This window comes from Crenobacter luteus (genome assembly GCF_004345725.1).
GTDB classification, from domain to species: Bacteria; Pseudomonadota; Gammaproteobacteria; order Burkholderiales; family Chromobacteriaceae; genus Crenobacter; species Crenobacter luteus.
The window spans coordinates 56,197-110,748 of the sequence record NZ_SLXG01000008.1; the positions used below are offsets into that span (position 1 = coordinate 56,197).

Sequence of the window (54,552 nt, forward strand, 5' to 3'; positions counted from 1 at the left end):
AATTCGCGGTGGGTGGCGTTGAGGGGAGTCGTTTGGATGGCGACGGTCATCGGGTGTCCTCGAGGTGTTCCAAACCTGAAAAACACACCCCTCTGTCCCGTCACCTGAGATTTTCCGGCGCGCCGCTCGAGCGAGCGTCGTCCGTTAGCCCCTTCGGTGGGCGCTCGAAGCGCCGCTCTCCAGAGTTGGCGGACCGTTGTGCCGGCCCGCTCATGCAGTCCTTTTGCCTGAGCGATTGCGGGTGCGCTTGCGCCTTCGGCGGCAGCGGGAGTCTGGGGAAGACCGCTGCTCTCTCCTGCATGATGCCGCGATTATCGGCGGCCGCCGCGCGGCTTGGCAAGGCAGAAAAGCCCGCAAGCCCGGCTTTCGAGGGTAAATCCTAGCGCGTTCAGGCGACGCTCACCGGGCCGGCGCCGACGCGCGCCAGATCCCAGTGCGCGCGCGCCCAGGTCCACAGCTCGGCCAACGTTTCGCACCCGGCGGGTGGCGCATGATTGAGGCGCGACAACGCCAGCCGTAGCTCGGCCGCCGCGGCGGCCGGATCGATCGCCGGCGCCAGCGTCTGCTTCGACAACTTCTCGCCGGCGGCGTTGACCATGAGCGGCAGGTGGCAGTAGGCCGGCGTCGGCACGGACAGCGCGCGCTGCAGCGCGATCTGGCGCGGCGTCGACACCAGCAGGTCGGCGCCGCGCACCACGTGGGTGATGCCCTGCAAGGCGTCGTCGACGACGACGGCCAGCTGGTAGGCCCAGAAGCCGTCGGCGCGCAAGAGCACGAAGTCGCCGACCTCGCGCGCGACGTCCTGCCTCACCTCGCCCTGCAAGGCATCGGCGAAGACGACCTCGCCGTCGGGCACCGCCAGCCGCCAGGCGCGCGCGGCGGCGCCCACGGGCAGGCCGTGGCGGCAGCTGCCGGGATAGACGTAGCCGTCGACGCCGCGCCGCGCATGCTCGGCCAACTGCTTGCGCGTGCACGCGCACGGATAGGCGTCGCCCGAGGCGACCAGCGCGTCGAGCGCGGCGCGATAGTGATGGTGGCGGCGGCTCTGGTATTCGACCTCGCCGTCCCACTCGAAGCCGAAGGCGTCGAGCGTCGCGAGGATGGCGTCGGCGGCGCCGGCCATCTCGCGCGGCGGGTCGAGGTCCTCGATGCGCAGCCGCCATTCGCCGCCGTGGCGGCGTGCCTCGAGATAGCTGCCGACCGCGGTGGTCAGCGAACCGGCGTGCAAGAGCCCGGTCGGGCTGGGCGCGAAGCGGCCGCGGTAGCCGTGGGCGGCGGCAGGCAGCTTGTCTAGACTGAAGATCATGCGGAAGCGATCGGACGGAAACGCCGGACGCTGGCGCGGCGACGATTCCGAATCACACGACGGGGAACGAGTACGATGGCCTACGTTGTAACCGAAGCGTGCATCAAGTGCAAATACACCGACTGCGTCGAGGTCTGCCCGGTGGACTGCTTCCACGAGGGGCCGAACTTCCTGGTGATCGACCCGGATGAGTGCATCGACTGCACGCTGTGCGTCGCCGAATGCCCGGCCGAAGCGATCTTCGCCGAGGAGGACGTGCCCGACGCGCAGCAGGCCTTCATCGCGCTGAACGCCGAGCTCGCCCGCGCCTGGCCGGTCATCGTCCACCGCAAGGACCCGCTGCCCGACCACGAGGACTGGCTGAAGGTGAAGGACAAGCTGCAGTACCTCGACAAGAACGGCTGAGTCCGCTCAGTCGACGAAGAGCTCGACCGCGCCGCCGTCGCCGGCCTGGTCGAGCGCGTTCCGGTAGCGCTCCTCCTCGGAAAAGACGGTCGACAGCCGCTCGGGCAAGAGCCGCTTGACCATCACCTTGCCGTTGCTGGTGAAGAAATACACCTTGCGCGCCGTGTCGCCCAGCAGGTCCTCGGCGGCGAGCGCGATGCCTTCGCAAGCGAGATAATCGCGCACGAAACGCGCGTTCATCTCGCCCACCGCCAGCCGCTCCATCCCGGCCAGCACCGCCCCAGCGCCGAACACCTTGGCCTCCAGCCGCGACCGTTCCGCCCCCAGCTTCAGCATGTCGTTGATCAAGAGCTCCATCGCGTGCACGCCGAAACGCGCCGAAACCCCATCGTCCGCGCCCGTCTCCCGGCGTCGCGGCAGCATGAAATGGTTCATGCCCGACACGCCGGCAGCCGGGTCGCGCAGGCAGACCGCGACGCAGGAGCCGAGCACCGTGACCAGCAGCGCCCCCGGCCGCACGGCGAGGTACTCGCCCGGCAGCAGCTTGATCGCCTGGCGCCGGAAGTGGCGCTCGTAGTAGTGGTGACCGCCCGCCATCATCCCTCCCCGCGGCACGGGCCGCGCAGGCGCTCGAGCAGCCGCGGCGCGATCCAGGCCAAGGGCAGCACCTCGTCGACGCCGCCGGCGGCCACCGCCTCCTTCGGCATGCCGTAGACGACGCACGTCGCCTCGTCCTGCGCGATGTTGTAGGCGCCGGCCTCCTTCAGGCAGCGCATGCCTTCTGCGCCGTCGCGCCCCATGCCGGTCAGGATCACGCCGAGCACCCTGCCCGCCGGCAGTTCGGACGCGGAGCGGAACAGCACGTCGACCGACGGGCGATGCCGGTTGACCGGTTCGCCCTTGTCGAGCGCCGCCGCCAGCCCGGACGGCAGCCGCCGTACCCGCAGGTGGGAATGGCCCGGCGCGATATAGACCGTACCGGGCCGCAAGGGCTCGCCGTCCTCGGCTTCCTTGACCGACAGCGCGCAGACGCCGTCGAGGCGCTGCGCGAAGCTGTGGGTGAAACCCTCGGGCATGTGCTGGACGACGAGGATGGGCGGCATCGCGGCCGGCAGCGCGCAGAGCAGCTCCCGGAGCGCCTCGGTGCCGCCGGTCGACGCGCCGATGCAGACCAGACGGTCCTGGCGGATCGCCCCGGGCTGCGCCGTCGGCGCGGCCGGACGCGGTGGCGCGAAGCGGCGTGGCTCGGCCAACCTCGCGGCCGCCACCGCGCGGATCTTGTCGCGGATCTCGTCGGCGTAGGCCTGCATCGCGTTCGCGATGTCGACCGTCGGCTTGGCGAGGAAGTCGACCGCGCCCAGCTCGAGCGCCTGGAAGGTGGTGTCCGAGCCCTTCTGCGTCAGCGACGAGATCATCAGCACCGGCGTCGGTTTGAGCCGCATCAGCCGGCGCAGGAATTCGAGCCCGTCCATGCGCGGCATCTCGACGTCGAGCGTCACCACGTCGGGGTTGGTCTCGCGGATACGCTCGCGCGCGATCAGCGGGTCGGCGGCGGTCGCGACGACCTTCATGTCGGGCGCCGCGTCGATGATCGCGGTCAGCAGGCTGCGGATCAGCGCCGAATCGTCGACCACCACGACACGAATCAATTGGACCATGGCTCCCTCAATTTCCGGACCGCGCGGCCAGGCGGTAGGTCGTGCGCCCCACCGGCACGAAGGCCTGCGTCAGATGCTGGATGTTTTCCGAATGGCCGAGAAACAGCAGGCCGTCCGGCGCCAGATGCGCCGCCAGGCGCGCGAGGATGGCGGCCTGCGTCGGCTTGTCGAAGTAGATCATCACGTTGCGGCAGAAGATCGCGTCGAAGCGGCCGAGCGCCGGCCAGTCGGCCGCCACCAGATTGATCGGGAAGCAATGCACCCGCGCCGCCAGTTCGGGCTTGACGCGGACCAGCCCCTGCTGGCGGCCGACGCCCTTGAGAAAAAAGCGCTGGCGCCTGGCGGGCGGCAGGGCGTCGATGCGTTCTAGCGGGTAGACGCCGCGCGCCGCCGTCTCGAGCATCTGGGTGTCGATGTCGGACGCCCAGACCTCGGCGCGCACCGCCGGGTCGAGCTCGGCCAGCACCATCGCCGCCGAATAGGCCTCCTCGCCGCTCGAGGTCGCCGCGCTCCATACCCGGTAGGACGCGTCGGCATGCGCGCCACGGCGCGCATGCTCGGCCAACATCTCGAAGTGATGCGGCTCGCGGAAAAAGGCGGTCAGGTTGGTGGTCAGCGCGTTGACGAAGCACTGCCACTCCGGACTCTGCGGCGCGGCGACAAGGCGGTCGAGGTAGTCGTCGAAGCGCGTCAGCGCCAGCGCACGCAGCCGCTTGGCCAACCGCGCGTACACCATGTGGTTCTTCGCTTCGGTGAGGACGATGCCCGCGTGCTGGTAGGCCAGTTCGCGCACGCGACGGAAATCCGCTTGCGTGAAGCGGAGGTCGCGCCCGAGCGCGGCGGCGTCGCCCGCCATCACGCCGCGCCCCCGGTCAGAACTCCTCCCATTCGCCCTCGACCTGGCCGTGGCCATTCAGGCCGCCGAGCACCGCGGGCAGGGGCGCCTGCGGCCGTGCCGGCCCCTGCCCCAGCACGCCGGCGCGTACCGCGCCCCTGTCCGGAGCGGACTTGGCTTCGGCGACGCGCCGGACCGCGACCGTGCTCGCCGACGCGCGCCGTCCCTCGTCGAGCCGGAAGATCTCGACCGCGTTGACGAGGTTGCGCGCCTGCTCCTCGAGCGACGCGGCGGCGGCGGCGGCCTGCTCGACCAGCGCGGCGTTCTTCTGCGTGTTCTCGTCCATCTGGCTGACGGTCAGGTTGACCTGCTCGATGCCGGCGCTCTGCTCGACCGACGCGGCCGAGATCTCGCTCATGATGTCGGTGACGCGGCGGATCGAGCCGACGATCTCGGCCATCGTGCGGCCGGCGTCGTCGACCAGCCGGGTGCCCGACTCGACCTTCTCGACCGAGTCGCCGATCAGCGACTTGATCTCCTTGGCCGCCGCCGCCGAGCGCTGCGCGAGGTTGCGCACCTCGCTGGCGACCACCGCGAAACCGCGGCCCTGCTCGCCGGCGCGCGCCGCCTCGACCGCCGCGTTCAGCGCGAGGATGTTGGTCTGGAAGGCGATGCCGTCGATCACGCTGATGATGTCGACGATCTTTTTCGCGCTCTCGTTGATCTCGTTCATGGTCGACACCACCTCGCCGACCACCTCGCCGCCGCGGCTGGCGATGTCGGACGCGCCGATCGCCAGCTGGTTGGCCTTCTTCGCGTTCTCGGCGTTCTGCTTCACCGTACCGGTGATCTCCTCCATGCTCGACGCGGTTTCCTCGAGGCTGGCGGCCTGCTGCTCGGTGCGGCTCGACAGGTTGGCGTTGCCCGAGGCGATCTCGCGCGCGGCGGTGTTGATCGCGTCGGTCGACTCTTTGATGTGGCCGACGATGTCGCGCAGCCGCTCGACGGTGGCGTTGGTGTCCTGCTTGAGTTGGCCGAACATGCCCTCGTAGTCGTTGGTGATGGTGCGCGTCAGATCGCCCTGCGCGAGGCAGCCGAGCACGCGCGCGACGTCGTCGAGGCCGCGGCTGGTCACGTCCAGCAGCTGGTTGATGCCCTGGCCGAGCTGCTTGAAGAAGCCCTCCATCTCGTCGGCCGGCAGGCGCTTGGCGAAGTCGCCGGTGGCGGCGGCGCGTACGATCTCGGCGACCTCGCGCTCGACGCGCAGCTCGGCGGTGCGGTCCTGCCACTCGACGACGGTGCCGAGCACCTTGCCGCTGCGGCCGAACACCGGCACCAGCGTCAGCATGAAGGTGCGACCGCCGATCTTGATCGTCGCGCGGTGCAACTGGCGCAAACCGTCGAGCAGCCGGCGCTGGTGGCCGGGGTTCTTGTGGAAAACGTCGATGCTGTTGCCGACCACCTGGCGCGCCGAGAATTGCGGCAAGTCCTTGCGGATGTCCGACTCGGCCTCGGCCAACATCGCCAGCACCGCCTGGTTGGCGTAGACGATGTTGGCGTGCTCGTCGGCGATCATCACGTTGGTGCCCGACGCATCGAGCGCGTTGCGCACGCGGATGTTCTCGACGGCGCGCTGCGCCGCCTGGTTCATGTGCGCGAACAGGCTGGTGCTGTCGCCGTCGCGGACCTTCAGCTCGGTCGACACTTCGCCCTCGGCCAGCTCGCGCATCAGGCGGGCCGCATCGGCAGGCTCGCCGCCCAGCTCGCGCAGCAGGCTGCGCGCGATCAGCCAGGCCGCGACGCCGGCGACCAGCACCGCGCCGATCAACAGGCCGATCAACAAGCGGATGCCGGCGGCGGCGTTCGCCACCTCGTCGGCGGCCTTGCTCCTGGCGAGCGCCTCCTCGTGGGCGATCAGGGCGTTGGTCGCGTCCATATAGGCCGACTGCGCGGTGCGCAAGGTCTGGAACAGGAAGGCGCGCGCGGCGTCCCGCTGGCCCGCCGCCAGATACTGGCGGAACTGGGCGACCTGCCGGCGGAAGTCCTTGCCGATGTCGGCGACCTGGCTCTGCAGCGCCGTGCCCTTGGCGTCGGCGGCGATGCCGCCGAGCGCCAGCATCGCCGCGTCGATGCCGCGCTCGGCGGCGTCGATCTGCTGCAGCTGGCCGGCGACGACCGTCGCATCGTCGGTCAACAGCGCGGTGCGCACCGAGCGCGCGGTCTCGTTGATGCCGTCGATCACCTTGTTGGCCGACGACGCGCGCGGAATGCGCTGCTGCGCGACCTCCTCGAGCCCGTCCTGCAGCGTGCGGATCTGGAAAATGGCGATGAGGACCGCCGCCACCATCAGCGCACCCACCAGGCCGAAGCCGAGTATCAGGCGGTGCTTGACCTTCATGTTTGCCATCTTGGAGCCCTCCCCCCTTGTAAAGAAGCGCTACGCCGCGACGCCGGCGTCGATCAGCGCCATGTCGTCGCTGCGCATCAGTTTTTCGATGTCGATCACGATCACCATCCGCTCGGCCAGCGTGCCCAGGCCGAGGATGTAGGTGGTGTCGACCGCCGCGCCCAGGTCGGGCGCCGGACGGATCGCGTCGTCGCCCAGCCTCACCACGTCCGAGACGCCGTCGACCACCACGCCGACGGTGCGGTCGAAGATGTTGAGGATGATCACCACGGTGAACGGGCTGTAGCCGACGTCGCCGAGCTTGAACTTCAGCCGCAGATCGACGATGGGCACGATATGGCCGCGCAGGTTGATCACGCCCTTGATGAAGTCCGGCGCGCCGGCGATGCGGGTGACCGCGTCGTAGCCGCGGATCTCCTGCACCTTGAGGATGTCGATGCCGTACTCCTCCTGCCCGAGCGCGAACACCAAAAGCTCGCGCGTGCCGTCGGCGCCGGACGGCTGCTGGGTATCGGTCAGTGCCATGTTTTCTCCCTGGTTCTTGTCAGGCCGTAAGCGACGCGGCTTGCGCGCCCTCGCGCAGGCCGCTGCGCACGATCGCCGCCACGTCGAGGATCAGCGCCACCTGGCCATCGCCGAGAATGGTCGCGCCGGACAGCCCGCCCACCTTGCGGTAATTGGTTTCCAGATTCTTCACGACGAACTGCTGCTGGCCGACCAACTCGTCGACCAGCACGGCGGCACGGATGCCCTCGCTCTCGACGATGATCAGGATGCCCTCCGAGGGCTCGCTCATCGCGCCGTCGATATCGCCGAAGAAGCCCGACAGCGTGACGATGGGCACGTAGTCGCCGCGCATGTTGACCACGCGGCCGCGGCCGGCGACGCTGCGCACGTCGGCCGCGGCCGGCTGCAGCGACTCGAGCACGAAGCCCAGCGGCAGCACAAAGGTGTCGCGGCCGACGCGCACCGACATGCCGTCGAGAATCGCCAGCGTCAAGGGCAGCCGGATGCGCATCGTCGTGCCGTAGTCGGGCAGCGAATCGATCTCGATGCGCCCGCCCATCGCGTGAATGTTCTTCCTGACCACGTCCATGCCGACGCCGCGCCCGGATACGTCGGTCACCTCGGCGGCGGTCGAGAAGCCGGCCTCGAAGATCAGGCTCCACACCTCGGCGTCGCTCATGCTGTCGCTGACCGTCATGCCGCGCTCGCGCGCCTTGGCGAGGATGCGCTCGCGGTCGAGCCCGGCGCCGTCGTCGTTGACCTCGATGACGATGCTGCCGCCCTGGTGGAAGGCCCTGAGCGTCAAGCGGCCGACCGGCGCCTTGCCCTTGGCGCGCCGCACCTCGGGCGGCTCGATGCCGTGGTCGAGACTGTTGCGCACCAGATGGGTCAGCGGGTCGGACAGCTTCTCGACGAAGCCCTTGTCGAGCTCGGTGTGCTCGCCGACCATCTTCAGCTCGACCTCCTTGTCGAGCTTGGCGGCCAAGTCGCGCACCACGCGCGGGAAACGGTTGAAGACCGAAGCGACCGGCGTCATGCGGATCGACATCACCGCCTCCTGCAGCTCGCGCGAATTGCGCTCGAGCTGGGCGATGCCGTTGAGCAGGCGCTCGTGCAGCACCGGGTCGAGCTCGCTGCCGTACTGCTGCAGCATCGACTGGGTAATCACCAGCTCGCCGACCAGGTTGAGCAGGGTGTCGACCTTCTCGGTGCTGACCCGCAGCGAGTTTTCGACGGCGGCGGCCGGCGCGGCGCGTTCGCGGCCGCCCGGCGAGACGGACGCGGGCGCCGCCGACGGCGCGGGCCCCGGCACGGCGGCCGCGTCGGGCGGGCTGCTCTCGGCCGGCAACGGCGCGAACAGGCCAAAGCCGTCCTCCTCGTACCCGGCGGACGCCGGCGGCGCGGTCGGGGCGGGCAAGGGCGCGAACAGGCCGAAACCCTCGTCCTCGCTTGCGACGGTCGCGGCGGGCTCGCCCGCCGGCGCGGACAGGAACAGGCCGAAGCCGTCGTCCTCCTCGACTCGACCGTCCAGGACCCGGTAGAGGCCGGGTGCGACCGCGAACGCGAGGGTCTCGGCGAGCTCGGTCTCGGCCAACTCCGACGTGAACACCAGCAGCCACGGCGCATCCGCCGAACCTTCCCGGGCCAGCGACACCGTGCCCAGCCGGCCAAGCTTGTCCAGCAGGGCCGGCATGTCGACGGCGGCTGTCGCGTCGATTTCGACATACAGGGTGTGGAGGACGCCCGGCTCGTCGCAAGACGGCGGCCGCGCGGTGTGCGCGACGAAAGGGTCGGCCTCGACGGCGGCCGGCGCCACCGCGTCGCCGCGGCTGAGCGCGCTCAGCCGCGAACGCAGGTCGGCGACCCAGGCCGCTTCGGCCTCGGGGCCGCCGCGGTGCGCCGTCAGCAGCGTCTTGAGCGCGTCCTTGCTCTCGAGGCAGACGTCGACCATCGCGGCGGTCAGCGCCAGTTCGCCACGGCGGACGCGGTCGAGCAGGTTCTCCATCACATGGGTAAAGTCGGCCAGGTCGGCAAAGCCGAAGGTGGCCGCGCCGCCCTTGATCGAATGCGCGGCGCGAAAGATCGCGTTCAGATCCTCGGCGTCGGGAGCGGCCAGGTCGACCGCCAGCAGCAAGGACTCCATCGCGGCCAGGTGCTCTTCGGCCTCGTCGAAGAACACCTGGTGGAACTGCGACATGTCTATCAAGATCGTCCCCCTCGATCGCGCGCGCTCAGCCGACCAGCCGCTTGACGACGTCGACCAGCTTTTGCGGGTCGAAGGGCTTGACCAGCCAGCCGGTCGCGCCGGCCGCGCGGCCGAGCGCCTTCATCTCGTCGCTCGACTCAGTGGTCAGCATCAGGATGGGCGTGGCGCCGTAGGCGGGCAGCCGGCGTAGCGACTTGATCAGCGTCAGTCCGTCCATGCCCGGCATGTTCTGGTCGGTCAGCACCAGGTCGACCGGGCCGGTCTGCGCACGGGCGAGCCCGGCGTTGCCGTCCGGCGCCTCGATGACTTCGTAACCGGCGCCCTTGAGCGTGAACGACACCATCTGGCGGATCGACGCGGAATCGTCGACGGTAAGAATCTTCTTGGCCATTTCCCTGCCCCCTGTTCAAAACAGCTCGACGCTGCCGCTGTCCATCGCGTGCTGACGGACCGGATTGTGTTCCAGTTGCCGGCGGCGCTCGGCCAGGCCGGCCGCGGACGCCCCCTCCTCGCGCATCGCCTGCGCGACGCCGTCGAGCCGCGACGCCACGTGGGCGAGCGACTGGCTCACCATGTCCTGGAACTGCAGCGCGCGGACCGCGTCGCCGATGTGGTGCGCCAGCTGGCCGACGCCGCCGTGCAAGGTCGACACCGACTCGCCGATGCGGGCATTCAATTCGACGATATGGCCGGACGTCTCGTCCAGACGGTCGCGCGCCTGACGGGTGAAGATCAGGTCCTGCGAGGCCAACTGGTCCAGCAGGCCGCCCGCCTCGCCGACCGCGGTCTCGATCGCGCCGACCAGCGAGCGGATCTGCTGGTTGAAGGCGTCGGTGCGCGACGAGAGCTTGCGCACCTCGTCGGCGACGACGGCGAAGCCGCGGCCGGCCTCGCCGGCGCGCGCCGCCTCGATCGCCGCGTTCAGCGCGAGCATATTGGTTTGCGCGGTGATCGCCTGGATGTCGTCGAGCACGCGCATCGCCGACGCGATCGTTTGGCCGACCGTTTCCATGCGCCCGACCAGTTGCGCGGCGAGCTGGCTGTTCTCCTCGGTCCTGGCGACGAAGCCGCCCAGCGTCTGCTGCACCTCGGCGACGAAGTCCTCGAAGCTCAGGCTACCGGCCGTCTCGCCCTCGCCGCCGTGCGCCAGCGACTCGGCCAGCTCGAGCTGCCGCAGCGTTTCCTGGTGCAGGCCGTTGAAGCTCGCCAGGAGGCCGCCGATCGCCTCGTCGATCAGCCCCCGGACGCGCTCGACCTCGCCGTGGGCCAGCGACGCCTGTTCGGCGGCGAAGTCGCGGTACGGCGCCGCCTCGACCGACGCGACCGACGCCGTCGTCGTCGCGCCCTGCTGCGGCGCGTCGGCGCGGCGCCGGTGCGCGGCGACCAGCAGGGCGGCGGCGCCGGCGGCGCCGACGGCCCAGGCCGGCAGACCGACCCACCCCGCCCCGGCCACCAACGGCGCCAGCGTCAGGGGAACAAGACGGCAAGACGAGAACCATGCGCGCTTTGTCATATCGTGCCAAGCCTTTTTAATTATTTTGAATTTGATTTTGTATAGGCGGCGGCTTGCCGTCACGGCAAGCCGTTTGCGGCGCCGTCACGCCATATTAATCGAAATGACATAACACCGGTCGCAAGCCGCGAAGATAAAACGCGCAACCGTCGGGCGGCGTCGCGACGACGCAAACCGCCCGGCTCAGTCCGGGCGGCAGGCCGGCAGGCAAAGCGCGAAGCGGGCACCGCCCTCGTCCCGGTTCGCGCAGCTCACCCGGCCGCCCAGCTCCTCGGCCAACCTTTTGACGATGGCGAGCCCCAGGCCGGTGCCGCCCGAGCGGGTGGTGAAGAAGGGTTCGAAGATATGCTCGATCGCGTCCGCCGCGATGCCCGGGCCGTCGTCCTCGATCGTGCAGCACAGCGCGTCGCCGTCGCGTTCGAGCACGAAGCGCACCCGGCCGCCCGGCGGGCAGAAATACAGCGCGTTCTCGAGCAGGTTGAGCAGGCCGCTCGCGAGCGCCTTGCGGTCGCCGAGCACCGCGTCGCCGGGCGCCGCCGCACAACGCGTCTCGAGCGCCACCCCCTTGCCGCGGCATTGCGGCTCGATCACCTGCACGACCTCGTCGAACAGCGCCGCCACCGGCAGCCGCTCGCGCTCGACGGCGTGACCGCGCACGAAGCCGAGCATGTTCTGGATCAAACCCTCGAGCGCCCGCATCCGCGACAATGACTTGTCGACGAAACGCTCGCGCTCCTCGTGCGTCAGCCCGTCGCGCTTGAGGTTGGCGGTGTAGAGCATCGCGGTCGCCAGCGGCGTGCGCAGCTGGTGGGCGAGGCTGGCGGCCATGCCGCCCATCGCGGCGAGCTTCTGCTGCCGCCCCAGCTCGGTCGTCAGTTCGTACTGGCGCGTCATGTCGTGGATCAGCACGATCGAGCCGCCCTGCGCCGGCAATTCCTGCGTCTGCAGCGTCAGCCGGCACGGGCGCGCCAGCGTGTCGCAGGTGTAGATTTCGTCGACGTCGGTCGGCCGGAAGTGCGCGGCGACCTCGCGCCAGGGTTGGCCGAGCACCGCGGAGCCGAGCCAGACTTCCGCCGCCGGGTTCAGATGGGTAATCTCTCCCTCCGGCGACACCTCGACCACGCCGGCCGGCAGCGCGGCGAGCAGCAGACCGAGCCGCTCGGCCAGCGCGGCGTTGCGTTCTAGCTGCAGTCGCAACTGGCGGTTGCTTTCCTCGAGCTGGGCGTTGAGCTGCACGACCTGCACCTCGAGCTGCCGGTAGGCCGTGATCAATTCGCCGGAAATCGCGTTGAACTGCTCGAAGGCCGCCTCGAGTCGGGAGCGGTCGTCGGCGTCGTCGGGTTGTGTGCTCATTGCGTTGTAATTTGTAAAAAATTATTAATCGGTATGATAATTACAAACCGGACCGAAGGAAGTCCTTCCTTGGCGTGGAATCCGTACAATTGGGGCACGCCGGGCAGACCGGTTTGAGGCGTATTGCATAGCAGTGCGTCGCGTTCAACAGCGGAGGCTTCAGTGTCAGAGCTACTCAAGAAAATCGACGCCCGCACCAAACTGGCTGGCACGAACAAGTTGGAGATCCTGCTTTTCTCCCTCGGCATGGATCACCGCACCGGGCGCAAGGAAACCTTCGGCATCAACGTCTTCAAGGTGCGCGAGGTGATGCGCACGCCGGAAATCACCTCGGCGCCGGAAATGCCGTCGTCGGTCGAGGGCATGGTCAGCCTGCGCGGCTCGCTGGTACCGGTGATCGACCTGGCCAAGTACACCGGCCTCGTCACCGAGAACAAGCCGGAAATCATGATCGTGACCGAGTACAACGGCCACACCCAGGGCTTTCTGGTCGAGGCGGTCGACACCATCCTGCGGCTGGACTGGTCGGCGATGCGCGTGCCGCCGGAAATGATCACCAGCCGTATGGGCGGCCTGGTGACCGCGGTCACCGAGCTCGACAAGGGCACGCTGGTGATGATGATGGACGTCGAGAAGGTGCTGGCCGAGACCACGCTGATCGACGACGAGCATATCTTCATGAGCATCGAGCCGGTCAAGGAAGAGCGCATGGTGTTCTACGCCGACGACTCGGTGGTCGCGCGCAAGCAGATCGAGCGCACCCTCAGCGCGATGGGCGTCCGTTCCGCGGCGGCGATCAACGGCAACCGCGCCTGGGAAGAGCTGCAAAGACTCGCGACGCAGGCCGAGATGAGCGGCCGCAAGCTGAGCGACATGCTGCACCTGGTGCTGACCGACGTCGAGATGCCCGAGATGGACGGCTACATGCTGACCAAGATGATCAAGTCCGACCCGCGCTTTGCCGGCATCCCGGTGCTGATGCATTCGTCGCTGTCGGGCCAGTCGAACCAGAAGCTGGGCGAGTCGGTCGGGGTGGACGCCTACGTGTCCAAGTTCGAACCGCACAAGCTGTCGATGAAAATCCGCGAAATGCTCTCGATCTGAGCGCACCGACCCAACGCCTGAGGACCCGCACCATGGCCGTCACCGACGCCTCCCTGCTCGCCAGCGTGGACGCCCGCACCAAGCTGGCCGGCTCCAACAAGATGGAAATCCTGCTGTTCTCGCTCGGCACGCGCGAGACCTTCGGCATCAACGTGTTCAAGGTGCGCGAGGTGTCGCAGACGCCCAAGGTCACCAAGACGCCGAACATGCCGTTCGGCGTCGAGGGCGTGCTGTCGCTGCGCGGCAACATCATCCCGGTCATCTCGCTGGCGCGCTTCGTCGGCGCCGACGCGCCGGGCAAGACCTTCGAAACGATGATCGTCACCGAGTTCAACCGCAGCACGCAGGCCTTCCTCGTCGATTCGGTCGACCGCATCATCCGCGTCGACTGGGACAAGGTGCGCGCGCCGGAAAACATGATGAGCAGCAGCGGCACCGCTCAGAACCTGATCACCGCGATCACCGAGCTCGAAGACGGCAAGCTGGTTTCCATCCTCGACGTCGAGCAGATCCTCGCCACCGTGGTCGGCGAGACGCGCGTGCCCGACCTGCCGAGCGTCCAGGTCGACCCTGACCACTACGCCTTCTTCGTCGACGATTCGGTCGTCGCGCGCAAGGAAATCACCAACGTCCTCGAGAAGATCGGCATCAAGTTCCATCAGGCCACCAACGGCCGCGAAGCCTGGGAGCGGCTGCAGACCCTGGCCAGCCGCAACTGGCCCGAGGGCGAAAGCCTGCACGACAACCTGAAGCTGATCCTGGTCGACGCCGAGATGCCCGAGATGGACGGCTACGTGCTGACGCGGCTGATCAAGTCCGACCCGCGCTTTGCCGGCATCCCGGTCCTGATGCATTCGTCGCTGTCGTCCAACGCCAACCGCGCGATGGGTTCCAGCGTCGGCGTCGACGCCTACGTGGCCAAGTTCGACCCGGTCGTGCTGGCGGAAAGCCTGATTCCTTTCCTGCAGCGCTAATCGCTACAATGGGCGCCTCTCGCAGCATTAGATAAAGACAGGAACCACCCCGCAATGGCAGACAAGAATCTTCGCTTCCTGGTCGTCGACGACTTCTCCACGATGCGCCGCATCGTGCGGAACCTGCTCAAGGAGCTCGGCTTCACCAACGTCGACGAGGCCGAGGACGGCCAGGTCGCCCTGCACAAGCTCAAGACCCAGCACTTCGACTTCATCGTCTCCGACTGGAACATGCCCAACATGACCGGGATCGAGCTGTTGCGCGCGGTGCGCGCCGACGCGCAGATCAAGCACCTGCCCTTCCTGATGATCACCGCCGAGGCCAAGCGCGAGAACATCATCGAGGCGGCGACCGCCGGCGCCAGCGGCTACATCGTCAAGCCGTTCACCGCCGCGACCCTGGAGCAGAAGCTCGCCAAGATCTTCCAGACCATGGCCAAGTAAGACAGACCAACAGACAGACAAAGTACCGAGGAGAAGCGATCGTGCCGGACCACGTACTGGATAGCGGAGATTCGCCCGAGCTCGAGGCGCTGTTCGACAGCATCGCCCTGCAGGCGGACACCACGGCGGCGGACGCCGCCCCCGGCCTGGCGCACGACGCCGCGCAGCCGGACGCAGAAGACCTGCAGAGCTCGATGTACTCGCAGATCGGCCACCTGGCGCGCAAGCTGCACGACGCGCTGCGCGAGCTGGGCTACGACAAGTCGCTCGAACGCGTCGCCGAGGCAATCCCCGACGCGCGCGACCGCCTCGCCTACATCGCGACGCTGACCGAGAACGCCGCCGAGCGCGTGCTGAACGCGACCGATATCGCCAAACCGCTGCAGGACGAGCTCGAAACCCGCACCAAGACCTTGGCCGAGCGCTGGGACCGGCTGCACGCCGGCGAGCTCTCGGTCGACGAGTTCAAGGCGCTGGCCGAGGACACCCGCGCCTATCTGCGCTACGTGCCGCAGCAGACGCAGGCCACCAGCGCGCAACTGCTCGACATCGTGATGGCGCAGGACTTCCAGGACCTGACCGGCCAGGTCATCAAGAAGGTCACCGCGATGATCAAGACGCTGGAAGGCGAACTGCTGACCTTCCTGATCGAATACTCGCCGTCCGACAAGCGGGCGGAACTGGGCGGCAACAACCTGCTCAACGGCCCGGTGGTCAACCCCGACGGCCGGACCGACGTGGTCACCGACCAGCAGCAGGTCGACGAACTGCTGGAAAGCCTGGGCTTCTGAGCACGACCCTCACGACACAACCAGTCCTGCGTTCAAAGGAACGGATATGAGCGAATTCGGCGGCATGGACGAGCTGTTGCAAGACTTCCTGATGGAGTCGAGCGAACTGTTGTCCGACGTGGACAACAAACTGATGGAACTGGAAAAGCGCCCGGACGATCTCGCGCTGCTGAACGACATTTTCCGGGGCTTTCACACCATCAAGGGCGGCGCGGGCTTCCTGAACGTCAACGCGATGGTCAACCTGTGCCACCGCACCGAGAACCTGTTCGACAAGCTGCGCAACGGCGAGCTGCAGATCAGCGCCGGCCTGATGGACGTGATCCTCGACGCGACCGGCAGCGTGCGCGAGATGTTCGGCGCGCTCTCGCAGGGCCGCCAGCCGACCGACGCCGACCCGGCGCTGATCGCCGCGCTCGACGCCGCGCTCGCCGGTCAGGCCATCGCGCCGGCGGCAGCCTCTGCTCCAGCCGCCCCCGCTCCGGGCACCGGACCGGACTGGAACGCGCTCTATCAGGCCGTCACCCCGCAGGCCCCCGCTCCGGCCCAGCCCGCGGCGATCGCCCCCGCGACGAGCGCACCGGCGCTCGCCGCACCGGTCGCACCGGCCGCCGCGGCGCCCGTCGCCGAGCCCCCCAAGACGGCCAAGCCGGTCGCCAAGAGCGGCGGTGGCGGCTCGTCGGGCCAGCAGGAGAACACCATCCGCATCGACACGGTGCGCCTCGACATGGTGCTCAACCTGTCCGGCGAGATCGGTCTGACCAAGAACCGCCTGACCACGCTGCGCACCGAGATCCTGCAGGGCAATACCGACCAGAACACGCTGCGCTCGCTCGACGAGGCGATCGGCCAGCTCGACCTCTTGGTCGGCGACCTGCAGAACGCGGTGATGAAGACCCGCATGCAGCCGGTCGGCCGCCTGTTCCAGAAATACCCGCGGCTGGCGCGCGACCTGGCGCGCCAGCTCGGCAAGGAAGTCGAGCTGGTGATTTCCGGCGAGGAGACCGAGCTCGACAAGACGATGATCGAGGACCTGAACGACCCGCTGGTCCACCTGGTGCGCAACGCGGTCGACCACGGCATCGAACTGCCCGCCGACCGCGTCGCCGCCGGCAAAAAGCCGCAGGCGCTGGTGCAGTTGACCGCCGAGCAGGTCGGCGACCACATCCTGATCGAGATCACCGACGACGGCCGCGGCATGAACGCCGACGCGCTGCGCCGCAAGGCGATCGAAAAAGGCCTGATCGACGCCGAAACCGCGAACTCGCTCGACGAGAAGCAGTGCCTGCAACTGATCTTCCTGCCCGGCTTCTCGACCAAGGACCAGATTTCCAGCGTGTCGGGGCGCGGCGTCGGCATGGACGTGGTGCGAACCAACATCCAGAAGCTCAACGGCCGCATCGACATCAACTCGATCCCCGGCGAGGGCACCCGCATCAGCATCTCGCTGCCGCTGACGCTGGCGATCCTGCCGGTATTGGTGGTGCGTGCGTGCAACCAGCCGTTCGCCGTGCCGCTGGCGATGGTGCGCGAGATCATCCCGATCGAATCCGGCGCCATCCAGGAAGTGTCGGGCCGACCGACCATCGTCGTGCGCGACGAGATCCTGCCGGTGCGCATGCTCGCCGGCCTGCTCGGCTGGGAGCCGACGCAGAAGCCGGCCTTCGGCGTGCTGATGCAGTCGGCCGAGCGCTCCTTCATCCTCGCGATCGACTCCTTCGTCGGGCGCGACGACGTGGTGATCAAGCCGCTGCAGAACATCCGCCCGAAGGGCGTGGCCGGCGCGACGCTGTCCGGCGACGGCTCGGTGGTACTGGTGCTCGACATGGAAGACCTGCTGAGCGCCGAAGGCGCATCGCCGGTCGGCAACCGCCTCAGCGAACTGATCGCCCTCTGACCGGCAAGATACGCAGCATGATCCAGACCCGCGCCTTCATCGGCCGCCAGCCCATCCTCGACCGCAACCAGCAGCTGATCGGTTACGAACTGCTGTTCAGGGCCAGCGGCGAGGCGCTGGAAATGGGCCGGCACGCCGAGCTCGAGGCCGACACCCAGGTATTGTTGAACACGCTCAACAATATGGGCACCCAGTGGCTGGTCGGCAACAAGCTCGCCTTCATCAACGTCGGCGAGCACATGCTGATGAGCGAGTTCGTCGAACTGCTGCCGGCCAGACGCGTAGTGCTCGAACTGTCGGCGCGCGCCGAGCCCAGCAGCGAGTTGATCTCGCGCCTGCGTTACCTGCGCGCGCTGGGCTTTTCGCTGTCGCTGGACGACTTCCACTTCGACGGTCCGCAGCAGGGCTTCATCGAGCACGCCAGCTACGTAAAGCTCGACGCCCAGCAGGACGCGACCGCCTTCCAGCGCGACGCCGGCCGCCTGAAGAGCTACCCGGTGACCCGTATCGCCGAGCGGGTCGAAACCCACGCCCAGTTCCACGTCGCCCACGACATCGGCTTCGACGCCTTCCAGGGCTTCTACTTCGCCCGCCCGGAGACGCTGTCGGCCAAGGTCATCCACCCGACCATCGCCAACATCCTCGAACTGCTGAACCTGATCCGGCAGAACGAGCCGGTCGGCCGGCTCGAGGCGGTGCTCAAGCGCGACATCGCGCTGTCGTACAAGCTGCTGCGCTACGTGAACTCGGCGGCCGCCGGCCTCAACACCCCGATCAGTTCGTTCTCGCACGCGGTGACGGTGCTCGGCTACCAGAAGCTCTACCGCTGGCTGACGCTGCTGCTCGTCACCTCGGGCAGCGAGAACACGCCGGCGGCGGCGCAGAAGACCGCCGTCACGCGCGGCCGCTTCATGGAGCTGATGGGCCGGGCCTCCGGCCAGCCGCAGGACACCTGCGACCACCTGTTCGTCGTCGGACTGTTCTCGCTGCTGGACGCGCTGTTCTCGATGCCGATGCGCGACGTGCTGATCCACCTGCACATCTCCGACCCGATCCGCGCCGCGCTCGAACACCGCCAGGGCCTGTTCGGCGCCTACCTCGAACTGGCCATCTGCTGCGAACGCCAGGGGCTGCCCAACGTCGAACGCCTCAGCCAGCTGCTCAAGCTGAGCGCCGACGACGTCAACGCCGCCCACGTTGCCGCCCTCGCCTGGGTCGAAGAACTCGGCCTATAATCCGGGGTTTGCACCCCGGCTTGTACCGCCGCATGAAACTCCTGGCTCTCGATACCTCGACCGATCACTTGTCCCTCGCGCTCACCCTGGGCGGCGCCGCGCTGGTCTTTCACCAGCCGGTCGGCCAGCAGCACGCCGAGCGCACCCTTCCGGAAATCGGCCGCCTGCTCGCCGAGGCCGGCGCCACCCTCGGCCAACTGGACGCCATCGTCTACGGCCAGGGCCCCGGCTCCTTCACCGGCCTCAGGATCGCCTGCGGCATCGCGCAGGGGCTGGCGTTCTCGGCCGGCCTGCCGCTGATCGGCGTCCCGACGCTCGATGCGGTCGCCGCGCAGGACGACGGCGCGCGCCAGTTGGTCTGCCTCGACGCGCGCATGAACCAGGTTTTCAGCGCCCGCTACGAGCAGGGGCAACGCGTCGGCGACATCGCCGTCGGCGCGCCCGAGGAAGTGGACTGCCCCGGAGAGGGCTGGACCGGCCTCGGCAGCGGCTTCGCCGCCTATCCGGATGCACTCGTCACGCGGCTCGGCCAGACCCTGATCGCGACCCGCCCCGAACTCAAGCCGCACGCCGCCGTCTACCTCGACCTCGCCGCCACGGGCCGCTACCCGCCGCACGCGGCCGAGTCGGCCGAGCTGCTCTACGTCCGCAACAAGATCGCGCTGACCGCGCGCGAACAACAGGCGCGCCGCGCATGACGCTGCGCCCCGCCCTCGCCGCCGAGGCCGACGCGCTGGCCGCGCTCGAAGCCGGCGCGACCGCGCACGGCTGGCGCGCGCGCCAGTACCGCGACTCCTTCGCCGCCGGCCACGAGCTGATCGTGCTCGACGTCGACGGCGAGGCGGCCGGCGTCGCGGTCTGGATGCTGGTGATCGACGAAGCCGAACTGCTCAACATCGTCGTCGCCGCGCCGCAGCAGGGGCGCGGCCACGGTCGCCGCCTGCTCGACGCGACGGTCGCCGGCGCGCGCGCGGCCGGCGCCCGCCGCCTGCTGCTCGAGGTACGGGAAAGCAACGCGCCGGCGCGCGCACTCTACCGGCGCACCGGCTTCGTCGAGACCGGCCTGCGCAAGCACTACTACCCGACCGACAACGGGCGCGAACACGCGGTGCTGATGGAGCTGGCGCTATGATGCGCCGCGCGCGACTCGCCGACGCGATGGGACTGGGCCCGCTGTGGCTGCCGCGCGGCGTCGCACTGCCCGATGACGGGGACACGCTCGCGCACCAAGCCCAAGCGGGCGCCCCCCAGGAGAAAGCCGGCGCGCGCGCCGTCGGCCAGCCCGCCGCGCCGGCCCCCTCGCCGCTGCGCAACGCGCTCCTCTCCAAGCTGCAAGGCAGCACGAGCCCGCGCGCGGACGCTAACCGCGCGCCGCAACCCGCCGAAACGGTCGAAACCGCCCCGCCCCCCTCTGCCGCCATCGCCTCGCCCGAGATCGCCACGCTCGACTGGGACGCGCTCAAGAGCGCCGTCGCGACCTGCGAACGCTGCCGCCTGTGCGAAACCCGCATCCGGACCGTGTTCGGCCGCGGCGCCGAGCGCGCGCGGCTGATGATCGTCGGCGAGGCGCCGGGCGCGCACGAGGACGAACAGGGCCAACCCTTCGTCGGCCGCGCCGGCCAGTTGCTCGAGAACATGCTCGCGGCGATCGGCCTCGACAGCGACGCCGACGTCTTCATCACCAACGTGCTCAAGTGCCGCCCGCCCGGCAACCGCAACCCGGCGCCCGACGAGATCGCCGCCTGCCAGCACTACCTGTGGGCGCAGATCGCGCACGTGCAGCCGGATCTGATCCTCGCGCTCGGCCGCTTCGCCGCACAGACCCTGCTCGAGACCTCCGACGCGATCGGCCGCCTGCGCGGCCGCGTGCACCGCTACCGCGACATTCCGCTGATCGTCAGCTACCACCCCGCCTACCTGCTGCGCAACCTGCCGGACAAGGCCAAGGCTTGGCAGGACCTGACGCTGACGCGCCGCACGCTCGCCGCACTCGCCCCGCGGCCGTGACTCCCGCCCCACACGAAAAAGCTCGGCCAACCTGGCAAGGGTTGGCCGAGCTTTTTGCATCGAACGACGCGGGCGGGAGCACATAAGCAAAAACCCTTCGCCGTGCACCAGCGAAGGGTTCTTCTGTCTTGCCCACCTGAAAACCGGCTCGATTACTTGAGCTTGGTTTCCTTGTAGATCACGTGCTTGCGGGCGACGGGATCGTACTTCTTGATCTCCATCTTTTCCGGCATCGTACGCTTGTTCTTGGTGGTGGTGTAGAAGTGACCGGTACCGGCGGTCGATTCCAGTTTGATCTTGTCGCGCATGATCTCGCTCTTTCCTAATTAACCGGATCAGATTTCGCCGCGGGCGCGCAGATCGGCCAGGACGACTTCGATACCCACTTTGTCGATGGTACGCAGGGCGGCGGTGGACACACGCAGACGCACCCAGCGGTTTTCGCTTTCCACCCAGAACTTGCGGTATTGCAGGTTCGGCAGGAAACGACGTTTCGTTTTGTTGTTGGCGTGGGACACATTGTTCCCGGTCACCGGACGCTTGCCGGTAACTTTGCAAACTCGCGCCATGGTTGTACTCCCAAAACCGGTAAAAGCGGCTTTATATCATGAAAACGCGCTGCGCTTCAAGTCGTTCGAGCCAGACAAAACAAGGGGATGCACTCGTCACCGCCTTCGCCGGCGTACGCACCCACCATGCATATCCTTGCCGGCGAGGCGGCGCAAGGCCGTGCAAAACGAGCCGGTTTCGAGTTAAAATTCCGGATTCCATCAGGTTTACATTCCCATGACCAAGTACATCTTCGTTACCGGCGGCGTGGTCTCCTCCCTGGGTAAGGGTATCGCCGCCGCGTCCATCGCCGCCATTCTCGAGTCGCGCGGGCTCAAGGTCACCATGCTGAAGCTCGATCCGTACATCAACGTCGATCCGGGCACCATGAGTCCGTTCCAGCACGGCGAGGTGTTCGTGACCGAAGACGGCGCGGAAACCGACCTCGACCTGGGTCACTACGAGCGCTTCATCCACGCCAAGATGAAGAAGAGCAACAACTTCACCACCGGCCAGGTCTACGAGTCGGTGATCACCAAGGAACGCCGCGGCGACTACCTCGGCGGCACCGTGCAGGTGATCCCGCACATCACCGACGAAATCAAGCTGAAGATGAAGGAAGGCGCCGGCGACGCCGACGTCGCGATCGTCGAAATCGGCGGCACCGTCGGCGACATCGAGTCGCTGCCGTTCCTGGAAGCGATCCGCCAGATGCGCTCCAACCACGGCCGCAAGAACACGCTGTACGTGCACCTGTCCTACGTGCCGTACATCGCCGCCGCCGGCGAGATCAAGACCAAGCCGACCCAGCACTCGGTCAAGGAACTGCGCGAGATCGGCATCCAGCCGGACATCCTCTTGTGCCGCATGGACCGCGAGCTGCCGGAAGACGAGAAGCGCAAGATCGCCCTCTTCTGTAACGTCGAGGAAAACGCCGTGATCGGCTGCTACGACGCCGACAGCATCTACAAGGTGCCGGCGATGCTGCACGCGCAGGGCATCGACGACATCATCTGCGAACAACTGCAGCTCGAGCTGCCGCCGGCCGACCTGTCGGTCTGGAGCCGCATCATCGACGCGATCGAGCATCCGGACCACGAGGTCAACATCGCGATGGTCGGCAAGTACGTCGACCTGACCGAATCGTACAAATCGCTGTCCGAAGCGCTCAAGCACGCCGGCGTGCACACCCGCACCAACGTCAACATCCACTACGTCGACTCCGAAGAAGTCGAACGCGACGGCTGCGCCGCCCTGAAGGGCATGGACGCGATCCTGGTGCCGGGCGGCTTCGGCAAACGCGGCGTGGAAGGCAAGATCCTCGCGGTAAAGTACGCCCGCGAGCACGACATCCCCTACCTCGGCATCTGCCTGGGCATGCAGATCGCGCTGATCGAATACGCGCGCGACGTGGCCGGCCTGGCCGGCGCCAACTCGACCGAGTTCGACCTCGACACCGACTACCCGGTGGTCGCGCTGATCGACGAGTGGGTCAACCACGACGGCAAGATCGAAACCCGCGACGAGAACTCCAACCTCGGCGGCACGATGCGCCTCGGCGGCCAGGGTTGCGACCTGAAGGCCGGCTCGCTGGCGGCCAGGATCTACGGCGCCGAGCACATCGTCGAGCGCCACCGCCACCGCTACGAGGTCAACAACCACTACGTGCCGCGCCTCGAGGCGGCCGGGCTGACCATCAGCGGCGTGTCCGCCGGTCACGAGAAGCTGGTAGAGACGATCGAGCTGCCGAACCACCGCTGGTTCTTCGCCTGCCAGTTCCACCCGGAATTCACCTCCACGCCGCGCGACGGACACCCGCTGTTCATCGCCTACGTGAAGGCGGCGCTGGCCTACCAGGCCGACCAGGCCAAGTAAGACGACGACGGGCGGACTCATCCGCCCGTTTTGGCAAGCACAAGGAGGCTGTATGCAACTGACCGGTTTCGACGTCGGCATCGACAAGCCGCTGTTCCTGATCGCCGGCCCGTGCGTGATCGAGAGCGAGCAGATGGCGCTGGATACCGCCGGCCAACTGAAGGAGATCACCGGCGAGCTGGGCATCCCCTTCATCTACAAGTCGAGCTTCGACAAGGCCAACCGCTCGTCGGGCAAATCCTTCCGCGGCTTCGGCATCGACGAAGGCCTGCGCATCCTCGCCGAAGTGAAGCGCCAGATCGGCGTGCCGGTGCTGACCGACGTGCACACCGAAGAGCAGGTGCCGCAGGTGGCCGCCGTGGTCGACGTGCTGCAGACGCCGGCCTTCCTCGCGCGCCAGACCGACTTCATCCGCGCCGTCGCGCAAAGCGGCCTGCCGGTGAACATCAAGAAGGGTCAGTTCATGGCTCCCGGCGACATGAAGAACGTGATCGACAAGGCGCGCGACGCCGCGATCGAGGCCGGCCTGTCGCCGGACCGCTTCATGGCCTGCGAACGCGGCGCGTCGTTCGGCTACAACAACCTGGTGTCCGACATGCGTTCGCTCGCGATCATGCGCGAAACCGGCTGCCCGGTGGTGTACGATGCGACGCATTCGGTGCAACTGCCCGGCGGCCAGGGCACCGCGTCCGGCGGCCAGCGCGAATTCGTGCCGGTGCTGGCGCGCGCGGCGGTCGCCGCCGGCATCGCCGGCCTGTTCATGGAAACCCACCCGAATCCGCGCGAGGCGCTGTCGGACGGCCCGAACGCCTGGCCGCTCGGCCAGATGAAAGCATTGCTCGCCACGCTCAAGGAGCTCGACGCGCTGGTGAAAGCCCGTCCGCTCCCCGAGCTGGGCGCTCTGTAAGACCCGTTATGTCGTCCGGACCGGCCGGGCTCGGCCAACCCTGCGGCGACAAACGCGGGAGTCAATCCTTATCAAGGAAGGGGAAACGAATGAGTTCGATCATCGACGTGGTCGCCCGCGAAATCCTGGATTCGCGCGGCAACCCCACCGTTGAAGCCGACGTGCTGCTGGAATCCGGCGTGATGGGCCGCGCGGCGGTGCCGTCCGGCGCCTCCACCGGCGAGAAAGAGGCGCTGGAACTGCGTGACGGCGACAAGGCCCGTTACCTCGGCAAGGGCGTGCTCCGCGCCGTCGAGAACATCAACACCGAGATCTGCGAAGCGATCATCGGCCTGGACGCCTCCGACCAGGCCTTCATCGACAAGACCCTGATCGAGCTGGACGGCACCGACACCAAGAGCCGCCTCGGCGCCAACGCGATGCTGGCCGTCTCGATGGCCGTCGCGCGCGCCGCCGCCGAAGACGCCGGCCTGCCGCTGTACCGCTACCTCGGCGGCGCCGGCCCGATGAGCCTGCCGCTGCCGATGATGAACGTCATCAACGGCGGCGAGCACGCCAACAACACGCTGGACATCCAGGAATTCATGATCATGCCGGTCGGCGCCAAGACCTTCCGCGAGGCGCTGCGCTGCGGCGCCGAGGTCTTCCACGCGCTGAAGAAGATCTGCGACGCCAAGGGCTACGCGACCACCGTCGGCGACGAGGGCGGCTTCGCCCCCAACCTCGCCTCGCACGAAGACGCGATCAAGCTGATCCTCGAAGCGATCGAGGCCGCCGGCTACGTCGCCGGCTCCGACGTGATGCTGGCGCTCGACTGCGCCTCGTCCGAGTTCTACAAGGACGGCAAGTACCACCTGACCGCCGAAGGCCTGTCGCTGACCTCCGAGCAGTTCGTCGACTACCTCGAGACGCTGGTCAACAACTACCCGATCATCTCGATCGAGGACGGCATGAGCGAACACGACTGGGCCGGCTGGAAAGTGCTGACCGAGCGTCTGGGCAAGCGCATCCAGCTCGTCGGCGACGACCTGTTCGTCACCAACCCGGCGATCCTCGCGCAGGGCATCGAACAGGGCCTGGCCAACTCGCTGCTGGTCAAGGTCAACCAGATCGGCACGCTGTCCGAAACGCTGAAGGCGGTCGACCTGGCCAAGCGTTCGGGCTACACCAGCGTGATGAGCCACCGCTCGGGCGAAACCGAGGACAGCACCATCGCCGACCTCGCCGTCGCCACCAACTGCATGCAGATCAAGACCGGTTCGCTGTCGCGTTCCGACCGCATGGCCAAGTACAACCAGCTGCTCCGCATCGAGGAAGAGCTGGGCGACGCCGCCTACTACCCGGGCCGTTCGGCCTTCTACCACCTGAAGTAAGTCGATGCGCTGGCTGACCCTGATCCTCGCAGCGCTGCTGCTGTCCCTGCAATGGCCGCAATGGTTCGGCAAGGGCAGCTGGCTCAGGGTCTGGCAACTCGACAAGCAACTCGTGGCACAGCGGGCGAGCAACGAACAGCTGCTCGCCCGCAACCAGGCGCTGACCGCCGAGGTCCGCGACCTCAAGGTCGGCACCGACGCCATCGAAGAACGCGCTCGCAACGAACTTGGCATGATCCGGCAAGGCGAGGTATTTTTCCAGTTACTGGACCCGGCCAACACCCCACACCGCTGACCCGCCCGCCCGGCGCGTCCGGCGCCGCTTGACCGGACCGGCTTCAACCGACAACAACCACCAAAAACAGGCAAGCAAGCTTGGCCACCGAGTCAGGGCGATGACCACCAACAACCCGATCGACATCGCGCGAGAAACGCTCAAGCAACTGACCTCGCGCAAGCTCCTGCCCACCCCCGAAAACTTCGAGCGTCTCTACCACGAGATCGCGCGCACACCGGTCGAGCGCGAAAACAAGCTCGCCCGCCAGCTGCTGCACGCGCTCGAGACGCTGCCCAACCCGCAAGCCGGCGCCCGTCCGCTGCAAGCACGCCTCAAGCAGGCGATGGAAGACGCGCGCTGGGAACAGGTTCCGCAGCTGGTGATCGACTACGTGCGCCAAAGCCTGCAGGGCAAAGCGCTCGCGCGCCCCTGGGGGACGCTGATCCACGAGCTGGTACGCCAGTGGGACATGCGGCAGAGCGACCTGCCGCAACACTACAAGCAAGCCGCGCTCGAGCGCGTGCTGACCAATTTCGGCAACCAGCCCGACGAACTGAACCGCACCCTGAACAACCTGGTGCTCAACTGGGCGGCGCCGCCGGCGCAGCGCGGCAGCATCGACGTCGCCCCGGCCGACGACGCCCCGGCCGACCTCCCCGCCACGGTGGAGAGCCACGGCTGGCGGCAATGGAAGAAGACGCTCGCCTTCGTCATCAAGCAGGGCATCGAACCGCAGCTGACCGCCCATCCCAAGCTGATCGAACAGTTGGCCGAGCTCGCCGACGAGCTGGCCGGCGTCGCCGACGAGAGTGCGCTCGACCGCTTCGTACCGCGGCTGCGCGCCTTCATGATCAAGATGGAGCTCAACGCGGTGCAGGAAGAGCGGCTGGTCCACGGCCTCTCCAGCCTGCTCAAGCTGATGCTCGACAACATCGCCGAGCTGAACCGCTCGGACAGCTTCCTCGTCGGCCAGATCGACACGCTGCAGGCGGTGCTCGCGCAGGAGCCGCTGTCGATGCAGCAGATCTACCTGCTCGAAACCTCGCTCAAGGAGGTCATCCGCAAGCAGGGCACGCTCAAGACCTCGCTCGACGAGGCGACCAGCTCGCTGCGCGCGCTGCTCGACCGCTTCCTCGCACGGCTGGCGCAGATGAGCGACAACACCGACGACTTCCAGACGCGCATCGGCCGGCACAGCGAAAAGCTCAAGCACACCCGCAACGTCGACGAACTGGGCGGCATCATCGGCGCGTTGCTCGAGGACACCGCGGCGATGCAGCTGAACCTCGGCCAGTCGCGCGACGAGCTGGTCTCGGCGCGCGAGCAGGTCAGCGCGGCCGAGGCGCGCATCCGCGAGCTCGAGGTCGCGCTCGAGACGACCAGCGCCAAGGTACGCGAGGACCAACTGACCGGCGCCTACAACCGCCGCGGCCTGATCGAGCACTTCGAGCGCGAGATCAGCCGTGCCGAACGCACCGGTCAGCCGCTCTGCCTCGCGCTGATCGACGTCGACAACTTCAAGCAGCTGAACGACCGCTACGGCCACCTCGCCGGCGACGACGCGCTCAAGTATCTGGTCGACGTGATCCGCCACAACGCGCGCCCGACCGACATCGTCGCACGCTACGGCGGCGAGGAGTTCGTGATCCTGCTGCCCGACACGCCGGTCGACGACGCGTTGCAGATGCTGCAGCGGCTGCAGCGCGAACTGACGCGCACCTTCTTCCTCGCCAACAACGACAGGCTGGTGATCACCTTCAGCGCCGGCGTCGCCAAGTGGCACCTGGGCGAGAACGACAGCGACGTGATCGAGCGCGCCGACCAGGCGATGTACCAGGCCAAGCTGGCCGGCAAGAACCGCGTCTGTTCGGCCGAGGACATCAGCAACCCGCTCGCCGCCGCGCACTAGCCGTCCGGCGCAGCAAAAAAGCCAGGCCGGGCAGATGCCCGGCCTGGCTTTTTTGCGCACCCGAGCCGCTCAGACGCCGGCCGGACCGCCGCCCTTCTTCATCGCGCGGCCTTCCGCGGCGCGGCGACGGCGCACCTCCTTCGGGTCGGCCAGCAGCGGCCGGTAGATCTCGACGCGATCGCCGGCGCGCAACGGGGCGTCGCCGCGCACCGCCTTGCCGAACACGCCGAGGCTGAGGTTTGCGAGGTCGATCTCGGGAAAGGTCTCGACGATGCGCGAGGCGCGCACCGCCGCCTCGGCGCTGGTGCCGGCCGCCACCGTCAGCTTGACGATCGCCTGCTTGTCCGGCCGCGCGTAGGCGACCTCGACCTCGATGCGCTCAGTCATCGCCGTAGATCCTGTCGGCCTCGCGGATGAAGGCGTCGACCAGCGTGCCCGAGATATGGCCGAACACCGGGCCGATCAGCGTCTCCAGCAGCTTGCTGGAGAACTCGTAGCGCAGCGCGAACTCGACCTTGCAGCCGACGTCGCCGAGCGCGTGGAAGTGCCAGCGCCCCTCTAGGTGACGGAAGGGGCCGTCGACCAGCTCCATCGTGATCGTGTGCGGCGCCTCGTTGAGGTTGCGGGTGGTGAAGTGCTGGCGCACCTTGAGGTAGTCGATGTGCAGGCTGGCGACGAGCACGGCGTCGTCGCGCGAATGCACCTCGGCCTTGCCGCACCACGGCAGAAAGCGCGAATAGTGCTCGACGTCGTCGACGAGCCGGAACATCTGCTCGGGCGTATGCGCCACCAGAACGTTTTTCTCGACGAGAGGCATGATGGGGGCTGCGGACAAAGTCGCTAACATAACCGAACGGGGCGCGACGGCACAAGGCTGCGCCCCCGCGCGCCCGGGCAAACGCCTGAATTTGCTCGCAACTTTGGCGGGCGGCGCGAATTTGCTACAATTGCGGATTCTTCTCGGAACCGCGACCCGACTCCATGAGCATCACCGACAACCGCAAAGCTTTTCACGACTATTTCATCGAAGAGCGTTACGAAGCCGGCCTGGTGCTGGAAGGCTGGGAGGTCAAGGCGATCCGCGCGGGGCGCGTCCAGCTCAAGGAAAGTTATATCCACTGGAAAAACGGCGCCTTCTGGCTGGTCGGCTGCCACATCACCGCGCTGCAATCGGCCTCCACCCACGTCAAGCCCGACCCGACCCGGCCACGCAAGCTGCTACTGAACCAGTCCGAGATCAACAAGCTGATCGGCAAGGTCGAACGCGCCGGCTACACGCTGGTCGCGCTGAACCTGCACTACGCCAAAGGCCGCATCAAGGCCGACGTCGGCCTGGCCAAGGGCAAGAAGCAGCACGACAAGCGCGACAGCGCCAAGGCGCGCGAACTGGATCGCGAAGCGCAACGCTTCGTACGCGACAAGGGCAGATGAGCCGCGATGAAGAACCTTTCCTGGCCCATCGTCCTGATCACCCTCGGCTCGCTGTGGTTCCTCAAGAGCACCGCGCTGTTGCCCGACACCGCGACCGTGCTGGCGCTCCTCCTGGCCGGCGCCGGCGTCGGCCTGTTCGTGCTCGACGGGCTGAACAAAGGCTCCATCGTCAGCGCGCCGCTGCTGATCTACGCCGGCGCGGCGGTCTACCTCAACGACCGCTACGGCCTGCGCTTCAGCCATGTGTTCTCGCTCGGCATGGTGCTCGCCGGCGTGCTGATGCTGCTGGCGCAGAGTTCCCGCATCCCGTCGCGCGGCCGACGCCGCCGGCTCGGCCAACCCCACGATTCGCAATAGCCGGCCGACATGGCCGTCTCCAAAGGTAAAGACATGGACAAAATCCTGATTCTCGACTTCGGCTCGCAGGTGACCCAGTTGATCGCCCGCCGCGTGCGCGAAGCCCACGTCTACTGCGAACTGCACCCGTTCGACATGCCGATCGACGAGATCCGCGCGTTCCAGCCGAAAGCGGTCATCCTGTCCGGCGGCCCGAACTCGGTGTACGAGTCCGACTACCAGGCCGACCCGGCGGTGTTCGAGCTCGGCGTGCCGGTACTGGGCATCTGCTACGGCATGCAGTTCATGGCGCAGACGCTCGGCGGCAAGGTCGAGGCCGGCGAGACGCGCGAATTCGGCTACGCCGAGATCCAGGCGCGCCACCACTCCAAGATCCTCGAGGGCCTGCAGGACCGCGTCGACGACGCCGGCAACGGCTTCCTCGACGTGTGGATGAGCCACGGCGACAAGGTCACCGAGATGCCGGCCGGCTTCAAGGTGATCGCCGAGACGCCGTCCTGCCCGATCGCCGCGATGGCCGACGAGGACCGCGGCTTCTACGCCGTGCAGTTCCACCCGGAAGTGACCCACACCAAGCGCGGCACCGAGATGCTGCACCGCTTCGTGCTGCACGTCGCCGGCGCCAAGCCGTCGTGGACGATGCCGAACTACATCGAGGAAGCGGTGCAGAAGATCCGCGAGCAGGTCGGCGACGAGGAAGTCATCCTCGGCCTGTCCGGCGGCGTCGACTCCTCGGTGGCGGCCGCGCTGATCCACCGCGCGATCGGCGACCAGCTGACCTGCGTGTTCGTCGACCACGGCCTTCTTCGCCTGAACGAAGGCAAGATGGTGATGGAAATGTTCGCGCAGAACCTCGGCGTGAAGGTGATCCAGGTCGACGCCTCCGCGCAGTTCATGGGCAAGCTCGCCGGCGAGACCGACCCGGAGAAGAAGCGCAAGATCATCGGCGCCGAGTTCGTCGAGGTGTTCCAGCGCGAATCGGCCAAGCTGACCAACGCCAAGTGGCTGGCGCAGGGCACCATCTACCCGGACGTGATCGAGTCGGCCGGCGCCAAGACCGGCAAGGCGCACGCGATCAAGAGCCACCACAACGTCGGCGGCCTGCCCGAGGACATGAACCTCAAGCTGCTCGAGCCGCTGCGCGACCTGTTCAAGGACGAAGTGCGCCAGCTCGGCGTCGCGCTCGGCCTGCCGCACGACATGGTCTACCGCCACCCGTTCCCGGGCCCGGGCCTGGGCGTGCGCATCCTCGGCGAAGTGAAGATGGAATACGCCGACCTGTTGCGCCGTGCCGACGCGATCTTCATCGAAGAGCTGCGCAACACCGTCGACGAGAAGACCGGCAAGAGCTGGTACGAGCTGACCAGCCAGGCCTTCGCCGTCTTCCTGCCGGTGAAGTCGGTCGGCGTGATGGGCGACGGCCGCACCTACGACTACGTCGTCGCGCTGCGCGCGGTGGTCACCAGCGACTTCATGACCGCGCACTGGGCCGAACTGCCGTACAGCCTGCTGGGCCGCGCGTCCAACCGCATCATCAACGAGGTGCGCGGCATCAACCGCGTCGTCTACGACGTGAGCGGCAAGCCGCCGGCGACCATCGAGTGGGAATGAGCCGGCTCGGCCAACCCTGAACAAGCGCAGCCCGCCGGCTGCGCTTTTTTCATGCCGGCCGAACCGTGGCCCCGGCATGGCGGCCCATCGCCGGCGTGCTAAACATGGTAGGGCGAGCGCAGCGCGCGCAAGCGTCATCGGCGATGAAAGCCATGCCATACAGTTTGACGTTGGCGTGAAGCCTCTGTTAGCGTAAACCACGCTCCATTTCATCGCGCGGACGGCCCCGGCCAACCTCGCCCCCGAAGTCGAATCGAACCGAAGGAGATCAAGATGTCCGAGCAAACCCTGCAAGCCGACAAGGAAAGACTGCTGGCCGACGTGCGCAGCGTGCTCAACAGCACCGAGGAATTGCTGGCCGCCGCCGGCGACGAAGGCGGCGAGAAGACCCAGGAACTGAAGGCCAAGGTCGCCGCCAACCTCAAGCTTGCCAAGGCACGCCTGGTCGAGGCCGAGCACGCCGCCGTCGAGAAGGCCCGCGCCGCCGCCCGCGCCACCGACCAGTACGTGCACGAAAACCCGTGGAAATCGATCGGCGTCGCCGCCGCCGGCGCTTTCCTGCTCGGTCTGTTGGTCTCCCGCCGCTAAACGATGAGCGCACCCCGCCCCGGCAGCCTGCGCTCGATCCTGAACGGCCTCGTCTCGCTGGCGCTGACCCGGGCCGAGCTGCTCGGCATCGAAGCGCAGGAACAGCAGGAGCGCCTGATCGGCCACCTCGTCACCGGGGTGGCCGCGATGGTCGCGCTGCTGGTCGGCCTGATCGCCTTGCTGCTGTTCGTGATGACCGTCACCCCCGGCGAGCTGCGCGCCACCGTGCTCGGCGGGCTGACCGCCGTGTTCCTGCTGGTCGGCCTGTTGCTGCTGTGGTGGCTAAAGCGCCGTCTCGCGCTCGCGCCGCAGCCCTTCTCGAGCACGCTGAACGAGGTGCGCCGCGACTGGCAGACGCTGTCCGGCCGCGAAACGCCATGAACCACGCCGACCGTCGCCTGCGCAAGGAACTGCTGCTGATGAAGGGCGAGGCGCTGCGGATCAAGCTCGGCCTCGAGATGCAGCAGTGGCGCGGCCCGCTCGCCGTCGCCGGCGGCGGCGCCGAATTGTGGCGCGGCGCGTCGCGCTTCAAGACGCTGATCGGTCTGGCCGCCCTGCTGATGCCGCGCGGTCGCGCGCGCGCGCTGCTCAAGACCGCCGCCAAGGGCGCGCTGCTCGTCGGCACGCTGCGCCGCCTGTGGTCGCGCGCCTGATTCCCTCTCGCCCGCATCGTCCCGCGTCCGCCCCGGTATAATCGGGGCTTATGGATGCGCTCACCTCCCCTCCGCTGCCGCCGAAGGCGATAGCCCGCCTGGCCGAACTGGGCATCGCCGGCCGCGACGCGCTCGCCGCCTGCGGCGCGGTACGCGCCTTCCTGCTCCTGAAGGCGGCCGGGCTGACCGCGACCGAGCGACTGCTGTTCGCGCTCGAGGCCGCTGCGCGCGGCGTGCACTGGCGCCAGCTCTCCGATGCCGACCGCGCGCGGCTGAAGCTGATGTTGGCCGGGCATCCGCCGGTGCGGCTGCCGCCGCCGAGCGCAGAAACGGCGCGCTTCATGGCCGAGGCGCGCGCGCTCGCCGACCGCGCCGCCGGCGAGGGCGAGGTGCCGGTCGGCGCCGTCGTCGTCCAGCGCGGCGAAATCGTCGGGCGCGGCTACAACCGGCCGATCGGCCTGTCCGACCCGTCGGCGCACGCCGAGATGCAGGCGCTCCGGGCCGCAGCCGCCGCGCTCGGCAATTACCGGCTGTCCGGCTGCGACCTCTACGTGACGCTCGAACCCTGCCCGATGTGCGCCGGCGCCATCCTGCACGCGCGGCTAGACCGCGTGATCTACGGCGCCGCCGACGCCAAGACCGGCGCCGCCGGCAGCCAGCTCGACCTGTTCGCCGTCAAGGCGCTGAACCCGCACACGGCGGTGTTCGCCGGCGCCGACGAGGCCGCCTGCGCGCACCAGCTATCCGATTTTTTCCGCCGCCGCCGCGAGGAAGACAAGACCACATGAAACTGATGATCTACCTCGACGCCCAGCGGCTCGACCTCGTCGACGACGCCGGCCGCGTCGCGAAAAGCTACCCGGTGTCGACGGCGAAGAACGGCGCCGGCGAACGCAAGAACAGCTACCAGACGCCGCGCGGCCGCCACTACGTGCGCGCCAGGATAGGCGATCACGCGCCGCTGGGCGCGGTGTTCGTCGGCCGTCGCCCGACCGGCGAAGTGTGCGATGCCGCCGCCTACGCGGCGCAGCCCGCGCGCGACTGGATCCTGACGCGCATCCTGTGGCTGTGCGGCACGGAGCCGGGCCGCAACCGGCTCGGTCAGGTCGACACCTTCGCGCGCTACATCTACATCCACGGCACGCCCGACGCGGTCGAGCTCGGCCAACCCGGCTCGCACGGCTGCATCAGGATGCGCAATACTGACATTGTGGAACTGTTCGACGCCGTGCCAGCCGGCACGGCGGTGGAGATCGTGGAACATGAACACCCGCTGCGCTAGCCGGCTCGCCGCCGCCGGCCTCGGCTTCGCGGCCCTCGCGGCGGCGGCGCAGACCGCGCCGCCGCCGCTCCCGCCCGAACCTGCCGGGACGGCGGCTTTCGTGTTGTCGGCCAACACCGACGGCCCGCTGACCCCCACCACGCCCAACCCGTACAGCTACGGCCGGCCGTGGATCCGCGTCGACGTGAAAAGCCAGCGGCTGACCTATTTCGACGGCTGGGGCTTGCCGGTCAGGCACTACGAAGTCTCGACGGCGAAGAACGGCGTCGGCGAACTGAAGAACAGCTACCAGACGCCGCGCGGCTGGCACCGCGTGTGCGAACGCATTGGCGACGGCGTCGAAGCCGACACCATCATCTTCCGCCGCGAGGTCACGCCGTGGAAGTACACGCGTGCGCTGCACGAGCAATATCCGAACAAGGACTGGATCCTGACGCGCATCCTGTGGCTGTGCGGCATGGAGCCGGGCAAGAACCAGGGTGGCGACGTCGACAGCTACGAGCGCTTCATCTACATCCATGGCGCCGGGCAGCACGTCGCCTACGGCACGCCGACCTCGCTCGGCTGCGTGCGCATGAAGAGCGAGGACGTGATCGACCTGTACGAACGCACGCCGAACGGCACCGACGTGGTGATCGAGGAGAACGGCTGATGGCGCCGCTCGAACTGTCGATGAACACGCCGGGCCTGCTGTTCCCGGCGATCTCGCTCCTGCTGCTGGCCTACACCAACCGCTACCTCGCGCTGGCCGGCATCATCCGCAACCTGTTCGAGGACTACCAGAAGACGCCCGACCAGAAGATCGTGCTGCAGATCGGCAACCTCAGGCGGCGCATCAGCCTGATCAAGTGGATGCAGGCGCTCGGCATCGGCAGCCTGTTTTTCACCGTGGTCGCGATGCTCCAGCTCTACCTCGGCTGGCAGCACGTCGCGCAACTGACCTTCGGGCTCAGCCTCGCGCTGATGATCGCGTCGCTGGCGATGTCGCTGATCGAGCTGAAGATGTCGACCGAGGCGCTCAACGTGCTGCTGTCCGACCTCGAGGCGCTGCGCGACGAGCGCTGAGAGCTTGCCTCTCGCCGCCTTGGCCGAGCGTGCCCGCGCGCCGTCAAACGGCGCGCCGAGCCTCTGCCGTGCCGATGAAGCAAGCCCCGCGACCGCGGGGCTTTTTGCCGGCGTGGCCAGCGCTCAAGGCGCGCCGCCCTGCTCGCCGAGACGGCGCGCCAGGTAGCTGACCATCACCAGCTGCAGGAAGTGGTAGAGCATGATCGGCGCGATGATCAGGCCGAGCGCCGGGTTGGCGCCGAACATGACCTTGGCCATCGGCACGCCGGCGGCGAGCGACTTCTTCGAGCCGCAAAAGGTGCAGGCGATGGTGTCGCCGCGGTCGAAGCCGAGCCGGCGGCACGCCCACTGCATCAAGACGTACACCAGCACGAACAGGCCGACCGACAGGCCGGCGATCAGCGCGATGGTCGAAGCCCCGTGCTCGGCCCACACGCCCTCGGCGACCGAGTCGGAGAAAGAGTTGAGCACGATGGCGAGGATGGTCGCACGGTCGAGCAGCCGCGTCAGCGCGGCGTGGCGCGTCAGCCACTTGATCAGCAGCGGGCGCAACAGTTGGCCGAGCGCGATCGGCAGCAGCACCAGCATCACCACCTTGAGGATCACCGGCCACAGGTCGAAGGCGACGCCGCTGGCCTTCAGGTAGGCGTTGACCCACAGCGGCGTCAGGAACACGCCGATCAGGCTGGACAGGCTGGCGTTGAAGATCGCGCCAGGCACGTTGCCCTTGGCGATCGACGTCATCGCCACCGACGAGGACACCGTCGACGGCAGCGCGGCGAGGAAAAAGAAGCCGAGCGCCAAGGCCGGCACCAGCACGCCGCCGAGCGCGGACACCAGCGCGAGGCCCAGCAGCGGGAACAACAGGAAGGTCGACAGCTGCACCGTCGCATGCAGGCGCCAGTTGAACAGCCCTTCCCTGAGCTTTTGCGGCGACAGCGTCAGACCGTAGAGCAGGAACACCACGGCGACGCCGTAGCCGGTGAAATATTCGATCTTCACCAGGCCGCCGCTGCGCCCCAGTTCCGGCCAGACGGCCGACAGCGCCACCGCGCCGATCAGCGCCAGCATGAAGCCGTCCAGCCCGAGTTTTTTCAGCCACTGCACGCGGCGCCTCCTTCCCTTGCTGTCGTTTGCGAGCCGTCTATTGTGCGCCGCAAAAGGCGCGCGCGGCAAACCGCGGCCGCTTATCGCGGCCATGAAAAAACCGGCGCACGGCGCCGGTTCCCGTTAGCGGCTCGGCCAACGTTGGCCGAGCCTGTTCGGGGGCGATTACGCGGTCGCGACCGGGATCTTGCCGATCTTGACGCGCCATTCGGCCGGGCCGGTGTTGTGTACCGAGGTGCCACAGGCGTCGACCGCGACGGTCACCGGCATGTCCTTGACCTCGAACTCGTAGATCGCCTCCATGCCGAGGTCCTCGAAGCCGACCACGCGGGCCGCCTTGATCGCCTTGGACACCAGGTAAGCCGAGCCGCCGACCGCCATCAGGTACACCGCCTTGTTGTCGCGGATCGCGTCGATCGCCGCCGGGCCGCGCTCGGCCTTGCCGATCATGCCCAGAAGGCCGGTCTGCTCGAGCATCTGGCGGGTGAACTTGTCCATGCGGGTCGCGGTGGTCGGGCCGGCCGGGCCGACCACTTCGTCACGCACCGGATCGACCGGGCCGACGTAGTAGATGAAGCGGTTGGTGAAGTCGACCGGCAGCTTCTCGCCCTTGTTCAGCATGTCGACCATGCGCTTGTGCGCGGCGTCGCGGCCGGTGAGGATCTTGCCGTTCAGGAGCAGCACGTCGCCGGGCTGCCAGCTCGCCACTTCTTCCGGGGTGATGGTGTCGAGGTCGACGCGGCGGCCGTTGGAGGCGTCGTAGGTGATGTCCGGCCAGTCTTCCAGGCTCGGCGCCTCGAGGTGGGCCGGGCCGCTGCCGTCCAGGTGGAAGTGGATGTGGCGGGTGGCGGCGCAGTTCGGGATCATCGCGACCGGCAGCGAGGCGGCGTGGGTCGGGTAGTCGAGGATCTTCACGTCCAGAACCGTGGTCAGGCCGCCGAGGCCCTGCGCGCCGATGCCCAGCGCGTTGACCTTCTCGAAGATCTCCAGGCGCAGCGCTTCGACCTTGGTCAGTTCCGCGCCGCTGTCGGCCTTGGCCTTCAGCTCGTGGATGTCGACGTGGTCCATCAGCGATTCCTTGGCCAGCAGCATCGCCTTTTCCGGCGTGCCGCCGATGCCGATGCCGAGGATGCCCGGCGGACACCAGCCGGCGCCCATGGTCGGCACGGTCTTGATCACCCAGTCGACGATGGAGTCGGACGGGTTCAGCATCACGAGCTTGGACTTGTTTTCCGAGCCGCCGCCCTTAGCGGCGCAGATCACCTCGACGCCGTCGCCTTCGACGATCTCGAAGTGCACGACGGCCGGGGTGTTGTCCTTGGAATTCTTGCGCAGACCGGCCGGGTCGAGCAGCACCGAGGCCCTGAGCTTGTTGTCCGGATGGTTGTAGGCGCGGCGCACGCCCTCGTTGACCATCTCCTGCACGGAAAGCTGCGCGTCCCACTGCACCTTCATCCCCACCTTGAGGAAGACCACGGCGATGCCGGTATCCTGGCAGATCGGGCGACGGCCTTCGGCGCACATGCGGCTGTTGATCAGGATCTGCGCCATGGCGTCCTTGGCCGCCGGGCTTTCCTCGTGCTGGTAAGCCTTGTACAGCGCGTCGATGTAATCTTTAGGGTGGTAGCAGCTGATGTACTGGAAGGCATCGGCGATGCTCTGGATGAAGTCTTCCTGACGGATGATGGTCATGCCTGGGTCTCGCATTCAGGTTGTTTGGATAGGGCGCAACGCCCCCGCGGCGCCGAAAATTGTACCACCGCGATTGCCTGTTTTTTGACCTTGTTGCTCTGCACAAGCGGCGTGGGCATGAGGAAAAACCCTAGGTCCGGCCGCCTTTCGCGGCGCCGGCCGAGCGTGAAGAGGAGTGGCAGATGAACACCCGCATCGAACGCGACAGCTTCGGCGACATCGCGGTGCCCGCCGACCGCCTGTGGGGCGCGCAGACGCAGCGCTCGCTGGAGAACTTCCGCATCTCGACCGAAAAGATGCCGGCCGAGCTGATCGTCGCGCTCGCGCGCGTCAAGCGCGCCGCCGCGCTCGTCAACGCCGAGCTCGGCCAACTGCCGGTCGACAAGGCCGAGGCGATCGCCGCCGCCGCCGACGAGGTGATCGAAGGCCGGCATCCGGACGAGTTCCCGCTCGCGGTGTGGCAGACCGGCTCGGGCACGCAGACCAACATGAACATGAACGAGGTGCTCGCCAACCGCGCCAGCGAACTGCTCGGCGGGCCGCGCGGCGAGGCGCGCCTCGTGCACCCGAACGACGACGTCAACCGCGGTCAGTCGTCGAACGACGTGTTCCCGACCGCGATGCACGTCGCCGCCGTCAGCGCGCTGACCGGCGCGCTGCTGCCGGCGCTCGACGCGCTGGCCGCGACGCTGGCGGCCAAGGCCGACGACTTCACCGACATCGTCAAGATCGGCCGCACCCACCTGCAGGACGCGACACCTTTGACGCTCGGTCAGGAATTCTCCGGCTACGTCGCCCAGCTCGAGCAGAGCTACCGGCACCTCGAAGCCGCGCTGCCGCACCTGGCGGAGCTCGCGCTCGGCGGCACCGCGGTCGGCACCGGCCTGAACGCCCACCCGGAATTCGGTGCGCGCGTCGCCGCGCTGCTCGCGCACGACACCGGCCAGCCCTTCGTATCGGCGCCGAACAAGTTCGAGGCGCTCGCGGCGCACGACGCGCTGGTGCACGCGCACGGCGTCTTGAAGACGCTGGCCGCCGCGCTGTTCAAGATCGCCAACGACGTGCGCTGGCTCGCCAGCGGCCCGCGCTGCGGCATCGGCGAATTGTCCCTGCCCGAAAACGAGCCGGGCAGTTCGATCATGCCCGGCAAGATCAACCCGACGCAGAGCGAGGCGCTGACGATGGCGTGCGCGCAGGTGTTCGGCAACGACGTCGCGGTGAATATCGGCGGTGCCAGCGGCAACTTCGAGCTGAACGTGTTCAAGCCACTGATCATCCACAACGTGCTGCAAAGCGTGCGGCTGCTGGCCGACGGCATGACGAGCTTCAACGAGCACTGCGCGGTCGGCATCGAGGCGCGCCGCGACCGCATCGCCGAACTGCTGGACAAGTCGCTGATGCTGGTCACCGCGCTGAACCCGCACATCGGCTACGACAAGGCCGCCGAGATCGCCAAGAAGGCGCACCGCGAGGGCACGACCTTGCGCTCCGCGGCGATCGCCAGCGGCCACCTCACAGGCGACGAGTTCGACGCCTGGGTGCGACCCGAGGACATGGTCGGCGACCTGCGCCGCAGCCGGAACGGCTAGCGCGGTGGCTGCGGGACCGCTCGGCCAACCCTGACCCGCGCCCGCGGCGGCGTGCCGGCTTGAAACTAGACGATCGGTCTATTAGAATCCGGTCATGGCCAGACCGAATCTCTTTCACGACACCCGCGAGCACATCCTCGCCACCGGCGAAGCGCTCGTCAAAAGCCGCGGCTTCACCGCCGCCGGGCTGACCGAGCTGTTGTCCGCGGCGAACGTGCCCAAGGGTTCGTTCTACCACTACTTCAAGTCGAAGGAGGACTACGGCGTCGCGCTGCTGGCCCGCTACTTCGACCGTTACGACGCCTCGATGGACGAGCGGCTGAGCACACCCGGCGCCTCGGCGCGCGAACGCCTGCTCGCCTATTTCGACGGCTGGGTCGCCAGCGCGTGCACGCCCGAGCACGGCGGCTGCCTGGTGGTGAAACTCGCCGGCGAGGTGTGCGACCTGTCCGAGCCGATGCGCGCGACGCTGAGTAGCGGCATGGCGCGCATCGTCGGCCGCATCGCCGCGGTGGTCGAGCAGGGCGTCGCCGACGGCTCGGTCTGTTGTCCGACCACGCCGCGCCAGTTCGCCGACGCGCTGTACTCGGCCTGGCTCGGCGCCGCGCTGCGCGCCAAGGTCGAGCGCTGCCCCGACGCGCTCTATGCGATGCGCGACGACACCCGCGCGCGGCTGGCCGGCGAATCCGCCGCGCGCTGACCGCCCTTGCAGCGCAAACCCACGCCTGCCGGATCGCGGCAGGTTTTTTTGACCGTCAAAGTAGACGACTGGTCTATTTGATGTTTGATTCAACGGAGACCCCGGCATGAACCCGACCCTCGACCTGATGCACCGGCACCGCAGCGTGCGCAGCTACCTCGACCAGCCGATAGCCCCGGCGCTGCTCGACGCCATCCTCGACGCGGCCTGGAAGGGCCCGACCTCGATCAACGGCCAGCAGGTGTCGCTGGTGGTGGTCGAGGACGCCGGGCGCCGCCAGAAAATCGCCCAGATCGCCGGCGGCCAGCCGTGGATCGCCCAGGCGCCGGTGTTCGTCACCGTGGTCGCCGACTTCCACAAGACCCGCCTCGGCGTCGAGAAGGCCGGCCACGAGCAGGTGATCCACGACAGCGTCGAGGGCTTCGCCGTCGCCGCCGTCGACGCCGGCATCGCGCTGGGCAACCTGATGACCGCCGCGCGCTCGGCCGGCCTAGGCGTGGTACCGATCGGCGGCATCCGCCGCGACCCGCAGGCGATGGTCGAACTCTTGGGCCTGCCCGAGCTGACCTTTCCTCTCGTCGGCGTGGCGATGGGCCACATCCGCGACGACGGCGCGATCAAGCCGCGCCTGCCGCGCGAAAGCTTCGTGCACCGCGAGCGCTACGACGCGGCAGCGCTGCCCGCACACATCGCCGACTACGACCGCGCGTTGGCCGAGCACTGGCGGCGCATCGGCCGCCCCGACGGGCTCGTCTGGTCGGCCAACACCGCGCAGTACTACCAGCGCGTCTATTTCCCGGACACCGCGCCGACAGCCCGCCGCCAGGGCTTCGGCTTCGACAAGTAACCGCCCCTCCTCCCGAAAGGACGACCATGCAACTGGACAAACTCTTCACCCCGCTCACCGTCGGCGCGACCACCCTGCCCAACCGCGTACTGATGGCGCCGCTGACCCGCCTCAGGAGCCGCGAACCTGGCGACGTGCCGGTACCCTTGATGGCCGAGTACTACGCCCAGCGCGCCGGCGCCGGCCTGATCATCGCCGAGGCGACGCAGATCTCGCCGCAGGGCAAGGGCTACGCCGGCGCGCCCGGCATCTATAGCGAGGAGCAGGTGCGCGCCTGGCAGACGATCACCGACGCGGTGCACGCGAAGGGCGGGCGCATCGCGCTGCAGCTGTGGCACGTCGGCCGCGTCTCGCATACCAGCCTGCAGCCGGACGGCGAGGCGCCGGTCGCCCCGTCGGCCATCGCCGCCAACACCAACGCGACGCTGCGCGCCGACGACGGCAGCCCGGTGCGCGTGCCGGCCTCGACGCCGCGCGCGCTCGAGACCGCCGAGCTGGCCGACCTGATCGAAGACTACCGCCGCGCCACCGACAACGCGCGCCGCGCCGGCTTCGACTACGTCGAGATCCACGCCGCGCACGGCTATCTCCTGCACCAGTTCCTCGCCAGCGACAGCAACCGGCGCACCGACCAGTACGGCGGCGACATCGAGAACCGCGCGCGCCTGGCGCTCGAGGTGGTCGACGCGGTGGTCGGCGAATGGGACGCCGACCACGTCGGCATCCGCATCTCGCCGATCGGCGTGTTCAACGGCCTGTCCGAAGTCGGCGCCGAGGACGACGCCTTCTACCTCGTCGAACAGCTCGCCCGCCGCAAGCTCGCCTTCCTGCACGTGTCCGAGCCCGACTGGGCCGGCGGCCCGGCCTACACCGACGCCTTCCGCCAGGGTCTGCGCGCGCGCTACCCGGGCGTGATCGTCGCCGCCGGCGGCTACACCGCCGAGAAGGCCGAGACGCTGATTGCCGCCGGCCTGATCGACGCCGCCGCCTTCGGCCGCCCGTACATCGCCAACCCGGACCTGGCCGAACGCTTCGCCGCCGGCGCCGAACTCAACGCGCCGCGCCCGGAGTTCTTCTACACCACCGGCGCCGAGGGCTATACCGACTACCCGACGATGGCCGCCTGAACGGCGAGCGCGCAAAAAAAACCGCCCGTTTTCACGGGCGGTTTGTTCATCGTTGGCCGAGCCAACCAGGGCGGACCTTACTTGTTCAGTTCCTTGGCCAGGTACAGCCAGGTCTCGACCACGGTGTCCGGGTTCAGCGAGATGGTCTCGATACCCTCCTCGACCAGCCACTTGGCGAAGTCCGGATGGTCGGACGGGCCCTGGCCGCAGATGCCGACGTACTTGCCTTGCGCGCGGCAGGCCTTGATCGCCATCGACAGCATCGCCTGGACGGCCTCGTTGCGCTCGTCGAAGGTCGCGGCGATCGGGCCGCCGGAGTCGCGGTCGACGCCGAGCGTCAGCTGGGTCATGTCGTTCGAGCCGATCGAGAAGCCGTCGAAGTACTGCAGGAACTTGTCGGCCAGCACCGCGTTGGTCGGCAGCTCGCACATCATGATCAGGCGCAGGCCGTTCTTGCCGCGCTCAAGGCCGTTTTCCTTGAGGATCTCGACGACCTTCTCGGCTTCGGCCAGGGTGCGCACGAACGGGATCATCACCTCGACGTTGCTCAGGCCCATCACGTCGCGCACGCGGCGGATCGCGCGGCACTCGAGCTCGAAGCAGTCGCGGAACGACTCGGCCACGTAGCGAGCGGCGCCGCGGAAACCGATCATCGGGTTTTCTTCGTGCGGCTCGTACAACTGGCCGCCGATCAGGTTGGCGTACTCGTTCGACTTGAAGTCGGACATGCGCACGATGACCTTTTTCGGGTAGAACGCGGCGGCCAGGGTCGCCACGCCTTCGGCGATCTTGTCGACGTAGAAGTCGACCGGGCTCGCGTAGCCGGCGATGCGGTCGGTGATGGTCGCCTTCAGGTCGGCCGGCAGCTTGTCGAATTCGAGCAGCGCCTTCGGGTGGATACCGATCTGGCGGTTGATCACGAACTCCATGCGCGCCAGGCCCACGCCCTCGTTCGGCAGCTGGCAGAAGTCGAACGCCAGCTCCGGGTTGCCGACGTTCATCATGATCTTGACCGGCGAGGCGGGCATCTTGTCGAGCGCGAGGTCGATCACCTCGACGTCCAGCAGACCTTCGTAGATGTTGCCGGTATCGCCTTCGGCGCACGACACGGTCACTTCCATGCCTTCGGACAAGAGTTCGGTCGCGTCGCCGCAGCCGACCACGGCCGGGATGCCCAGTTCGCGCGCGATGATCGCGGCGTGACAGGTGCGGCCGCCACGGTTGGTGACGATCGCCGAGGCGCGCTTCATCACCGGTTCCCAGTCCGGATCGGTCATGTCGGTGACGAGCACGTCGCCCGGCTTGACGCTATCCATCTCGGACGCGTCTTTGATCAGGCGCACCGGGCCCTGGCCAACCTTCTGGCCGATCGCGCGGCCGGTCGCCAGCACGGCGCCCTTGTTGTTGATGCGGTAGCGGCGCAGCGTCTCGACGCGGCCTTCCTGCGACTTCACCGTTTCCGGACGCGCCTGCAGGATGTACAGCTTGCCGTCGACGCCGTCGCGGCCCCACTCGATGTCCATCGGACGGCCGTAGTGCTGCTCGATGATCAGCGCGTAACGGGCCAGTTCCTCGACCTCGGCGTCGGTGATCGAGAACTGCTTGCGCAGCGCCGGCTCGACGTCGACGGTCTTGACCGAACGGCCGGCCTGAGCGGCGTCGGTGAACTCCATCTTGATCAGCTTGGAGCCGAGATTCTTGCGCAGCACCGCCGGGCGGCCGGCCTTCAGGGTCGGCTTGTGCACGTAGAATTCGTCGGGGTTGACCGCGCCTTGCACCACGGTCTCGCCCAGGCCGTAGGAGGCGGTGATGAACACCACGTCCTGGAAGCCCGATTCGGTATCGATGGTGAACATCACGCCGGCGGCGCCGGAGTCGGAACGCACCATGCGCTGCACGCCGGCCGACAGCGCGACTTCGGAGTGCTCGAAGCCCTTGTGCACGCGATAGGAGATCGCGCGGTCGTTGTACAGCGACGCGAACACGTGCTTCATCGCGTCCTTGACGTTGTCGAGGCCCTTGATGTTCAGGAAGGTTTCCTGCTGGCCGGCGAAGGAGGCGTCCGGCAGGTCTTCGGCGGTGGCGGAGGAACGCACGGCGACCGAGATCTCGTCGCTGCCGGCGTCGGCGGTCATCTTGGCCCAGGCGGCGGCGATTTCAGCTTCCAGCTTGGCCGGGAACGGGGTGTCGACGATCCACTGGCGGATCTCCTTACCCACTTGGGCAAGCCGGGTCACATCCTCGATGTCGAGGGTGGACAGCTTGTCCTTGATGCGCTCGGCGAGGCCTTCGTGGGCGAGGAAGTCGCGGTAGGCCTCGGCGGTGGTGGCAAAACCGCCCGGCACGCGGACGCCGGTGCCGGCCAGCTGGCTGATCATCTCGCCGAGCGAGGCGTTCTTGCCGCCGACCTTTTCCACGTCGTCCATTCTCAGCTCTTCGAACCAGATTACATAGTTCTCTGCCATCGCATCATTTCCTGTTGAGGGTAAGGATTCAGGGACGTTGCCGGGCAGACCGGCACTTGCTATCACAACGACATGTAAGGAATATTTATCGCTGCGATTACGCCCGTTTGGCCGGATTGTAGCGGATGCCTTTCACCGCGGGCAGCCCATTTTTGCGACGCACAATTAAGGGATTTCCCTCGACATCGAAACTGTTCAGGACAAGCCGGCTATCATTCGCAGCTTCGCCCCACGCCGCATTGCTGCACCGCACAGGAAACCGTCATGCCACACCGCCGCTCCGCTTTCTTCGTCTCTGACCGCACCGGCATCACCGCCGAGTCGCTGGGGCAGACGCTGCTGACCCAGTTCGAGGCGCTCGACTTCAAGCGCGAAACCATCCCCTTCGTCGACACCGTCGAGAAGGCGCGCGGTGTTGCCGCACACATCCGCGAACGCGCCGCCAACGACCAGCACCGGCCGCTGATTTTCTCCAGTATCGTCAACCCTGAGGTCCGCGAGGCGGTGAAAATCGAGGACGCGCTGTGCATCGACTTCTTCGAGACCTTCATCGGCCAGATCGAGCACGAACTGCACCACAAGGCCGAGCTGTCGGTCGGCAAGGCGCACGGCGTGGTCAACGAGGAGAAGTACGACCACCGGATCGAAGCGGTCAACTACTCGCTCAGCCACGACGACGGCATCAAGATGAAGGGCCTCGAGGAAGCCGACGTGATCCTGGTCGGCGTGTCGCGCTCGGGCAAGACGCCGACCTGCCTGTATCTTGCGCTGCAGTACGGCATCAAGGCGGCCAACTACCCGCTGACGCCGGACGACCTGGACCACGACGGCCTGCCGGCGATGCTGCTGCGTCACCGCAACAAGCTGTTCGGTCTGACGATAGAACCGATGCGCCTGCACAGCATCCGCTCCGAACGCCGCCCCGACTCGAAGTACGCCAGCGTCGACAATTGCCGCTACGAGGTCAACGAGGCCGAGTCGCTGTTCCGTCAGCACGGCGTACCGTTCCTGAACGCGACGCACAAGTCGATCGAGGAGATCGCGACCACCATCGTCCACCAGGCGCACCTGACGCGCCGCTTCTGACGCGGACTTGACCGCCCGCCCCCGCGCGGGCGACACTGGACTCCATGGATACCCGACGCACCGCACTCGCCTTCTTCTGGTGGTGGCGCCTCTTCTAGGCGGCACCGGTGTTCGCGCGTCGATAGATAACCCGGAGGCCGCCGCAAGGCGGCGCCGGGTTTTTTCTTTCGCTTCCTTGCGGCCCTCCCCCCGACAAGGAGATCGCATGTCCCCCACCCTGCCCCGCGTCACGCCCGACGACGTCATCCTCACCGGCGACCGCACCACCGGCCCGCTGCACCTGGGCCACTACGTCGGCTCGCTGGCGAACCGCGTCGTGCTGCAGGACGTCTGCACGCAGTACCTCTTGCTCGCCGACCAGCAGGCGCTGACCGACAATATGGGCGACTACCTGAAGGTGCGCGCCAACGTGCTCGAGGTCGCGCTCGACTACCTGGCGGTCGGCATCGACCCGGCCAAGAGCACCGTCTTCATCCAGAGCCTGGTGCCCGAGCTGTCCGAGCTCGCGTCCTACTACCTCAACCTCGTCACCGTCGCGCGCCTCGAACGCAACCCGACCATCAAGGAAGAGATCAAGCTGCGCGGCTTCGAGCGCAACATCCCGGTCGGCTTCCTGACCTACCCGGCGGCGCAGGCGGCCGACATCACCGCGTTCAAGGCGACCGTGGTGCCGGTCGGCGCCGACCAGATCCCGATGATCGAACAGACCAACGAGATCGTGCGCCGCTTCAACGCCAGCGTCGACGCGCCGGTGCTGGTCGAATGCCGCGCCGAGGTGCCTCGCGTCGGCCGCCTGCCCGGCGTCGACGGGCAGGCCAAGATGAGCAAGTCGCTCGGCAACGCGATCCCGCTGTCGGCGTCGCCCGACGACATCCGCGACGCGGTGAAGAAGATGTACACCGACCCGCAGCACCTGCGCGTCGAGGACCCGGGCCGCGTCGAGGGCAACGTGGTGTTCACCTACCTGGACGCGTTCGAGCCGGACGCGAACGCGTTGGCCGAGCTGAAGGCGCGCTACCGGCGGGGCGGACTCGCCGACAGCGTGGTGAAAAAACAGCTGGAGGAACGCCTGCAGGAAACGCTCGCGCCGATCCGCGCGCGCCGCGCCGAGTACGCGCGCGAGCCGCAGGCGGTGTGGGACCTGCTCAAGGCCGGCACGCGTCGCGCGCGCGACACCGCCGCGCAAACCTTGGCCGAGGTGAAGGGCGCGATGGGGCTGACCTATTTCTGAACCGGCCGGCGCAACAAAAAGGGACGCTCTCGCGTCCCTTTTCTCATGCTCGGCCAACGTTGGCCGAGGCTATAGGCTGCCCAGCACCTTCAGTCCGTCGTAGCCGACCTCGACGCCGGCCGGGCAGCGCGCGCTCAGCGCGTGGTATTCGAGCCCGTGCGTCATGTGGATCAGCACCGTGCGGCGCGCGCCGATCCGCGCCGCCCACATGAAGCTCTCCTCGACCGACAGGTGCGATTTGTACGGCCGCTCGCGCAGGCAGTCGAGGAACAGCGTGTCGACGCCGGCCAGCAAGTCGACGCTGGCGGGCGGAATGTCGGACACGTCGGTCAGCCACGCGACGTTGCCGATGCGCCAGCCCAGGCACGGCCAGCCGCCGTGCGCGAGCGGGATCGGGTGCACGGCGACGCCCATGAACGAGAACGGGCCGTCGACCCTGTGGGTGAGCAGCACCGGTTTGTCCCAGGTCGGCGACGGCGGCGACAGCGCGTAGTCGAAGCGGCTCTCGATGTTGTCCATCGTGAAGTCGTTGCCGAACAGCGCGATCGGCCCCTGCCTGACGTAGCAGAACGCCCTGAGGTCGTCGATGCCGTTCAGGTGGTCGGCGTGCGGATGGGTGTAGAGCACCGCGTCGACGCGGGTGAAGCCCTCGCGCAGCGCCTGCGGCCGCAGGTCTGGCCCGGTGTCGATCAGAAAGTGCGCGTCGCCGGCGCGCACGTAGGCGCTGCAGCGGGTGCGGCGGTTGCGCGCATCGCTCGACGTGCAGGTCGGGCAATCGCAGCCGATCGCCGGAGAGCCGGCGCTCGAACCGCTGCCGAGAATGGTGAATTCGACGGTGCTCATCGTGTGTGGGCCTAGACGCCCGCCGGCCGCGGGATCTTGGCGAACAGGTCGAAGAAGTTGCGGCAGGTCGCCTCGGCGACCGCCTCCAGCGGCAGACCGCGCAGCGCGGCGATATGTTCCGCGACATGCTTGACGAAGCCGGGCTCGTTGGTCTTGCCGCGGAACGGCACCGGCGCCAGATACGGCGAATCGGTCTCGATCAGCATCCGGTCGAGCGGCACCATCTTGGCGACCTCCTTCAACTCCTGCGCGCTCTTGAAGGTGACGATACCCGAGAACGAGATGTAGAAGCCCAGGTCGAGCGCGGCGCGCGCCACCTCGCGGTTTTCGGTGAAGCAGTGCATCACGCCCGCCTCGGCGCCGGCCTCGCGCATGATCGCCAGCGTGTCGGCGGCCGATTCGCGCGTGTGGATCACCAGCGGCAGCCCGGTGGCGCGGCTGGCGCGGATATGGGTGCGAAAGCGCTCGTGCTGCCAGGTCAGGTCGCCCTTGCACCAGTGGTAGTCGAGCCCGGTCTCGCCGATGCCGACCACCTTCGGGTGGGCGGCGTGCGCGACGAGCTCGGCCTCGGAAAACTCCGCCGCGTCCGCATCGTCCGGGTGCACGCCGACGGTCGCGTACAGCCGCTCGTGCGCCTCGGCCAACGCGAGCACCTCGGGAAAGGCCGGCACGCTGACGCCGATCACCAGCGCGTGGCTGACGGCGTTCTCGTCCATCTTGGCGAACACCTCGGGCAGCCGCGCGGCGAGGTCGGGGAAATTCAGGTGGCAGTGCGAATCGACGAACATCGTTACGTTGCGGGGCCAGGCCCCTTCCTTACATCGTATGGGTGGGACGGCTCGACTTGAGCACGCCGGCGAGCAGCTCCTCGATGACCTTGCGCGCGTGCGCGCCGGCCTCGCCGTCGGAAAACTCGATACCGACGCCCTGCGTGCGGCTGTTGTTGGCGCCGGCCGGCGTGATCCATACCACGCGGCCCTGTACCGCGACCCTGTCGGCGCGGTCCATCAGCGTCAGCAACAGAAAGACCTCGTCGCCGAGCGCGTGGTCGCGGTTGGTCGGCACGAACACGCCACCGTTCTTCAGGAACGGCATGTAGGCGGCGTACAGCGCGCTGCGCTCCTTGATGTGCAGCGACATCACGCCCGGGCGGGGGTGGACGGCGGCGTCGCCCTCGTCGGGGCGGGGTAGCGGACTCTCCATCGGACGGCTCCCTAGCGCGCCGCGCGCGACGGCGCGGCCAAGCAGTTCAGGTAATCGGCGAACGCCGCCTCCAGTTGCAGGCGGACGTTCAAGGTGTGTTCGGCAAACGGCGCCAGCGCGACGAGCGCGTCGTAGCAGCGCATCAGCGCGACCGGGTCGGCGCGGCCGGCCAGCGCCTCGAGCGCGGCGCGTCGGTCGGGATGATAACGGACGGCGTTCGCCAGCCTCAAACCGGCCAGGTCGCCGAGCCATTTCATCAGCCAGTCGAGCGCCACGCCGAGCGGCAGCTTGTCCTTGTCGGCGGCCTCGGCCAAGGCGAGCAGGCCGGCCAGCGTCGGCCGCTCCAGCGCGGCGAGAAAGCGGTCGCGCGCCTCACGGCGCGCCGCGTCGTGCTCGAACAGCGGCACGCCGCCGTGGTGGGCAAGCTCGGCCTCGGCGTTCTCGACGCCCTCGCGCGCCAGATAGGCCAGCGCCGCCTCGCGGTCCGGCGCCGTCAGCACGAAGGGCCGGCAGCGGCTCTTGATGGTCGGCAGCAGGCGCTCGCGCTGGTGGCTGACCAAGAGGAACAGCACGCCCTCGGGCGGCTCCTCGAGGATTTTCAACAGCGCGTTGGCGGCGGCCGGGTTCATCGCCTCGGCCGGCTCGACCAGCACCACGCGACGGCCGGCGCGGTGCGCGCTCAGGTGGGCGAACTCGATCAGCTCGCGCACCGCCTCGATCTTGATCTGCGCGAGACGGCGCGCGCCCTTGCCGCCGTCGTCGCCGTCGTCGGGACTGAGCGCGCGGTAGTCCGGATGGTGGCCGGCGGCGAACCAGCGGCAGGCCTCGCACTCGCCGCAGGCGGTCGCGTCGTCGCGCGGCGCCTCGCACAGCAGCGCCTGCGCGAGCGTCTCGGCGAAAGCGCGCTTGCCGATGCCGGCCGGGCCGGCGAACAGCCAGGCGTTCGGCAGCCGGGAGAATTCGCCGCGGATGCGTCGCCAGTCGGCGTCCTGCCACGGGTAGCGCATCAGCGGTCGGCTCCGACGAGCTCGGCCAACCTCGCCTGCACGGCGGCGCGCACCGCCTCGGGCGGCTGGCTGGCATCGAACACCGCGAAGCGCGCCGGCTCGGCGGCCGCGCGCGCGAGGTAGGCGCCGCGCACGCGCTCGTGGAAGTCGCGCGCCTCGCGCTCGAAGCGGTCGAGCGCGCGGCTGACGGCCATACGCGCGGCGGCGAGCTCGGTCGACAGGTCGAACAGCAGGGTCAGGTCGGGCGACAGGCCGCGCTGCACCCATTGTTCGAGCACGGCGATGCGCTCGAACGGCACGCCGCGCCCGCCGCCCTGGTAGGCGAAGGTCGCGTCGGTGAAACGGTCGCACACCACCCAGCGGCCGGCGGCCAGCGCCGGGCGGATCACCCGGTCCAGGTGCTCCTGGCGCGCGGCGAACATCAACAGCGTCTCGGCGTCGAGGCCGACCTCGGTGTCGGGCGACAGCAACAGCTCGCGCAGCCGTTCGCCGAGCGGCGTGCCGCCCGGCTCTCGCGTGAACAGCGCGTCGACGCCGCGCTCGGCCAGCCAGTCGCGCACCGCGTCCAGCTGGGTGCTCTTGCCGGCGCCGTCCAGGCCTTCGAGCGTGATGAAGCGTCCGGCCATTACTGCCCTTTCTTCAGGATGAACTGGCGCACCGCCGCGTTGTGCTCACCCAGCGATTCGGAAAAATGCGTGCTGCCGTCGCCGCGCGCGACGAAGTAGAGCGCGCGCGTCTCGGCCGGCCGCGCGGCGGCCTCGAGCGCGGCGCGGCCCGGCAGCGCGATCGGCGTCGGCGGCAGGCCGCCGCGCGTATAGGTGTTGTACGGCGTATCGCGCTTGAGGTCGCCCTTGCGGATGTTGCCGTCGAAGCGTACGCCCATGCCGTAGATCACCGACGGGTCGGTCTGCAGCCGCATGCCGATCTTCAGCCGGTTGGCGAACACCGCCGACACCATCGGCCTGTCCTCCTCGCGCGAGGTTTCCTTTTCGATCAGGCTGGCGGCGATCAGCAGCTCGTAGGGGTTGGCGTACGGCAGGTCGACCGCACGGCCCTCCCAGGCGCGCGACAGATGCTGCTGCATCGTCCGGTAGGCGCGCCGGTACAGCTCGAGCTCGCTGCTGCCGGGCACGAAGAAGTAGGTGCTCGGGAAGAACAGGCCCTCGGCCGACGTCTCGGGCGCGCCGAGCGCGGCGAGCAGCTCGGCGTCGCTCAGCCGCGCCGTGTCGTGGGTGAAGTCGGGCTCGCGCGCGACGGCCTGGCGAAACTGCGCGAAGGTCCAGCCCTCGATCACCGTCAGGCTGCCCTGGTCGGGGCTGCCCTCGGCCAACCTTCTGAGCACCTCCCACATCGCGACCGGCGCCGAAAATTCGTACAAGCCGGGCTTGACCTTGCGGTCGGCACCGGAGATGCGCGACAGCGCGATCATCACCCAGCGGTTGCGGATCACGCCCTCGGCCTCGAGCGAGCGCGCAACCTGGCTCAGCGTGCGGCTGGGGGCGACGGCGACGCTGTACGGCGTCGACGGCAGGGTGACCGGCACGGCGACCACCCAGGCCAGCCACAGCACGGCGGCGGCCAGCAAGGCGACGAGCGAACGGAAGATGAATTTCTGCATGAAATGGCGACCGGAACGAATCCCGCGATGATAGCACTTGCCGGCGCGGCGCTGGCGGCGAGGCCGTCAACCGGCGGACGCCGGCCGCGGCTCGCGCACGACGCCGAAGCGCGCGGCGAGCGCGTCGGCCCCGGCGTAGCCGAGCGGCAGCGGCTCGCCACCGAGCGCGAGGGCGGCGACCGGCCTCGTCGCCGGCCAGTCGTCCCACGCCTCGTCGGGCAGCGGCGCGCCGCCGTCCGCGACGAGGCGCCCGGCCAGCAGCGCCGCGTCGTGGTCGTGCACGCGCGCCGGATACCCGGCCAGCTCGAGATAGAACACGCCGTCGTCGCTGAGCCAGGCCGCGGCGGGCGCGGCGACGAGCCCGTCGGGCAACCGCACGACGCGCCCGTCCGGCTCGACGCGCGCGACGTAGGGCGTATCCTCCAGCGTCACGTAGGCGCGCTGCGGGCCGTTCTGCACGTAGGCGCCGTCGGCGCCGACCGCGTAGTTGCGCGCGAAGAAGGCGGCCAGCGCCGGATGCGTCAACCGCTCTCCGGCCATGCGCCAGATGCCGCGCGCGTCGAGCGCCAGCCAGCCGTAGCAGGCCGGCACGTTCGGCCACTTCGCCAGCGCCGCCAGAACCATCGCGTCCATCATTCCCTCCTCAGCACCGTCATCGGCGCGGTGCGCGCCACTTTTCTCAACAGCGGCCAGCCGGCCAGCGCGACGACGACCGTCCCGAGCGCCAGCCCCAGCAGCGGCAGCCACGGGTTCGCGAAGAACGGCAGCTTGAACAACTGCAGCGCCGCGACGCTGCCGAGCGCCATCGCGCCAAGGCCGGCCAGCAGGCCGGCCAGCCCGCCGAGGCAGGCGAGCTCGGCCAGCAGCACGCTCTTGAGCTGGCGGCGCGAGGCGCCGAGCGCGCGCAACAGCGCGACGTCGAACAGCCGCTCGTCGCGCGTGGCCGTCAGCGCCGCCCACAGCACCAGCACGCCGGCGGCCAGCGCGAGCACGAACATCGCCTCGACCGCCTGCGCCAGCCGCTCGACCACGCCGCGCACCTCGTCGAGGATGACGCCGACGTCGATCACCGTCAGGTTCGGCAGCCGCTCGACCATGCGGCTGGCGAAGGCCTCCTCGTCGGCCGGCAGCCGGAAGCTGGTGATGTAGCTAGCCGGCTGGCGCGAGAACCAGTCCGGCGGCGCCAGCACGAAGAAGTTGACGCGGAAGCTGTCCCACGGCACCTCCCTGAGGCTGGTCACGCGCGCCTTGTAGACGCTGCCGGCGATGTCGAACGACAGCGTGTCGCCCATGCGGATGCCGAGCGTCCCGGCCAACCCCTCCTCGACCGAGAACTGCGGCTTGGCGCCCTGCCCGGCCCAGAAGCGTCCGGCGGTGACGCGGTTGCCTTCGGGCAGCGAATCGCGCCACGACAGGTTGAACTCGCGCTCGGCCAACCTTCTGGCGCGCTCGTCGCGGTAGGCGGCCGGGCGCACCGGCCGGCCGTTGATCGCGACCAGGCGCGCGCGCACCATCGGCGCCAGTTCCGGCGCGCGCCGCCCGTCGAGCGCGAACAGGTCGGCGACCGTGTCGCGCTGCTCGGGCTGGATGTTGATGACGAACTTGTTCGGCGCGTCGGCCGGCACGCTGGCGCGCCAGGCGCCGATCAGGTCGGCGCGCACCACCGTCAGCGTCAGCAGCGCCATCAGCCCGACCGACAGCGCGACCACCTGGATCATCGCCAGCGCCGGCCGGCGCGCGAGGTTGGCGACGCCGTAGCGCCAGCCGACGCGGCCGGCCAGCGGCAGGCGGCGCAGCAGCAGCACCGCCGCCAGCGCGACCAGGCCGACCGCGGCGAGGAAGCCCGCCAGCGCCGCGAGTATCCACAGCGCGGCGACCGTCTCGCCGACCAGGTAGGCGGTCAGCGTCAGCAGCACGAACACCGCCGCCAGCGGCGTCAGCCACCCGACGCGCCGCGCCGGCAGCTCGACGCGCAGCACCGCGACCGCCGGGATGCGCCGCACCGTCGACAAGGGCGGCAGCGCCAGCCCGCCCAAGAGCAGCAGCGCCGACAGCGGCCCCATCGCCCACGGCAACGGCCCCGGCGCCGGCAGCGCGTCGGCGCCGAGCCAGCCGGCCGCAAGGGTAAGCAGCAGCGCCTGCGCGCCGAAGCCGGCGACCGTGCCGAGCGCGCCGGCGGCGAGCGCGAGCAGCGCGAACAGGCCGGTGAACAGCGCGCCGACCTCGCGCGAGGTCAGCCCGAGGCAGCGCAGCACCGCGACCGACTGCCAGTGGCGCGCGAGGTAGCGGCGCACCGCCAGCGCGACCGCGGCGGCGGACAGCGCCACCGTCAGCATCGCGGTCAGGCCGAGGAAGCGCCGCGCGCGCTCGAGCGCGGTGCGCACCTCGGGCCGCGCCTCCTCGACGTTCTCGACGCGCGCGCCGCGCGGCAAGCGCGCGCTGGCCTCGCGACGGTAGTCGGCGACCGCCGCCGCCTCGCCGGCGACCATCAGCCGCCAGCGGATGCGGCTGCCCTCCTGCACCAGGCCGGTCGACGCAAGGTCGGCGTGGTTCAGCAGCAGCCGCGGCACGAAGCTGTACAGGTCGAGCGTCGCGTCCGGCTCGCGCACGATCTGGCCGGCGACGGTCAGCCGCCGCTGGCCGACTTCGACGGCGTCGCCCTGCTTCACGCCGAGCTTGGCCATCAGCCGCGCGTCGAGCCAGGCCGTACCGGGCGCCGGCGCGCCGGCGCTTTTTTCCGCGCCGCCGGCCTGGACCGTCAGCGCGCCGCGCAGCGGGTAGCGTTCGGACACCGCCTTCAGCGTCGCCAGCGTCGCCGCGTCGCCGGCCATCACCATCGACGGGAAGCTGGCCGACTCGGCCAACTCGAGCCCGCGCGCGACGGCGCCGGCGCGAAAGGCTTCCGGCCACGGCGCGTCGGCGTTCAGCACCAGGTCGGCGGCCAGAAGCTGGGTCGCCTGGCGCGTCAGCGCGCGCTCGATACGGTCGGAGAAGAAGGCGACGCTCGTCATCGCCGTCACCGCGACGAACAGCGCCAGCGCCAGCACCGTCAGCTCGCCGGCGACCAGCTCGCGCCGCGCCATGCGCAGCGACCACATCAGGCGGTGCCAGGCGCTCATGGGCGCGCCCCCACCAGGCGGCCGTCGACGAGGCGGTAGATCGCGTCGCAGCGGCCGGCCAGCTCGGTGTCGTGCGTCACCAGCACCAAGGCGGTACCCTCCTCGGCGTTGAGCTGGAACAGGAGGTCGATGATCTGGCGGCCGGTCGCCGCGTCGAGGTTGCCGGTCGGCTCGTCGGCGAACAGCAGCCGGGGACGGATCACGAAGGCGCGCGCCAGCGCGACGCGCTGCTGCTCGCCGCCGGACAGGTGCTTGGGATAGTGGCGCAGCCGTTGGCCGAGGCCGACGCGCTCGAGCATCGCGCGCGCCGCCGCCTCCGGTTTCGGATGGCCGGACAATTCCAAGGGCAGCATCACGTTCTCGAGCGCGGTCAGCTGCGGCATCAGCTGGAAGTTCTGG

The 54,552-nt window shown here is 68.5% G+C and carries 58 protein-coding genes and 2 riboswitches (2 of these 60 cut by a window edge); of the genes, 31 read left to right on the forward strand and 27 right to left on the reverse strand.

All coding sequences use genetic code 11. The features are described from left to right. Both gcvT and gluQRS read right to left on the reverse strand, forming a co-directional pair. On the reverse strand, positions 1-50 hold the beginning of the coding sequence (gcvT, locus tag EV683_RS06685; RefSeq protein ID WP_131862267.1) for a glycine cleavage system aminomethyltransferase GcvT. It extends 1,042 nt beyond the left edge of the window; the window shows 50 of its 1,092 coding nt (coding positions 1-50); the start codon lies at positions 48-50; its stop codon lies off the left edge, out of view. A gap of 32 nt (positions 51-82) precedes the next feature. Continuing rightward, positions 83-193, reverse strand: a riboswitch (glycine riboswitch). Between the two features lie 12 nt (positions 194-205). Beyond that, positions 206-308: riboswitch (glycine riboswitch) on the reverse strand. An 80-nt stretch (positions 309-388) separates the two neighbouring features. Beyond that, positions 389-1,306 carry a tRNA glutamyl-Q(34) synthetase GluQRS gene (gene gluQRS, locus EV683_RS06690; RefSeq protein WP_131862268.1) on the reverse strand — a complete coding sequence of 306 codons (918 nt, stop codon included), beginning with the start codon at positions 1,304-1,306 and terminating at the stop codon, positions 389-391. Between the two features lie 75 nt (positions 1,307-1,381). On the opposite strand from gluQRS, the gene fdxA reads away from it, so the two are divergent. Next, positions 1,382-1,711, forward strand: a complete 330-nt coding sequence (fdxA, locus tag EV683_RS06695; protein ID WP_066611580.1) for a ferredoxin FdxA — start codon at positions 1,382-1,384, stop codon at positions 1,709-1,711. Positions 1,712-1,717: 6 nt separating this feature from the next. On the opposite strand, the gene cheD is transcribed toward fdxA, so the two are convergent. The 9 genes from cheD to EV683_RS06740 all read right to left on the reverse strand — a co-directional run bounded on the left by cheD (position 1,718) and on the right by EV683_RS06740 (position 12,190). Continuing rightward, positions 1,718-2,308: a chemoreceptor glutamine deamidase CheD gene (gene cheD, locus EV683_RS06700; RefSeq protein ID WP_231879849.1), complete on the reverse strand. Its 591-nt coding sequence runs from the start codon at positions 2,306-2,308 to the stop codon at positions 1,718-1,720. After that, a complete protein-coding gene (locus EV683_RS06705) occupies positions 2,308-3,369 on the reverse strand; it encodes a protein-glutamate methylesterase/protein-glutamine glutaminase (protein WP_131862269.1) in 1,062 nt (353 codons plus the stop codon). Before EV683_RS06705 ends, cheD begins: the two co-directional genes overlap by 1 nt. A gap of 7 nt (positions 3,370-3,376) precedes the next feature. Next, on the reverse strand, positions 3,377-4,225 hold the full coding sequence (locus EV683_RS06710; protein ID WP_207910414.1) for a CheR family methyltransferase: 849 nt from the start codon (positions 4,223-4,225) through the stop codon (positions 3,377-3,379). 16 nt (positions 4,226-4,241) lie between these two features. Beyond that, positions 4,242-6,611 carry a methyl-accepting chemotaxis protein gene (locus EV683_RS14750; RefSeq protein ID WP_207910415.1) on the reverse strand — a complete coding sequence of 790 codons (2,370 nt, stop codon included), beginning with the start codon at positions 6,609-6,611 and terminating at the stop codon, positions 4,242-4,244. A gap of 30 nt (positions 6,612-6,641) precedes the next feature. Further along, complete coding sequence (locus EV683_RS06720; protein WP_066611587.1) at positions 6,642-7,136, reverse strand: chemotaxis protein CheW; 495 nt, start codon at positions 7,134-7,136, stop codon at positions 6,642-6,644. A 19-nt stretch (positions 7,137-7,155) separates the two neighbouring features. After that, entirely contained in the window at positions 7,156-9,315 is a 2,160-nt protein-coding gene (locus EV683_RS06725; protein ID WP_243694734.1) for a chemotaxis protein CheW, read from the reverse strand. Between the two features lie 34 nt (positions 9,316-9,349). Beyond that, positions 9,350-9,715: a response regulator gene (locus tag EV683_RS06730; protein ID WP_066611591.1), complete on the reverse strand. Its 366-nt coding sequence runs from the start codon at positions 9,713-9,715 to the stop codon at positions 9,350-9,352. Between the two features lie 15 nt (positions 9,716-9,730). Continuing rightward, a complete protein-coding gene (locus EV683_RS14580; RefSeq protein ID WP_131862272.1) occupies positions 9,731-10,837 on the reverse strand; it encodes a methyl-accepting chemotaxis protein in 1,107 nt (368 codons plus the stop codon). Positions 10,838-11,020: 183 nt separating this feature from the next. Further along, positions 11,021-12,190: a sensor histidine kinase gene (locus EV683_RS06740; RefSeq protein WP_066611595.1), complete on the reverse strand. Its 1,170-nt coding sequence runs from the start codon at positions 12,188-12,190 to the stop codon at positions 11,021-11,023. A gap of 162 nt (positions 12,191-12,352) precedes the next feature. Here EV683_RS06740 and EV683_RS06745 point away from each other — a divergent pair, with 162 nt between their 5' ends. Genes EV683_RS06745 through EV683_RS06785 form a run of 9 tightly spaced genes read left to right on the forward strand, consistent with a single transcriptional unit; the run spans position 12,353 to position 20,642 of the window. Further along, complete coding sequence (locus EV683_RS06745; RefSeq protein ID WP_066611597.1) at positions 12,353-13,294, forward strand: chemotaxis protein; 942 nt, start codon at positions 12,353-12,355, stop codon at positions 13,292-13,294. A 32-nt stretch (positions 13,295-13,326) separates the two neighbouring features. Continuing rightward, positions 13,327-14,268 carry a chemotaxis protein gene (locus EV683_RS06750; protein ID WP_066611599.1) on the forward strand — a complete coding sequence of 314 codons (942 nt, stop codon included), beginning with the start codon at positions 13,327-13,329 and terminating at the stop codon, positions 14,266-14,268. Between the two features lie 54 nt (positions 14,269-14,322). After that, on the forward strand, positions 14,323-14,712 hold the full coding sequence (gene cheY, locus EV683_RS06755; protein WP_066611600.1) for a chemotaxis response regulator CheY: 390 nt from the start codon (positions 14,323-14,325) through the stop codon (positions 14,710-14,712). 41 nt (positions 14,713-14,753) lie between these two features. Further along, positions 14,754-15,503: a protein phosphatase CheZ gene (cheZ, locus tag EV683_RS06760; protein WP_131862273.1), complete on the forward strand. Its 750-nt coding sequence runs from the start codon at positions 14,754-14,756 to the stop codon at positions 15,501-15,503. 46 nt (positions 15,504-15,549) lie between these two features. Continuing rightward, positions 15,550-17,400, forward strand: coding sequence for a chemotaxis protein CheA (locus tag EV683_RS06765; RefSeq protein ID WP_131862274.1), 1,851 nt, complete (start codon positions 15,550-15,552; stop codon positions 17,398-17,400). Between the two features lie 17 nt (positions 17,401-17,417). Beyond that, a complete protein-coding gene (locus tag EV683_RS06770; RefSeq protein ID WP_066611606.1) occupies positions 17,418-18,635 on the forward strand; it encodes an EAL and HDOD domain-containing protein in 1,218 nt (405 codons plus the stop codon). Positions 18,636-18,667: 32 nt separating this feature from the next. Continuing rightward, positions 18,668-19,333, forward strand: a complete 666-nt coding sequence (gene tsaB / locus EV683_RS06775; RefSeq protein WP_131862275.1) for a tRNA (adenosine(37)-N6)-threonylcarbamoyltransferase complex dimerization subunit type 1 TsaB — start codon at positions 18,668-18,670, stop codon at positions 19,331-19,333. Next, positions 19,330-19,767 carry a ribosomal protein S18-alanine N-acetyltransferase gene (gene rimI, locus EV683_RS06780; protein ID WP_131862276.1) on the forward strand — a complete coding sequence of 146 codons (438 nt, stop codon included), beginning with the start codon at positions 19,330-19,332 and terminating at the stop codon, positions 19,765-19,767. Before tsaB ends, rimI begins: the two co-directional genes overlap by 4 nt. Then, entirely contained in the window at positions 19,764-20,642 is an 879-nt protein-coding gene (locus EV683_RS06785; RefSeq protein WP_131862277.1) for a uracil-DNA glycosylase, read from the forward strand. The genes rimI and EV683_RS06785 overlap by 4 nt, the downstream gene beginning before the upstream one ends. Before the next feature lie 152 nt (positions 20,643-20,794). Here the strand turns inward: EV683_RS06785 and rpmG are convergent, their stop codons facing one another. Continuing rightward, positions 20,795-20,950, reverse strand: a complete 156-nt coding sequence (gene rpmG, locus EV683_RS06790; protein WP_066611610.1) for a 50S ribosomal protein L33 — start codon at positions 20,948-20,950, stop codon at positions 20,795-20,797. 27 nt (positions 20,951-20,977) lie between these two features. Further along, entirely contained in the window at positions 20,978-21,211 is a 234-nt protein-coding gene (rpmB, locus tag EV683_RS06795) for a 50S ribosomal protein L28 (RefSeq protein WP_066611611.1), read from the reverse strand. A gap of 217 nt (positions 21,212-21,428) precedes the next feature. Between rpmB and EV683_RS06800 the strand changes: the two genes are divergently transcribed. The 5 genes from EV683_RS06800 (at position 21,429) to EV683_RS06820 (ending at position 27,532) form a co-directional block, all read left to right on the forward strand. Next, positions 21,429-23,066: a CTP synthase gene (locus EV683_RS06800; RefSeq protein WP_066611613.1), complete on the forward strand. Its 1,638-nt coding sequence runs from the start codon at positions 21,429-21,431 to the stop codon at positions 23,064-23,066. 52 nt (positions 23,067-23,118) lie between these two features. After that, positions 23,119-23,973, forward strand: coding sequence for a 3-deoxy-8-phosphooctulonate synthase (kdsA, locus tag EV683_RS06805; RefSeq protein WP_066611615.1), 855 nt, complete (start codon positions 23,119-23,121; stop codon positions 23,971-23,973). Positions 23,974-24,062: 89 nt separating this feature from the next. Then, a complete protein-coding gene (eno, locus tag EV683_RS06810; RefSeq protein WP_066611618.1) occupies positions 24,063-25,346 on the forward strand; it encodes a phosphopyruvate hydratase in 1,284 nt (427 codons plus the stop codon). Between the two features lie 4 nt (positions 25,347-25,350). Continuing rightward, positions 25,351-25,641, forward strand: coding sequence for a cell division protein FtsB (gene ftsB, locus EV683_RS06815; protein WP_066611620.1), 291 nt, complete (start codon positions 25,351-25,353; stop codon positions 25,639-25,641). 100 nt (positions 25,642-25,741) lie between these two features. Continuing rightward, positions 25,742-27,532: a GGDEF domain-containing protein gene (locus EV683_RS06820; RefSeq protein ID WP_066611625.1), complete on the forward strand. Its 1,791-nt coding sequence runs from the start codon at positions 25,742-25,744 to the stop codon at positions 27,530-27,532. 69 nt (positions 27,533-27,601) lie between these two features. Here the strand turns inward: EV683_RS06820 and EV683_RS06825 are convergent, their stop codons facing one another. After that, positions 27,602-27,919: an RnfH family protein gene (locus EV683_RS06825; RefSeq protein WP_131862278.1), complete on the reverse strand. Its 318-nt coding sequence runs from the start codon at positions 27,917-27,919 to the stop codon at positions 27,602-27,604. Beyond that, positions 27,912-28,349 (reverse strand): type II toxin-antitoxin system RatA family toxin, encoded by a 438-nt coding sequence (locus EV683_RS06830; RefSeq protein ID WP_066611632.1) that lies wholly within the window; start codon positions 28,347-28,349, stop codon positions 27,912-27,914. Before EV683_RS06830 ends, EV683_RS06825 begins: the two co-directional genes overlap by 8 nt. Before the next feature lie 164 nt (positions 28,350-28,513). On the opposite strand from EV683_RS06830, the gene smpB reads away from it, so the two are divergent. From smpB to EV683_RS06880, 10 genes are all read left to right on the forward strand, one after another. Then, positions 28,514-28,963, forward strand: coding sequence for an SsrA-binding protein SmpB (gene smpB, locus EV683_RS06835; RefSeq protein WP_066611635.1), 450 nt, complete (start codon positions 28,514-28,516; stop codon positions 28,961-28,963). Positions 28,964-28,969: 6 nt separating this feature from the next. Beyond that, positions 28,970-29,320, forward strand: coding sequence for a hypothetical protein (locus EV683_RS06840; protein ID WP_066611637.1), 351 nt, complete (start codon positions 28,970-28,972; stop codon positions 29,318-29,320). A gap of 33 nt (positions 29,321-29,353) precedes the next feature. Next, positions 29,354-30,931: a glutamine-hydrolyzing GMP synthase gene (gene guaA / locus EV683_RS06845; RefSeq protein WP_131862279.1), complete on the forward strand. Its 1,578-nt coding sequence runs from the start codon at positions 29,354-29,356 to the stop codon at positions 30,929-30,931. Between the two features lie 273 nt (positions 30,932-31,204). Then, positions 31,205-31,519 (forward strand): ElaB/YgaM/YqjD family protein, encoded by a 315-nt coding sequence (locus EV683_RS06850; protein ID WP_066611642.1) that lies wholly within the window; start codon positions 31,205-31,207, stop codon positions 31,517-31,519. Positions 31,520-31,522: 3 nt separating this feature from the next. After that, entirely contained in the window at positions 31,523-31,900 is a 378-nt protein-coding gene (locus tag EV683_RS06855) for a phage holin family protein (protein ID WP_131862280.1), read from the forward strand. Further along, complete coding sequence (locus EV683_RS06860; RefSeq protein ID WP_131862281.1) at positions 31,897-32,172, forward strand: hypothetical protein; 276 nt, start codon at positions 31,897-31,899, stop codon at positions 32,170-32,172. Before EV683_RS06855 ends, EV683_RS06860 begins: the two co-directional genes overlap by 4 nt. Before the next feature lie 50 nt (positions 32,173-32,222). Further along, complete coding sequence (gene tadA / locus EV683_RS06865) at positions 32,223-32,960, forward strand: tRNA adenosine(34) deaminase TadA (protein WP_131862282.1); 738 nt, start codon at positions 32,223-32,225, stop codon at positions 32,958-32,960. Continuing rightward, positions 32,957-33,454 carry a L,D-transpeptidase gene (locus tag EV683_RS06870; RefSeq protein WP_066611651.1) on the forward strand — a complete coding sequence of 166 codons (498 nt, stop codon included), beginning with the start codon at positions 32,957-32,959 and terminating at the stop codon, positions 33,452-33,454. Before tadA ends, EV683_RS06870 begins: the two co-directional genes overlap by 4 nt. After that, on the forward strand, positions 33,435-34,106 hold the full coding sequence (locus EV683_RS06875; RefSeq protein ID WP_131862283.1) for a L,D-transpeptidase: 672 nt from the start codon (positions 33,435-33,437) through the stop codon (positions 34,104-34,106). The genes EV683_RS06870 and EV683_RS06875 overlap by 20 nt, the downstream gene beginning before the upstream one ends. Then, positions 34,106-34,519 (forward strand): DUF2721 domain-containing protein, encoded by a 414-nt coding sequence (locus tag EV683_RS06880; protein ID WP_066611655.1) that lies wholly within the window; start codon positions 34,106-34,108, stop codon positions 34,517-34,519. The genes EV683_RS06875 and EV683_RS06880 overlap by 1 nt, the downstream gene beginning before the upstream one ends. Positions 34,520-34,642: 123 nt before the next feature. On the opposite strand, the gene EV683_RS06885 is transcribed toward EV683_RS06880, so the two are convergent. Further along, positions 34,643-35,626, reverse strand: coding sequence for a bile acid:sodium symporter family protein (locus EV683_RS06885; protein WP_243694735.1), 984 nt, complete (start codon positions 35,624-35,626; stop codon positions 34,643-34,645). A 165-nt stretch (positions 35,627-35,791) separates the two neighbouring features. After that, positions 35,792-37,318 carry a fumarate hydratase gene (locus EV683_RS06890; protein ID WP_131862285.1) on the reverse strand — a complete coding sequence of 509 codons (1,527 nt, stop codon included), beginning with the start codon at positions 37,316-37,318 and terminating at the stop codon, positions 35,792-35,794. A gap of 182 nt (positions 37,319-37,500) precedes the next feature. Here EV683_RS06890 and fumC point away from each other — a divergent pair, with 182 nt between their 5' ends. The 4 genes from fumC (at position 37,501) to nemA (ending at position 41,581) form a co-directional block, all read left to right on the forward strand. After that, on the forward strand, positions 37,501-38,907 hold the full coding sequence (gene fumC / locus EV683_RS06895) for a class II fumarate hydratase (protein ID WP_131862286.1): 1,407 nt from the start codon (positions 37,501-37,503) through the stop codon (positions 38,905-38,907). Between the two features lie 94 nt (positions 38,908-39,001). Beyond that, positions 39,002-39,607 (forward strand): TetR/AcrR family transcriptional regulator, encoded by a 606-nt coding sequence (locus tag EV683_RS06900; protein WP_131862287.1) that lies wholly within the window; start codon positions 39,002-39,004, stop codon positions 39,605-39,607. A gap of 106 nt (positions 39,608-39,713) precedes the next feature. Then, positions 39,714-40,454 carry an NADPH-dependent oxidoreductase gene (locus tag EV683_RS06905; RefSeq protein WP_131862288.1) on the forward strand — a complete coding sequence of 247 codons (741 nt, stop codon included), beginning with the start codon at positions 39,714-39,716 and terminating at the stop codon, positions 40,452-40,454. 26 nt (positions 40,455-40,480) lie between these two features. Then, positions 40,481-41,581, forward strand: a complete 1,101-nt coding sequence (nemA, locus tag EV683_RS06910) for an N-ethylmaleimide reductase (RefSeq protein ID WP_131862289.1) — start codon at positions 40,481-40,483, stop codon at positions 41,579-41,581. Positions 41,582-41,658: 77 nt separating this feature from the next. Here the strand turns inward: nemA and ppsA are convergent, their stop codons facing one another. Further along, complete coding sequence (gene ppsA / locus EV683_RS06915) at positions 41,659-44,046, reverse strand: phosphoenolpyruvate synthase (protein ID WP_131862290.1); 2,388 nt, start codon at positions 44,044-44,046, stop codon at positions 41,659-41,661. Positions 44,047-44,310: 264 nt separating this feature from the next. On the opposite strand from ppsA, the gene ppsR reads away from it, so the two are divergent. Next, positions 44,311-45,132, forward strand: a complete 822-nt coding sequence (gene ppsR, locus EV683_RS06920; protein WP_066611665.1) for a posphoenolpyruvate synthetase regulatory kinase/phosphorylase PpsR — start codon at positions 44,311-44,313, stop codon at positions 45,130-45,132. A 205-nt stretch (positions 45,133-45,337) separates the two neighbouring features. Continuing rightward, positions 45,338-46,363, forward strand: coding sequence for a tryptophan--tRNA ligase (trpS, locus tag EV683_RS06925; RefSeq protein ID WP_066611667.1), 1,026 nt, complete (start codon positions 45,338-45,340; stop codon positions 46,361-46,363). Between the two features lie 69 nt (positions 46,364-46,432). Here the strand turns inward: trpS and EV683_RS06930 are convergent, their stop codons facing one another. From EV683_RS06930 to EV683_RS06970, 9 genes are all read right to left on the reverse strand, one after another. Further along, complete coding sequence (locus EV683_RS06930; RefSeq protein ID WP_131862291.1) at positions 46,433-47,206, reverse strand: MBL fold metallo-hydrolase; 774 nt, start codon at positions 47,204-47,206, stop codon at positions 46,433-46,435. An 11-nt stretch (positions 47,207-47,217) separates the two neighbouring features. After that, entirely contained in the window at positions 47,218-47,994 is a 777-nt protein-coding gene (locus EV683_RS06935; protein WP_131862292.1) for a TatD family hydrolase, read from the reverse strand. 28 nt (positions 47,995-48,022) lie between these two features. Next, complete coding sequence (locus tag EV683_RS06940) at positions 48,023-48,409, reverse strand: PilZ domain-containing protein (RefSeq protein ID WP_066611673.1); 387 nt, start codon at positions 48,407-48,409, stop codon at positions 48,023-48,025. An 11-nt stretch (positions 48,410-48,420) separates the two neighbouring features. Next, positions 48,421-49,416: a DNA polymerase III subunit delta' gene (holB, locus tag EV683_RS06945; RefSeq protein WP_131862293.1), complete on the reverse strand. Its 996-nt coding sequence runs from the start codon at positions 49,414-49,416 to the stop codon at positions 48,421-48,423. Then, positions 49,416-50,042 (reverse strand): dTMP kinase, encoded by a 627-nt coding sequence (gene tmk / locus EV683_RS06950; protein ID WP_131862294.1) that lies wholly within the window; start codon positions 50,040-50,042, stop codon positions 49,416-49,418. The genes holB and tmk overlap by 1 nt, the downstream gene beginning before the upstream one ends. Further along, positions 50,042-51,034: an endolytic transglycosylase MltG gene (gene mltG / locus EV683_RS06955; RefSeq protein ID WP_066611677.1), complete on the reverse strand. Its 993-nt coding sequence runs from the start codon at positions 51,032-51,034 to the stop codon at positions 50,042-50,044. The genes tmk and mltG overlap by 1 nt, the downstream gene beginning before the upstream one ends. A gap of 66 nt (positions 51,035-51,100) precedes the next feature. Further along, positions 51,101-51,667, reverse strand: coding sequence for a DUF2946 family protein (locus EV683_RS06960; RefSeq protein WP_131862295.1), 567 nt, complete (start codon positions 51,665-51,667; stop codon positions 51,101-51,103). Continuing rightward, positions 51,667-54,153 (reverse strand): ABC transporter permease, encoded by a 2,487-nt coding sequence (locus EV683_RS06965; RefSeq protein WP_131862296.1) that lies wholly within the window; start codon positions 54,151-54,153, stop codon positions 51,667-51,669. Before EV683_RS06965 ends, EV683_RS06960 begins: the two co-directional genes overlap by 1 nt. Next, positions 54,150-54,552: the 3' portion of an ABC transporter ATP-binding protein gene (locus tag EV683_RS06970; protein WP_066611683.1), read on the reverse strand. Its footprint extends 293 nt past the window's final position; the window shows 403 of its 696 coding nt (coding positions 294-696); its start codon lies beyond the right edge, outside the window; it ends in the stop codon at positions 54,150-54,152. The genes EV683_RS06965 and EV683_RS06970 overlap by 4 nt, the downstream gene beginning before the upstream one ends.

Excerpts from the sequence above, each read along its gene's own strand:
- gluQRS (WP_131862268.1), bottom strand. The coding sequence starts at position 1,306 with ATGATCTTCAGTCTAGACAAGCTGCCTGCCGCCGCCCACGGCTACCGC.
- fdxA (WP_066611580.1), top strand. The coding sequence starts at position 1,382 with ATGGCCTACGTTGTAACCGAAGCGTGCATCAAGTGCAAATACACCGAC.
- cheD (WP_231879849.1), bottom strand. The coding sequence starts at position 2,308 with ATGGCGGGCGGTCACCACTACTACGAGCGCCACTTCCGGCGCCAGGCG.
- EV683_RS06705 (WP_131862269.1), bottom strand. The coding sequence starts at position 3,369 with ATGGTCCAATTGATTCGTGTCGTGGTGGTCGACGATTCGGCGCTGATC.
- EV683_RS06710 (WP_207910414.1), bottom strand. The coding sequence starts at position 4,225 with ATGGCGGGCGACGCCGCCGCGCTCGGGCGCGACCTCCGCTTCACGCAA.
- EV683_RS14750 (WP_207910415.1), bottom strand. The coding sequence starts at position 6,611 with ATGGCAAACATGAAGGTCAAGCACCGCCTGATACTCGGCTTCGGCCTG.
- EV683_RS06720 (WP_066611587.1), bottom strand. The coding sequence starts at position 7,136 with ATGGCACTGACCGATACCCAGCAGCCGTCCGGCGCCGACGGCACGCGC.
- EV683_RS06725 (WP_243694734.1), bottom strand. The coding sequence starts at position 9,315 with ATGTCGCAGTTCCACCAGGTGTTCTTCGACGAGGCCGAAGAGCACCTG.
- EV683_RS06730 (WP_066611591.1), bottom strand. The coding sequence starts at position 9,715 with ATGGCCAAGAAGATTCTTACCGTCGACGATTCCGCGTCGATCCGCCAG.
- EV683_RS14580 (WP_131862272.1), bottom strand. The coding sequence starts at position 10,837 with ATGACAAAGCGCGCATGGTTCTCGTCTTGCCGTCTTGTTCCCCTGACG.
- EV683_RS06740 (WP_066611595.1), bottom strand. The coding sequence starts at position 12,190 with ATGAGCACACAACCCGACGACGCCGACGACCGCTCCCGACTCGAGGCG.
- EV683_RS06750 (WP_066611599.1), top strand. The coding sequence starts at position 13,327 with ATGGCCGTCACCGACGCCTCCCTGCTCGCCAGCGTGGACGCCCGCACC.
- cheY (WP_066611600.1), top strand. The coding sequence starts at position 14,323 with ATGGCAGACAAGAATCTTCGCTTCCTGGTCGTCGACGACTTCTCCACG.
- EV683_RS06765 (WP_131862274.1), top strand. The coding sequence starts at position 15,550 with ATGAGCGAATTCGGCGGCATGGACGAGCTGTTGCAAGACTTCCTGATG.
- EV683_RS06770 (WP_066611606.1), top strand. The coding sequence starts at position 17,418 with ATGATCCAGACCCGCGCCTTCATCGGCCGCCAGCCCATCCTCGACCGC.
- tsaB (WP_131862275.1), top strand. The coding sequence starts at position 18,668 with ATGAAACTCCTGGCTCTCGATACCTCGACCGATCACTTGTCCCTCGCG.
- rimI (WP_131862276.1), top strand. The coding sequence starts at position 19,330 with ATGACGCTGCGCCCCGCCCTCGCCGCCGAGGCCGACGCGCTGGCCGCG.
- EV683_RS06785 (WP_131862277.1), top strand. The coding sequence starts at position 19,764 with ATGATGCGCCGCGCGCGACTCGCCGACGCGATGGGACTGGGCCCGCTG.
- rpmG (WP_066611610.1), bottom strand. The coding sequence starts at position 20,950 with ATGCGCGACAAGATCAAACTGGAATCGACCGCCGGTACCGGTCACTTC.
- rpmB (WP_066611611.1), bottom strand. The coding sequence starts at position 21,211 with ATGGCGCGAGTTTGCAAAGTTACCGGCAAGCGTCCGGTGACCGGGAAC.
- EV683_RS06800 (WP_066611613.1), top strand. The coding sequence starts at position 21,429 with ATGACCAAGTACATCTTCGTTACCGGCGGCGTGGTCTCCTCCCTGGGT.
- kdsA (WP_066611615.1), top strand. The coding sequence starts at position 23,119 with ATGCAACTGACCGGTTTCGACGTCGGCATCGACAAGCCGCTGTTCCTG.
- eno (WP_066611618.1), top strand. The coding sequence starts at position 24,063 with ATGAGTTCGATCATCGACGTGGTCGCCCGCGAAATCCTGGATTCGCGC.
- ftsB (WP_066611620.1), top strand. The coding sequence starts at position 25,351 with ATGCGCTGGCTGACCCTGATCCTCGCAGCGCTGCTGCTGTCCCTGCAA.
- EV683_RS06820 (WP_066611625.1), top strand. The coding sequence starts at position 25,742 with ATGACCACCAACAACCCGATCGACATCGCGCGAGAAACGCTCAAGCAA.
- EV683_RS06825 (WP_131862278.1), bottom strand. The coding sequence starts at position 27,919 with ATGACTGAGCGCATCGAGGTCGAGGTCGCCTACGCGCGGCCGGACAAG.
- EV683_RS06830 (WP_066611632.1), bottom strand. The coding sequence starts at position 28,349 with ATGCCTCTCGTCGAGAAAAACGTTCTGGTGGCGCATACGCCCGAGCAG.
- smpB (WP_066611635.1), top strand. The coding sequence starts at position 28,514 with ATGAGCATCACCGACAACCGCAAAGCTTTTCACGACTATTTCATCGAA.
- EV683_RS06840 (WP_066611637.1), top strand. The coding sequence starts at position 28,970 with ATGAAGAACCTTTCCTGGCCCATCGTCCTGATCACCCTCGGCTCGCTG.
- guaA (WP_131862279.1), top strand. The coding sequence starts at position 29,354 with ATGGACAAAATCCTGATTCTCGACTTCGGCTCGCAGGTGACCCAGTTG.
- EV683_RS06850 (WP_066611642.1), top strand. The coding sequence starts at position 31,205 with ATGTCCGAGCAAACCCTGCAAGCCGACAAGGAAAGACTGCTGGCCGAC.
- EV683_RS06855 (WP_131862280.1), top strand. The coding sequence starts at position 31,523 with ATGAGCGCACCCCGCCCCGGCAGCCTGCGCTCGATCCTGAACGGCCTC.
- EV683_RS06860 (WP_131862281.1), top strand. The coding sequence starts at position 31,897 with ATGAACCACGCCGACCGTCGCCTGCGCAAGGAACTGCTGCTGATGAAG.
- tadA (WP_131862282.1), top strand. The coding sequence starts at position 32,223 with ATGGATGCGCTCACCTCCCCTCCGCTGCCGCCGAAGGCGATAGCCCGC.
- EV683_RS06870 (WP_066611651.1), top strand. The coding sequence starts at position 32,957 with ATGAAACTGATGATCTACCTCGACGCCCAGCGGCTCGACCTCGTCGAC.
- EV683_RS06875 (WP_131862283.1), top strand. The coding sequence starts at position 33,435 with ATGAACACCCGCTGCGCTAGCCGGCTCGCCGCCGCCGGCCTCGGCTTC.
- EV683_RS06880 (WP_066611655.1), top strand. The coding sequence starts at position 34,106 with ATGGCGCCGCTCGAACTGTCGATGAACACGCCGGGCCTGCTGTTCCCG.
- EV683_RS06890 (WP_131862285.1), bottom strand. The coding sequence starts at position 37,318 with ATGACCATCATCCGTCAGGAAGACTTCATCCAGAGCATCGCCGATGCC.
- fumC (WP_131862286.1), top strand. The coding sequence starts at position 37,501 with ATGAACACCCGCATCGAACGCGACAGCTTCGGCGACATCGCGGTGCCC.
- EV683_RS06900 (WP_131862287.1), top strand. The coding sequence starts at position 39,002 with ATGGCCAGACCGAATCTCTTTCACGACACCCGCGAGCACATCCTCGCC.
- EV683_RS06905 (WP_131862288.1), top strand. The coding sequence starts at position 39,714 with ATGAACCCGACCCTCGACCTGATGCACCGGCACCGCAGCGTGCGCAGC.
- nemA (WP_131862289.1), top strand. The coding sequence starts at position 40,481 with ATGCAACTGGACAAACTCTTCACCCCGCTCACCGTCGGCGCGACCACC.
- ppsA (WP_131862290.1), bottom strand. The coding sequence starts at position 44,046 with ATGGCAGAGAACTATGTAATCTGGTTCGAAGAGCTGAGAATGGACGAC.
- ppsR (WP_066611665.1), top strand. The coding sequence starts at position 44,311 with ATGCCACACCGCCGCTCCGCTTTCTTCGTCTCTGACCGCACCGGCATC.
- trpS (WP_066611667.1), top strand. The coding sequence starts at position 45,338 with ATGTCCCCCACCCTGCCCCGCGTCACGCCCGACGACGTCATCCTCACC.
- EV683_RS06930 (WP_131862291.1), bottom strand. The coding sequence starts at position 47,206 with ATGAGCACCGTCGAATTCACCATTCTCGGCAGCGGTTCGAGCGCCGGC.
- EV683_RS06935 (WP_131862292.1), bottom strand. The coding sequence starts at position 47,994 with ATGTTCGTCGATTCGCACTGCCACCTGAATTTCCCCGACCTCGCCGCG.
- EV683_RS06940 (WP_066611673.1), bottom strand. The coding sequence starts at position 48,409 with ATGGAGAGTCCGCTACCCCGCCCCGACGAGGGCGACGCCGCCGTCCAC.
- holB (WP_131862293.1), bottom strand. The coding sequence starts at position 49,416 with ATGCGCTACCCGTGGCAGGACGCCGACTGGCGACGCATCCGCGGCGAA.
- tmk (WP_131862294.1), bottom strand. The coding sequence starts at position 50,042 with ATGGCCGGACGCTTCATCACGCTCGAAGGCCTGGACGGCGCCGGCAAG.
- mltG (WP_066611677.1), bottom strand. The coding sequence starts at position 51,034 with ATGCAGAAATTCATCTTCCGTTCGCTCGTCGCCTTGCTGGCCGCCGCC.
- EV683_RS06960 (WP_131862295.1), bottom strand. The coding sequence starts at position 51,667 with ATGGACGCGATGGTTCTGGCGGCGCTGGCGAAGTGGCCGAACGTGCCG.
- EV683_RS06965 (WP_131862296.1), bottom strand. The coding sequence starts at position 54,153 with ATGAGCGCCTGGCACCGCCTGATGTGGTCGCTGCGCATGGCGCGGCGC.